Genomic DNA, 57,671 nt, shown 5'->3' on the forward strand with positions numbered 1-57,671 from the left:
TCCAACTATTAAGCCGTATAAAGAAGAGAAATGGGCAGAGTTACCTGATTCAAAATTACCGGTAGATGTTTCACTAGTAATGCTAGATTCATTACATAAAAGATGGGTTAATCTTTTATATTCTCTAGAAATTGAAGATTTAGAAAAGACATTTAACCATCCTGAAACTGGTGAAACAAAACTTGCTGTTGCAATAGGACTATATGCATGGCATGGTCGTCACCATACCGCTCATATTACTTCTTTAAGAAAGCGTCTAAATTGGTAACATGGAGATTATATTAGAAAAGGTGACAGAAACTGATGCAGAAGTTATATTTCAAATGCAAATAGACTCATTTAGCTCTTTATTACATAAATATAAAGACTATGAAACAAATCCAGCAAATGAAACTATTGAAAAAACTATTTTTAGAATAAATAATCCCAGCAGTAATTTTTATAAGGTGATAATAGATTCGAAACTTGTTGGAGCGATATGTATATCCGCAAAAGAACTACCTTATAAATTTTGGATTAGTCCAATGTTTATTCATCCAATCTATCAAGGGAAAGGAATTGCTCAGAAGGTACTTATTTTAATTGAAGAAATGTTTCCAGAAGCACGAAGTTTTGAACTTGCTACGATTTTAGAAGAAGAAAGAAATTGTTTTCTATACGAGAAAATGGGGTATAAAAGAACAGAAGTAATAAAGAAATTAAATGATAAAACTACACTTGTTTATTACAAAAAAGAAAGGTAAAGCATTTAAAATACGCTTTACCTTTTTATGTTATTTTAGATTAAATATACAAAAATAATGTATGTTCTTCCAAAATACTCGGGTTAGTAATTTCGAAAATGAATAAAGATACAAAAACCACTACTTTGTCGTAAAGGTTACTAGCGCTTTTTGAATGCTTAAAATACTATCGTCACCTTTAAATTCTTTCGTAATTGGTTCCTCCATACTAGACACCCAAATTTTAAGTTCTGCATCTAAATCAAAATGCCCAGCCGTTTCGATGCTATATTGTGTAATACTTTTATAAGGAATAGAATGGTATTCTGTTTTTTTGCCAGTTACTCCTTGTTTATCTACTAATATAAGACGACGATTTGTAAATACGATTAGATCACGAATTAATTTATAAGCATGCTCTACTTTTTCATCGTCTAGCATAATCTTCTCTAAATCACGTTCTACACTTTCAGAACTCGTATTTGATGCATTTCCTAAAATACCGCTAAATAAACCCATATTAAATTCCTCCTTTAATATATGTGGAATGAATTACTTATATTGTAACATGTTACTCACAAAGATATTATCACATTACTTTAGTAGTTTCTGGTTATTGTTGTAATTAGTTTATATAACCTCATCTTAAAATCTTATGCTAATATGAAATTAAGAAAAAAGAAGCAGAGGGATATAGAATGAAGAATATCGGTTTAGTATTAGAGGGCGGAGGAATGAAAGGTTTATATACTGCAGGTGTACTCGAATATTTCATGGAAAAGAACTTATTCTTTCCATATGTAGTCGGCGTATCAGCTGGAGCCTGTATGGGAGCAACCTATTTGTCGCGTCAACAAGGGAGAAATAAGAAAGTAAATACAGAGCTAGTATCAGATTACAGGTATATATCTTATCGAAATTTAATTCGAAAACGTGAATTATTTGGAATGGACTTTTTATTTGATGAAGTACCTAATAAAATTGTTCCATTTGATTTTCAAACTTTCTTAAACTGTAATGAACAATTTGTTATAGGGACGACTGATTGCGAATCAGGACAAGCTGTTTATTATAATAAAACAGAACATGGAAATGATATTTTAAAAATCATCCGTGCATCCAGCTCTGTGCCGTTTATAGCACCTGCTGTAGAATATGATAATCGAAAATTACTAGATGGAGGAATTATAGATCCTATACCAGTTTTAAAAGCTCAAACTGATGGTTATGAAAAGAACGTTGTAATTATGACAAAGCCAGAAGGATACGAGAAGCAGCGAAATAAATTTTCAGGCCTAGCTAAAATTTTATATAGAAAATATCCGAAAATCGCAGAGAATTTAGTAGACCATTATCGTTTTTATAACGAGACGATATCTTATATGAATCAAGAAGAACAAAAAGATAATTTTTATGTAATTCAACCAAGTGTACAGCTTCCTATAAGCGGAATAGAAAGAAATAAGGAAAAGCTCGTTAATTTATATAATCTTGGGTATATCGATGCTCAATATCATTATGAAAACTTATTAAATTGGCTAGAGAAATAAAGGGGTGGTAGGTAAAAAGGTTATTTTTAATGAATTGCAGAACATGCCTAGTCCACTGTATAAACCGTTTCCGAATTGTGACATTCGAAAAATAAGAAAAAATTTTAATAATACGTTTACAGAAGATGATTGTATAAGCGCTGATTTAAATTATTATTGGATGCATACAGCAGGTACTTTAAGTTACGTGCTTAATAATAATGAACAGGAGATTGTGTTTAATCAAATTAAGTGGCTAAGAAAATCGTTTTTTGAGTGGTTTCCGCAATATCGTTTTCTAGAAACAGAGATTATAAATTATCCCATTTTATATAGAGATTTCATGAATTATGAAAAGACCCGTAAGCTATTACTTTATTATCTTACTGAACAAAATATACAATATTAACACCTTGTCCATGTAGGTATTTTAACGAGAAAAAAGAAGTACATATAGAATATGTAAGAGGGAGGAGATAGAAGCTTGTTAGCTGTTTTCCTTTCAATTCATGTCCAACTCAAATATTTCAAGTAAAATTTGCTTCTAAATGGTATTATCAAATATCAAGAAAACTAATTTAGAAACGAAGAAGGGACAGGTTTAATATGGAAAACGTATCAAATGTAGATAAAGTAGAATCTATACAGTCTTTACAGTCAACAATCCGTAAACTTGAAAATGCACTATCTCAGATGACTCAAAAAGGTGCAAATACTACATTAGTGAAAAAAAGACTCAAAGCAGCTAGTATCGGCTTAGCTATGTTAGAAAGTATTTGGAATCAAGAAACCCATCATTACACCCAAGAGGATTTAGCAGACGCTCGAAATGTTCTAATTGGTTTGTTGCCATCAATTGAAAAGATTTATGTTAAGTCAAAGCTTGGGAGTCCTCAAAGAACACTGTTAGAAAGAAGAATAAAATCATTGGAACTTTCTATTCAAGCAATTGATCATCTTTCTAATCAATAACTTCTCTAAACACATAACTTACGACTACTTTTATATAGGGATTCTAATGAAAAAATTACATATAGAATACTACAAAGGAGAAAGAGAGGTGATGGAGAAGGTACCAATAAAGCGTCTGTGTTAAAAATAGGGATGGACGTGCAGTATAGCAGTCGTTTTCCTTCAAATGATTATCCATCCGGAAAGATTGAAACATATTCTTTTTATAGTTCGATTTTAAATAACACACGTAAAATTCATATTTATACGCCTCATGATTATTCTCACACTTCACATCTTCAAGAACTTCTCATTGTATTTGATGGGAATTCATTCATTCATAACCTTCCAATCGCAAAAACACTTAATTATTTAATTTACAAAAATGAAATCCCATCTTGTATTGCTGTTGCTATAGATCCTGTCGATCGATTAGAAGAGCTAACTTATAATGATAAAATGAATGCATTTTTCAAGGAGGAATTACTTCCGTGGTGTGCATCAAGAAGCAAAACATACAACAATTGCTGGTTTCAGTCTTGGTGGCTTAGCAGCTTTTTATGCAACACTTCAAAATCCACATGTTTTCGGAAATGTGTTGTCAATGTCTGGATCCGTACATTGGAAAAAAGATGATTATGAAAATGAAATTCCTTGGATTGAAAATCAAATTTAATCAATAGATTCTAATGCGACTCATCTCTATTCTTACATAGCAGTAGGAGAACTTGAAAACAAACCTCTTTTAACGGCTAATAGACGTCTGTATAAAGCTTTAAAAGAAAAGGAATACCAAATTACTTATGAAGAGTTTCAAGGCGGTCATGATAGCGTGTGGTGGCGAGAAAAGCTATTCGAAGGATTAAGGGCATTGAATTTTACAAAAACGACACTAAAAAATAAAAAGGAGAGAGAAGCTATGAATCAAGAAGAACTAGATAAAAAACTAAAAAAGCAAGAGATTTTAGTAAAAGATGAGAAAGTTTGGTCGTATACGTATGAGGATCATATTAGTTCTATCGTTAAACAAGCAGAACAGAAAGGAGCTTTTGATAATTTACCTGGTAAAGGTAAACCTCTTAATCTCGATAAAGATCTTTCTTACAATCCTGAAAAACAACTTTATAGAACTTTAGCAAATAATCATGTTTTACCAAGGTGGATTGAGCTTTCAAAAGAAATTGACGATTTAAAAGAAAGACTAAAAGAAAATACAAATGCGGCAGAAGCAGCGGATTTAATTCGAACTATTAATAAAAAGGTTTTAGAACACAATTTACTTTGTCCACCAAGTGCGCAAAAAACGAGGGTGAAAACGGACTTTTAACAATTTTTCACAAAGCTATTTCTTGCTATATAATTAAGTAAGGCATTTTCAATTCATTACTAAAGGGAGGCAAATGTGATGAAGAATACGTATCAACTTCAAATTCCGACAGAACTAGAGCAGTATCGTAGTATTTTAGAAGAAAGTATAAAACCGTATGTTAAAGTGTCTGGAACATTAGCAGAGACAACACTTTTTGAGAGTAAGTTTGGTGGTTATCCGTATTTACCTATAGATCAAGAGCATCCTAAAGACTCAAATGGACAACCTATGATGCTACTTGCGCAGTTAAACTTTGAAGAAATTCCGCATGTTGAATATATGCCTCAAAAGGGAATGTTACAGTTTTTCGTAAGTGCTGATGATGAGCTTTATGGAGCAGATTTTGATCATCCAACAATCCAAAAAGACTTTCGAATTATTTATCATTCTACAATTATAGAAGATTTAAATAAGGTAATTACTGATTTTAGTTATTTAAACACTTTAGAATTAGAAGACTTTATCATACCTGAAGCAGCAAAACTGAATTTTGAGTTAGCTTATCAACCAGTAACACCAAGAGATTATCGATTTGAAATGATTTTTAGTGATAACATTGATTGGGAAGAAATTGTTGATGAAGAAAATAATACAGAATTAGGCGAACTGTATGATGATTTATGTAAAGATCAAGGACATAAAATTGGTGGATATCCATTTTTCACACAGACAGATCCGAGAGAATGGGAAGAAAAATACCAGCAACATGACATATTATTGCTGCAAATTGATACAGACGATTCATTAAATATTATGTGGGGCGATTCTGGGGTTGCTAATTTCTTTATACGTAAGGAAGAGCTGTTAAATCTAGATTTTTCCAATGTCATTTACAATTGGGATTGTTACTAGAAGATATAAATAAAATAATAGCAAATAAAAAATCTTCCTGAAGGTGAGGAGGATTTTTTTATTTTAAAAATAAGTGTTATGTTAACTAGAATAAAAAAACAATGAGTGTAATGAAAGTCAAGCCTAAATAACAGAAATAACAACAAATAATGTGAAGTTGTAAAACGTGTGCAAATAGCAATCAATTCATTAAGGAAAATACAAAATATAATTATTAATTTATATTTTGTATAGAAATAATTTTTCTGTATAAAAATTTCTTGCCAATCAAAAATGTTTTTAATTCGTTAAATCTTAAGTGATTATTGATTAAGATTTGCTGTGATGAATTTATAACAAATAAAAACGATAAAAACTGAAGAAATTTGTTTATATAAGATTTCATGTGAATCTCACTAAAAATCTCTGATTCGTCTCATTAAGTATAGTTTACTTGGTTTTTGATACCTGATATCGCTTTGTTTCTTTAACTACCTATAATATATATTATGTTAACTTTAAAAAAGTAATAAACTTACTAAGTTTTAGTTGTGTTTATTATGATCCCCTTTTCCACCGAATTAGTAATGTGTGATTGGTTATGTATTTATTCGCTTTATTAGCTATTGATAATAATATTTTCGGATATAAATTAGATTTTAAATAATAAAAATACAATTCGTTTAATCTGTTCATTTTAAACGAATTGTATTATGATGACGAATATTTTTTTATAACTAGTTTGCTACAGCGATTGCTTCGATTTCAATTAATAAGTTATCGTTAATTAACTTTCTAACTTCTACAGCTGAACTTGCTGGTGGATTATTAGTGTCAATGTATTGATCTCGAATATTTCTCACAATGGCCATTTGAGAAATATCTGTTAAGAAAAATGTTAATTTGACTACATCATTAAATTTTAATTCCGAAGTTTCCAATGCACTTTTAATATTTTCGAATACTTGTCGCGTTTGTGTAGCTAAATCGTCAATTCCAACTATTTGACCGTCAGTGTTAATCGCTACTTGTCCAGATATGTAAATTGTTCGTTTAGCGTTTGTAACTTCGACTACATGCGAGTATCCAAAAGTTGGTGGCATCGTTTCTGGATTGATAAATTTCTTTTGCAAGGCTCTTCTCCCCTTTAAACATTTCATTTTCTTAATGTTAGGTTTTGATTTCAGATTATCCTCTATTTACTAATAATTATTTATCGATTTAGCTGCTACATTTGTAAAAGTGTATTAGCACTTTAATTTAAAGTTATTGATGGATTATGTACGTTTGATTTTTTTTGTGCTTGTTATAATTACACCTTGTTTTATTAATTCTTCAGTTACTTTTGTATAGAAAAAGTGATACCACCAGATAAAAAACTCTTCATAAGTAATTTCTTTTGAGTATCTGCTGCTGGCAAAGTATTCTTTTAAAGATTTATCGTTTTCATTAAACAATAAGACTAAATCTTTACTGATCCAAGATGAAGCATTACAAGTAAATATTGAAGTTTCGTTCCTTTTATTTTTATAGATGGCGAATTATCTCCAGAGAAAATCATTTTAGCTTCATAAGCTGTATGTAATATATTCTCCGGAATATTATTAGTAAACACTTCATAACCCCTCCCTTACTAGTAAATTCATTGTAAGATTTATGTATTTACTAACTTCTATAAACGAAAATAAGTATCCTCTAATAATCTCAAATTAAAAACCTTAGCATAGATATACTAAGGTTTTTTGTATTTTTATAATGAATGAATTCTTTCATAGTCTTTTTTAAATTGATTATCATTTTTTAACCAACTTTTAAAAGTTGGTTCCTTTATTTCTAAAATGGAACAAGTTTTAGCGATACATTTATTTTTCATATATTCCTTAAGGAAATTTTGTTTTCTCTGCTTAACAGCAGATTGGGTTCTTTTTAGGTTTCGATCTTTTAATTGATCTAGACTTAGACTTTCTTTCTGAAATTCTTCATATTTTCTATGCAAATAAATATCTTTGTCTTTATAAATCCAATTTGAAAATAGTTGTATTGATTTTCTCCCGGTTAAAATGACGCGATAATGTTTATTTTGATTTAGTAAATCGGCTGGTAAATTGTGATTTTGTAGTACCTGATTTAAAGAATTCATAAAGCTATATGATCCTCCTACAAAGCTTACTGTATACGTTTCATACTTGACGTAACCATCCCCATCAAAATATCCACGAACAAAATGATGTAAATATTCTTCAGGCACGAATGGAAATTTAATATTTAATGATTTACATGGCATGATTCCATGTATGTTCATAAGGTCGTCTTTTATTGTTTTGCTATTAATGTTTAGCATATATACGTCTGTTTTTTTGTTTTGATAAAGTGGCTGGTTGGTGTTTAATTCTTTTTTTATATCTTCTAAAATATAACTTTCTTTTTGTGATATACTGACGCATTGATTTTCTTTTTGTATAACGCCGTCAGCTGCTATAAATCCTAAAATATAAGCCATATTATTTGACCAAGTTTTAAAATAATTTTCTTTTATGTCATACTTTCTCTTCCAACTCCCTATAGCGCGCCTTGGGACGTTGCTGTCTGATAAAACCATACGAATATACCTTGCAGACACATTAGCAAGTGTAGCAATCTCTGAGGTGCTTTTCCCCTCTGCATATAGCTGCGTTACCTCAGATTTTGATAGTTTACATTTTGATTTCTTTTTTCGCTCTATGTGCACTTACATCCTCTCCTTCCTTTCTTTTATTAGAGACATATTTTCTTCTATAACATACAATGAAACATATGTTCTTTGTTGCGTATAAGAAGGAATTTACTAAATAAAAACAATTTACATGTACTTAATATTTGTCTTAGCTGCTGCTATGCGATTTGTACTTTATAGATACAAATAATGAATTTGACGGATTTATGAAATACAAGGCATTTTAGATGAAAGGTAAAATAATATAGTTTAAACTACAAATAGCTACAATAACAACATACGTAAATTGTTAATCGTAAAAAGGAGAACGAATGAATAAGAAATATACAAATCAAATTCATACTGATATGAGTTTTAAACCGAAAGATATTATAAGTTTAATGACGGATTACTTTAAAATAAAATCAAAGCTGCGTCCTAGAAAGGATTTGCCTGTTGTTTTATCAAATAAAGATAATGAAGCGTTAGAGAGTGTTACATGGTTTGGCCATTCTGCTTCTCTTTTGAAAATAGAAGGTAAAAAACTGTTATTAGACCCGATGTTTGGAGATGCCTCTTCCCCATTTCCCTTGTTTAATAGTAAGCGTTATAGTGGTGCTTTTTCTTTAGAACGTGATGACCTTCAAGAAATTGATGCGATTATCATTTCTCATAATCACTATGATCATTTGAATTACAAAAGTATTATGCAGTTAAAAAATCGCGCAAAACACTTTTATGTTCCAACTGGAGTTGCACAATATCTTATTAAATGGGGTGTTTCACCTAGTAAAATTAGTGAGCATAATTGGTGGGACGAAATTACGTTTGATAATATTAAGTTAGTATGTGCGCCTGCAAGGCATTTCTCTGGACGTGGTATGACAGATAGAGATCGTTCATTATGGTGTTCATGGCTTATTCTTGGTCAAGAGACTAAAATTTTCTTTAGTGGTGATAGCGGTTATGCCCCTCACTTTAAGGAAATTGGTGATAAATACGGTCCATTCGATCTTACATTAATGGAATGCGGGCAATATGATCCGAGGTGGTCTGCTATTCATATGTTGCCTGAAGAAACGGTACAAGCTCATATTGATGTTAAAGGAGAATTACTTCTTCCGATTCATTGGGGTGCTTTTACGTTAGCATTACACGAATGGAGTGACCCGATAGAACGTGTTACGAAAGAAGCTAACCGTTTAGGAGTTAAAATTACAACGCCACAAATTGGCGAATCTATTACGTTAAAATCTACAGACTATCCTTTATCCGCTTGGTGGAAGGAAATTTAATTTTAAAATATAAAAAGAGCGAATCCTCTTATAAAGAATTCGCTCTTTTTTCTGTATTTAAACTTATTTCACTATATTGGATCTCCCACTATCTAATACTCTATTTGCTGGTACACTGGACATTTCAACTACTGTATTCATACTCTTATCAGTCAGTTCAATGAGTTCGTTTTCATGTTTTATTTTATTTAAATCCCACACCATCCCATGAAATTCATTATGTTGACCACTTACCTGTATAATGCTTTTTGTTTTATTTGAAAGCTGTATTTGAAGGTTTGTAAATTGATTCCCACTAATTTCATTTGGCGTAGTTACTTGACTATCCATATAAATCATATTTACACAGTCTTCTAAAGAAAAGTTCATAAAACGATTGGCATTTATCCAAGCTTGTCCGGTGCTCGGTTTTTTCGCTACTAATTTCAGTCCAGTTTCCATTCCTACAACTTTAATATTTTCGAAGTTAACAAACGAAATTTCATTTTCTTTTCCAGCAGAGTATAAAGAAATTCCGGTACCTTTATTCGTTTCCGTCCAATTGATAATATTTATATCTTTTATTTGTGTTTTGTTCCAAGTGTTATAATATTTATTTTTACCGTCTAAATAAATAACTTCAGAGTTAAATTTAGGATCGTCAATAGTTATATACGCTCCTTCAATGGATGCGTTTTTCTCTAGTTCTAAAACTCTAAAGTTTCCCTCAACTACAAATTGGGATCCATAACCAAATAATAATTTCACACCTTTTTTAACAATGATTGGTGACGTGATTTTATACTTTTTATCATCAAGCAATACAGTTTTAATTTTACTAGACTCTGCTTTATTAATAGCAGATTGTATTTTTATTGAATCATTTTCCCCTTTAAAGTTTTCTACATACAAGTTAGTACTTTTAGCTGCATAGTCTTTTTTGTTGTATTGATAAAAAGCAAAAATAATTAAAACTATACCAATGAGTAAAACAATTATTTTCTTCATCGTACTCACCCCATATCGATTAATCTATGGCTTTTATATTCAGGTTATTATTATTTTGCTTTGTATTTCAGATTACCATTGCTGCTTTGTCTATTAATCCCTTCCTCTATCCTTAATAAGCTCTTACTGGCGATATAAGATGTACTGCTGCAGATTGCTCTCCTGCTTCAATCAATATCGGTCGCATAGAACCTCCAAAACTTAAAGTAATCGTTTCTTCTTTTATTGCTCTTAAAGCATCAACCATAAAACGCCCATCGAAAGATATATTTAATTGTTTTTCACCTTGAATCGCATCTATTTGTTGCGTTTCAGATATTTTCCCAATTTGAGAAGCGTTTGAAGAAATTTTAATTGTGGATTCGTTTATGATTTCTAAGTTAACATTGTTATTAGCCCATTCACTTGCTAATAAACTTGATCGGTCTACACCTTGTAATATCTTTTTTCTATCTACGTTAATAATCGTTTTAAAATCATTTGGAATAAGGTTAGAAATATTAGGATATTTCCCTTCAATTAGTCTTGAATATAATGTAGTTGTTCCGAGCGTAAATATAATATGACTCTCTGAAAGGTAGATATATACGAATTCCGAATTGCTGTTCATTAATTTTAGAAGTTCACTAATGGTTGCGCTTGGTACAATACAATTTGCTTTTACATCTGAGGAAAGTAATGTTTCGCGTATCGCTAGTCTATGTGAGTCAGTTGCAGCACAAATTAACTTATTATTAGCTAACTCTATATGCACCCCAGTAAGAACAGGTCTAGATTCATTTTTTGCTACCGCAAAGACTGTTTGTTTAAATACTTCAATCAATTGCTCTGTCTCTACCTTGATTTCTGCATGATTGTCTATAAGCGGTACATTCGGAAACTCATCTGCAGGAAATCCATTTAAACTTAATGTGATTTCTTCTGATTGTATCTTAATAGTTTGCTCATTCTTACTTTTTATTGCGATATCACTTGGCATTTTCTTTATTATTTCAATGAAATACTTTGCAGGTACAACAATAGTTCCTACCTTTAAAATAGTTGCAATCTTTTCGTCTTCAATTGAAACAGGAATGAATTTTTCAATAAAAATATTTGAGTTACTTGCAATTAAAGTAATTCCAGATTGATCTGCAGTTATTTTTATACCAGATAATATAGGAATTAAAGATTTTGTTGATATTGCTTTGTTGACTTCTGAAAGTGCTTGAGTGAATTGTTTGTGATTAACGATAAACTCCATGTTTCCCCCGCCTTACATGAGATAATATTTTTATGAAGATTGATGAACGATTGTTCCGTTAAAAAAATAAGGTACTGTTTCTTTCTTTTGTAATAAATATAGTAAATGTTCTGGTATGCGTAAATACGGTGCTGCTATATGTAATTCCATCCAAGTAATCTCTTCGATTTCTTTTGGCCTTGATATATATGTCTCCCCGCCGATTATTTCGCCTAGAAAATTAAAGAAAATTGCATGATGATCTCTTTCCTCGAAAAAGGCTTCACTGATAGAACAAATCCCGTTTACGTTTATATGTAACCCTGTTTCTTCTTTTACTTCTCGAATTACTGCTTCTTCTAATGTTTCTCCTAGTTTAACTGCGCCACCTGGTAATGTATAATAAGAACCATTTTCCCCTTTGTTTTTTACCATTAAGATCTTTTCATTAGTTTTATCGTACAAAATCGCGTATGTAACATTAACTTTTTTCATATGTACCTCCTCTATTTTAAATAAAAGGAATTTTCTGTCTTCTATTCATTCTACCATTAACTCCTTTTAATATATATAAGTTAGTTAGTTAAGTCTTGCCTTTACCGCTATTGTTGGAGTTAATAAGAATAGGCTACTGATATAAAAAAAGAACGTACCTTAGGAAGATTATCCAAAGTACGTTCTTGCAGTTTTAGTATAAAAATTGATTCAATTAATACTGAAATTAATAATAACCTCGCCCTTATTGCATTTGTATTTCAAATACTAACGTTAACAAATTCTATATACTTTTTAACCGTTTTTCTAAATAATAATGATTATGTCCTTTCGGATGATCTTCACTTACTCCAATTACTTTATATCCATGTTTCTTATAAAAATCAGGTGCTTGGAAACTAAAAGAATCTAAATTAATTAACCTACACCCTTTTTCAATTGCAAATTCTTCAATAAGCTTTATTAACTTGCTTCCGTAACCTTCATGCCTATATTCTTCAGAAACCCATAGAAAGTCAACGTGTACATGGTGCCAAAAAGTTATTGCCGTTACCCCACCTACTATTTCTTCTTTTTCAGTTCTTACTATGAAACTAACCTTTTCTGAAGGTGTTTTTTCTTCATCTGCAAGATATTTTTGATTGTATTCAATTACTTTCTCTCTTATGTAATCACTATCTTCTTGTACCCACTGCTGTACTATTTTCATTTTAAGTGTCACGCTCCTTTTTACTTATCTATTCAATTTTATAATGAAATTGTCCTGTCTTTAATAAGTTCGTAAAGAAGCAAAGTTAATGGAATAAAAAAGAGCCCTAACATGAGGACTCTTTTTAAAATTAAGCTAATTTCCGATGTAAATGTTTTAGTTCCTTTTTCTTTTCTACATTTGGTGGGCGGATTAATATTGAAATAATGAAGGAAATAACACTTAAAACACCGATTATAATGAAAGTTGGTTGAAATCCCCCGAGTATCGCTCCAATAAATGATCCTGCAAGCGCACCAAATCCGAAACCTTGGTAGACAATCCCGTAATTTGTACTATGGTTTTTTAATCCAAAGAAATCTCCGACAATAGCTGGGAATATAGTTATATTACCGCCGAAGCAAAAGGCGACACTTGCTACACAAGCAAAATAGATTCCGTAATTTAGCGGAATAAAACTTAAAGTAAAGACTGACAATCCTATAATAATAAACGTTGCAGAGACAATTTTCATTCGGCCGATTTTATCTGATAACGTCCCAAGAATAATTCTACCTACTGTATTAAAAATTGCAATCATAGCAACGGCGTTTGCAGCGGTTGCTGCGCTAAGTCCAACGAGTTGTACACCGATATCTTTTACCATACTGATTAAATACAAACCACCCATACACGAGGTGAATAACATAAAAAATAGCAGATATACTTGTTTCGTTCGCATCATTTCACGCGGAGTATAGTCATTGTGCAATGTTTCAGTTACAGCATTACTTACAATTGCCTCACGTAAGAAGAACGATCCGATTAATACTAAAAGTAACACGATAATGCCCCAATATAAGAATGCTTGTGATACACCAAGATTATCGATAAGATTTCCGTTTATATATCTAAAGATTAAGCTGCCCATTCCATAAGCTGATACAGATATACCTGAAATAAGCCCTTTCCGATTTGGAAACCATTTAATTAAATTAGATAGTGATGTAATATAAGCTGTTCCATCCGCATAACCAACAACGACACCAGCTAATAAATATAAGAGTGGTAAGGAAGAAACTTGTGAACTAAGTATTAAGCCGAGTCCTAAAACAATTCCTGCAGTAGCAATAAGTTTCCGAAGTCCTAATTTTTTCTGCAATTTTGCTGCAAATAAAGTTGAGAATGATAAAGAAAAACTTGTTATAGAGAAAGTTATCGCTACTGAATTAAGATTCCATCCAAACTTACTTACAAGGGGTTGATTAAATAAACTCCATGTATAAATTGTTCCAAGGCCAATTTGAACAATGATTGTACCTAGAACAATTAGTAACGGATTTATAGAAGTTTGTTTCATACTAACTGTCCCCTTCTTTTATCTTGACATAGATTTTCACAGTTAGTATATCCATCGTAAATTGCAAGATACTGTACGGAAAATGGTAATTAAGTTCATATACACAAAAAGACACTTCATAAAGAAGTGTCTTTTGCAGGTTATATCAGATGTTTCTAAAGAAAGCTTTGTTAAGATAAGCCATTTTCGAATGCTTATGTATATATGTTATCAAATAATTTCTTATATGTGATGAGACTTAAGACGTATTTTTCATTCATCATATAGTCGGATGAAAAATTAATATTCAATTTCATCAAAATCCTTCGGCTGCGGTACAGTTTGCATATTAGCTGCATCTTTAGGATCGCTATAAATTGCATTTTGCTCTGTATTTACATCTTTTATATTTTGTTTTTTATTTTTGTTCACTTTATCTTTCACTTACAATCACTCCTTTTTGTTATAGGAGTAATTATGCCCTATTACCGTTACTAAATGTATCAGCGACTAAATTACTAAATTCACGTAAATAATATAAGTAATTATCACCGCCGTAGTTATATCTTTTGTTATACATTTTTGCAACAACTACATTATATTCAGGTATTACTAAAATAGTCGGTCCAGTAATCCCTAATATTTGATATGACCCTTTTGGAACACGTTCACCAAGTTCGCTTAATTGTGCAGGTTCATTTTGAACGAACCAAAACAAGCCATTTTGTGGTAGCTCTTTATTTACATATGTTGGACTCTGCAAACTCGTAGCGATTTTTATAACTTCTTTTGGAACAATTTGCTTACCGTTTATCACACCTTGATTTAAATGAAGATTGCCCCAATAAGCAAATTCTCTAGCTGAGACAAACAGATTTTTTTCAGTACCGTCATCTACCGTACCAATTTCACTAATTGCGTCTTCATTTGGATTATTAACAACGCCAACTAAATTTTCATCTCGCTGAACTCTCCAACCTGTTTCTTGAAAATTAGCAGGCTTAAAAACACGCTCCTTTAACAATTCAGGAAAACTTTTGTTATATAGCTGATAAATAAGACGTGTCATCATTCTTACATTAATATCTCTATATGCCCATGCTTGTCCCGGTTCAAATTCACGAAAAATTGTCCCGTCATTCATTTCTTCTAATCCGTGTGAATGTGTTACTAAATGTCTTATCGTTGTTTTACCAAGCAATGCAGGATCAAAGTCTTTAAAATATTTTATCGCTTCATCATCAATAGAGTTTATTTTCCCCTCGTAAAGCGCATACGCTATCATTAATCCTAAATAACTTTTTCTAGCAGAAGCAACGTTGAATTGCGAAGATGCAGTTACTTTTTTATTAGTCGCTGTATTTGAGTGATAACCGCTATAATGCTCTAATACGACTTTATTATTTTTTATAATACAAAGTGCTGTAGCAGAACTATGATTTTTTTCTTTTATATTCTCTACCCAAGAAATCAACTTATCATATGTATACAAATAAATCCCCCTTAATACACATCAAAATTACAGCATGAAAGAAAAGTATAAACAGTATTTACACCTTTCTTTCATATAAAATATTAATGATGTACTATATTTAAATAATCCACCAGTTCCAGCAATTAAAGCAACCAAAACATCCGGCACAACCTACGCAACCACCACATCTGCCACCGCCGCAACCGCCACAGCGTCCACCACAACCTCCGCATCCGCCACAACGACGTGCATCGCCTTGGATGTAATAATATGGATATTGACTTTGTTGTTGATCCCAATACACAACATTACCAGTTTGATAATCATTAAGGTTTAATGTTTGTAATTCATGTTGAAACTGATTCATTACGAACCCCTCCATTTATAAATATAAATTTCGCCCAAACGTTAAAGTTTATATATTTTTGTAAACAAAATAGAAACAAGACTATAGACTAAATGCGTACATCAACAAAATATGAACTTACACTAGGTGATGTACCTTGTTTTTCAGCCTATTTTCTTTATATTTATTCGATGGACGTATTTACTATAAATAAAGTGATTTAAAAATTACTAATCCAACAATTTAGTAGTTCATCACTTAACTTTCTTTCTAGTAATTCCTTCACTAAAGGCATTGGCATGATTTCATAATGATTTAAGGCTTCTTTATTATAATCTATCCAGTGAAATGCTAAATGAGACTCGCTCGATTTCGGTGTTAAGTCCGTATGTAAATCTTGTGACTCTACTTCAAAAATGTGATTAATTTCATGATGGAGCACTTCTTTATCTTGCCATTGATTTTCTATGACTCCTAAAAATTGTTGTATACTACAGTTTACTCCAAGTTCTTCTCTTAACTCTCTTATTAATGCATTCTCTACTGATTCTCCAATTTCAACATGGCCACCAGGTAAAAAATAATGATGGCCAATATATTCAGCAACTAATAATTTTTCATCTTTTATCATGACTGCTCGTACAATATGATGGAATTTACTTTTCAATTGATATTCCTCCTAGTTATTCAATGTATAGTTGCTCAAAATAGTCATTTAGTATTGGTATAATATAAATCATAGGTGTTTCATACGGATGCATATCATTAATAACTTCAAGAGCATCTTTTACAAGTTCTCGTTTACACTTTATTTCAACTTTACATTCTTGCCCTTCGCATATTCGACCAATTTCTCCATTAAAAGGAGATGCCTCGTCTAAAGGTCTCCAATATCCTTTCACTGAACTATAGGAAAGACAATGGTCATATTCGCCCGTTTTACATGCTCCAATTTTATTTAATTCATCCCTTAATGTTTCAATATATTCTTCAGGAATGAATACTTCAATTTTCAATTCAGTAAATTGCATATTTCATTTCACACCTTTACTTCATAATAGTTAAACAAATAAACGATATACTTGCTCACCATCATACTCCTGTCCTAATGATATGAAACCATATCGTTCATATAGTTTCTTTGCAGAGATATTATCTTTATGTACTGTTAATCTAATTTCTTTACACGATTTAAAAGTATTTTTTATTATATTAATACTTTCTTGTAATGCTGCTTTTCCATAACCATTACCTTGCTGCGATTGATCAATAATAAATCCGTTAATCCAATACATATCTGATGTCTCTCTTACAACAGCATGCATAACAAAACCAACCATAAGGTCACCATCGTATATAGCGAGTGGTATGTACTCTACATTGTCACCATCTGGTTTTATATATACTTTAGCAAGCGAAACTGCTACGGATGGAACAAATTTCAACTGATTTTCTTTAACTTGTAGTTTTAATGCTTCTTCCCAATTTTCTCTCGTAACAACCTTTAACTGGATATTCAATATTGTAAGCTCCCTTATATAGAGGATGTATGTTTATATTCAACGTAGCGAAATAATTCCCTTTTTCGACAACGACTTATAACATAATTTTTATAAAATCTTGAATGAATTTTTCTGCATCTATTTCTAAAGCTATACGGGCTCCTTCAGATTTAGAGTTAGGGCGAAAATCAGCAAATGTTTGTCCTTTCGTATCTCCGTATGTATCTACATTCACTGTACGATGCGCAAATTCAAAAAAACTTTGGTTAACTAATCCACTTATAGCAACCACATCATGAAGCAATGGCCCTTCGATAGATGGATTAAGTTTTTGGTATGCAGAAAAATAGTAATCATACATTGGTTTCATTATCGTATGGAATGGATTCTTTGAATTAGCTTGAATATAGTCAAACACATTTGGTGTTAACACAGCTTTGTTTGTTACATTTAAAGGGAATATTAATAAATTCTTTGCTTGATGGAAAACAATTTTACTTGCTATAGGATCTCCATACACATTTGCCTCTGCTAACGGCGTAACGTTTCCTACTTCTAAAAAAACACCACCCATGAAATAGATTCCTTTTACATTTAGCATTAAATCATTCCATAAATTAAAAGCAATTGCTAACGAGGTAGATCTTCCTACATCAACAATTGTCAAATCTTTTCCGTACTTTATAAGAATCGCAGCAATACTGCCGAAATTATATATTGGAATAGATAATACATTTTCTGGAACATGGATAGGCCCTAATCCTTCTGCTCCGTGAATTTCAGGATAGTACGTAGTAATTTCTTCTGTAAGTGGTTTTGTTGCACCACTAATGACAGGAATGTCTTGTCTATTTGCTAACTGCAAAATATACGCTGCATTATGTGCAGCATGTATATGCTCAACATTTCCGTATCCAGTTACAATACCGACAATTTCAATTTCGGGATGCAGTAAGCCATACATAATGGCAAATGAGTCATCAATACCTGGGTCTCCGAAAAATAATACTTTTTCCAAGAAATACGCTCCTCTCACGAAAAAATTGAGTCATTAGTAACTATGTATATGAAAAAAGCAAGTATATCTATGCAAATTTTAGAATGGATAATGTTTTACAAAATATTAAAAAGGAACTAGCGTATGCTAATTCCTTTCTTGAGTAACCATTCTCAAATTTAATTAATTATCGTATCCTTCATAAATTGCATCATTTATTTGATTTTGTATTTTTGTATCATCAGGTACAGGTTTCCACCAATTTCCTGTAATAAATAACATAGTTAATAAATTATAACTATCACTAAAATAACTTTCTCTCTTATTCTTCATCCAATCCCAACCGCTATTTACCCACTTTTGATTATTGCTACTTGTTATACTTGCAGCAATAAACGGTGAAACAAATACAGCAGTTGAATAACTACCAATATTAGATCCATTTAATTGATAACCATCCACAATTTTAGAAGGATTTCCATTCGTTTTATTTTGAATCCACGAAGAAACTTTATCAGAAATGACTTTACTTCTTTTCTCGCCGTACATCGCATAGTCCATTACAATTCTCAATGGTACCCGACTAGCATTGTAATAATATGCATTTGTATATTCTGACTCATCTAAGAAGTCTTTAGGTGCGGGTTGAGGTGGGTTTTTTACAACGAAATCTGAAATAAGTCCTGTATTTGGAGAGTATTTATTACTAAATTGCGTATAAACACCGTACAAATTATTAATAACAGTAAGCCAAGTTTTATCACCTGTAAATTCATAAAATGCTCTAAGGTGTGACATCATCCAATCAGATGGTCTCGTATCAAGTGAACTTTTAGAATCCCAATCTCCTAAATTTAGTCGGTTATTATTTGTAACATTACTAGCTTTAATACCTTTTGTAATCATGTTTTGTGCTTCTTTCAAATAATTAACTGTTCCATTAGATCCCCACTGCTTATGAGCAAGAAGAAGAGAATACGCAATATCTAAATCTCCATCAGTAGCAGAATCAAAATGACCTTGTGCTTTTTTACTATCTGCGACAACCCATCCCATTAAATTAGGATTTTGAGAACTTTTAAAAGTTCTTGCTGTTTTAAATAAACCGTCATAGATTTTTTGAGCATTCGAATCATAACCAGCCATTAATACTGTAATTATCATCCCATACCCTTGACCTTCTGAAGTTCCAAGTGGCTTAAACCCATCTGCATCACCTGTAATCTCTCCTTTTACGTAATAACCACCAGGTAAAGAAGATAAATCATTTTTCAAATATTTCTTTTTCCAATTATCGTAGTAACTTCTTACAGAAGCATTTAAACTTTCCTGTGTAACATGATTCGGTTTTATAACACCTGCATAATTAACTTGCTGGGGAAATGGTTTCATTTCCTTTGCAGCAGCTACTTGTTGATTAACTACGGGAATAGAATTTTGTACTGAATTGTCCGTTACACTTGCTGCGAAACTAGAATTAGAAAAACTAGCTAGTCCGATTCCTACAATAGAAATACATGTGAAAATTTTTCTTTTTCCATTCATTATGTTGTCAGCTCCTTTTAAAATGCTTACTACATAAAATGTAACATACAATATTTAACTGAAATACAAAATATTATATTTATCAACATAAGAAAGAAACTATATAAAAAAGTATCTTAAAGTCATTATTGAATTACATTATACGGATTGATTATTTGCTAAATTCCCATGTTTTTCTTTTCTTAATACTGGTATATGAGCAATCACAATTCCAAGTATAGTAATCACGCCGCCAATTATCGAAACTAAAGTTGGCACTTCTCCTAACCATATCCAAGCAATGAAACACGCAGTTATTGGCGTTAAATATAGAGAACTTGTTGCTTCAGAAGCACCAGCACGAGATATAATATAGGCCAATGCAATATACGGGAGTACTGTTGGAAAGACACCTAAATATATAACGCTCAAGTTAACTTCAAGAGGAGCTGCTAGTATTTCTTGATAAACTCCAGGTAAGAAAATAAGCATACATATAGTACTAGACAAAATTGTATATATGGTAAATGGTAAGAAGCCGTATTTTTTTAAGTAAGATGTTTGGAAAACGAAAAATAGACTTTCTGAAATTGCCGCTAATAATATAAATAATCCCCCGCTATTTAATTGAATAGCGTCGCCTTGGCTAAATGAAATTAAGGCAATTCCTGCAAAACTCATTACACCACCGATCCAGCCATTTAATTTCATTTTTTCATTCAAAAAAACAAAAGCAAGAATTGCCGTCACTATTGGAGTGACTGAAATTATTAAACTTGCAGATCCAGCATTTACTGTTTTTTCGCCGTAGTTTAATGCGATGTGATAAATAGTAAACCCTAAAGCACCAAATATAAAAAATGCTGGGATATCCTTTAAATCCGGTAGTCGTAGTTTGTATATAAATGAAAATAACAAAAGTATAAATGAAGCGATTAATAAGCGTAGTAAAGTAAGGTGTTCAGGCGTATAAGATTCAAGCCCCATACGAATTGCTGGAAAAGCAGTTCCCCATATAAGAATTGTAAAAGCGTGAGCACATATAATGCGTAAATCCCATTTTTTATTATGCATGTTTTCTCTCCCTCCCTAATAAACCAACCATTTTTAAATTACCAATTATTTCTTTTCATCATATTTAATAGTTGATACAATGTCTTCAACCAGTTATTTATCGGAAAAACCAACCACTTTGAATCTTTTAAATAAACGAGGGAGTTTTTTTATATGACAAACGATAAAAAAGTGCCCAAATATCGGCAGATAATAGACTATATGAAAGAAAAAATTGAAAACGGAGAATGGCCAATTGGAAGTAAAATCCCTAGTCAGCGGCAGTTAGCAAAATTATTTCATGTAAATCGAAGTACTGTAATAACTGCGCTAGATGAACTTATGGCAGATGGTTTAATTCAAGGACAAATCGGAGCAGGAACAATTGTAACAAATAATACATGGTCATTATTAGCAACTAATCCCCCGCCCGATTGGAGTGAATATGTAAAGGCCGGTATTCATAAACCAAGTAAGTTAATGGTGCGAGAAATAAATGAAGCAGAAGCAAATAAAACGCTTATCCATCTTAGTAAAGGTGAACTTGCACCTCATCTTTTTCCGCTCGAAACTATGCAATCTATAATAAAAAACGTCAGTGAGGAATTAGATTATTTCGGATACGAAGAACAAAAAGGTTTTTATCCGTTACGTGAAGCAATAAGCAAATACGTAAAATCATTTGGAATACATGCATCACCGGGTTCTATATTAATAGTCTCGGGTGCACTCCAAGCATTACAATTAATATCAATTGGTCTTTTACATAGAAAATCAACTGTTTTACTTGAACAACCTTCTTACTTATATTCACTTCATGTTTTTCAATCAGCAAATATAAACTTATCCGGTATATCAATGGATCATCACGGTATTTTACCTAACGACTTGTTAAAACAAATTAAATATAGTCAAAAGAATAATATTTTATACTCAATCCCTTGTTTTCAAAATCCAACGGGGATATTGATGTCCAAAGAGCGAAGAAAAGAAATATTAAAAATATGTAAAAAAGAGCAGTTGCCTATCATCGAGGATGATATTTACCGAGAGTTATGGATTGATGAATCACCTCCAGCTCCTTTAAAGTCAATAGATAAACATGGACATGTATTATATATTGGTAGTCTCTCTAAAACACTTAGCCCTGGACTTAGAATTGGATGGATAATTGGACCAGAACCTGTTATTGATAGATTGTCAGATATAAAAATGCAAACAGACTATGGATCAAGCTCTTTATCTCAAAGAGTAGCTGCTGAATGGATAAATGAAGGTTTTTATGAAGAACATGTAGCAAACGTAAGAATGCACCTGAAAAAACGAAGACAAATAATGATACGAGCTTTAAATAAATATTGTGCAGATATTGCATCGTGGGATATTCCTAGTGGTGGAGTTTTTATATGGCTAAAGGTTGTACATAACATTCCGATGAAAAAACTATTTTCAGAGGCACTATCAAAAGGAATTCTTTTAAACCCGGGACGTATTTATGAAGAAGAATCAGATCAGTACATTCGTTTATCATATGGATATGCTTCTCCAGAACAAATGACTAACGGAATTAAATTGCTCAGTGAATTAATTCGGAAGTTAACGGCATAAAAAAATCCTCTTTTGTTTTTGGAGGATTTTTTTACGTATTTTATTTACCACAATTTCATTTCCTGCCCTAATAAAATAAGTTCTTCATAAGGATCTCCGTCAATATTTAATACTTGAGCAAAAGCAGGTTCTGTTTTTAAACCTTGTTCCTTTAAGTGAATAACTTCTTCCCTTATATGAGGATGCTGCATTAATAACATGTGCTCCACTATCATATGTCTATATGCATTTTGATTACGCACTGGCTTAGATTGAGCAAATAATTCAAATTCAAAACCTTCGAATTCAAAATTCACCTTTATCGATTCAGTACCTTTCATTTTTTTCTTTTTTATGTTGAACCCTCTATAAGAACCATATAAAGATCTCATTTCTTGCTCACAAACATCAAAGTTATATACTTCCATTACAATATCTAAGTCAGATTGAGGAGTATCAATTCTTATCGGGATTGTCCCGCAAAGAACGGGATTATATAAAGCTAAATCCTCCATTATGTTTAGGCTATTCAAAACATCATATATTTTTTGTTGCTTGTCATTGCCCGATTGTAAATATGTAATAGATGTAAACATGGAAGTCTCTCCTTCATTTCACGTAATACGTGTCTCACTAAACTCAAGAAAAATTTGTCCGTTTAAACTTGTTCTTGAAGTACCTTTACTTCAATATATTAAAGTGAATAAACAATATGTTTCAACTTTTCTCCTATGCTGCAATACTATAAAAATAAAAAGGGAGGAATTATGATGAGCATTTTCAACATTCTTTTAACCATCCACATATTATTTGGAACGATATGTTTAATAACTGGGATAATAGCGATGGTTGCTCAAAAGAAGAAAGGTAAACATACGGAATGGGGTGAAATATATCACGCATCCTATGTCGTTATCACCGTTACTGCCATTATATTATCCATTATAAACTGGGATAAAATCGCATATTTATTTTATGTAGCAATCTTCTCTTATTCATTTGCGATTTATGGATACCTTGCACGAAAAAAACGTTGGAAAAATTGGCTCCATCACCATATTAGAGGTATGTTAGGCTCTTATATCGGTGCTGTTACTGCACTTTTAGTAAATGTCGGTATTCATATTCCCTTAATTAATTTATTGCCGCCTATATGGTTTTGGTTTTTACCTACATTAATCGGTATTCCTCTCGTAGCCAGTGTATCAAAAAAATATAAAAAGCGTAGTTAAACTTCATTACATTTTCGTTACTTTCTGATGATTATTATGAAAAATCATACTCAATGTAATATTTTATTTATAAATTCAAGATCGTATTGCTTTAAGTTAGTCACTTAGCGCTAAATAAGAAGAATCCAATAACAGTATTGGATTCTTTTTCAAATTTCATTTCAATATCGGCTTTATGCATTCAATGATCTTACCATTTGGACCAAAAACCATCTTTGTATACTTGTGGGTACTTGTTTTATTGGTTCAGTGATAATTACACCATTATAGTTTAAGATTGTAATAACGAATGTAAACGATCCGGGTAATTCGTAAACATCCCATCAACGCCCCATAAAAGTAACTTTTTCATATCTTTTTCATTATCTACAGTAAATGGATGAACTTCTAATCCGTGTTTCTTTATTCTCTTTACATAAGCGGAATCAATATATTTATAGTTCATCCCAAGACCGATGCAGTATGTTTTATACTTTTTTATCTCTAATTCAGTTAATTGAACTGCCTTTTTGTAAGGTAGTAATTGTACTAGCGGTAAAGTAACATCTAAACTATGAATTTTTTGCAGACTTTCTTCACTAAATGATTGAATAATAACGTTATCACTTATTTCGTAGTGCTTTATAATTTCTAATAGCTTCTCTTCCATACCAGCGTATTCATCTGGTGATTTTGTTTCAATATAATAGTTTGCACCATTCCCGAACGTTTCAATAATTTCTTCTAGTGTTGGGACTTTAGCATCTTCAAAGTCTTTCTTTGCTAAACTTGGATGCTTTTCATTGAAAAAAGAACCTGCATTAAGTTTCTTTATTTCTTCTAATGTATGTTCCTTAACTAGACCCGTACCATTTGTAGTGCGGTTTACTGTTTCATCATGCATAGCTACTAAATGTCCGTCTTTTGTCATTTGAAGATCAATTTCTATATAATCTCCTTTTAATTGTTGTCCTAATTTATACGCTGCTATTGTATGTTCCGGCGCATACGCAGAAGCGCCTCTATGTGCAATGTTTTTTATATGATTTGCTTGATTAATAGCTTTCGTGTACTTACGTTCATCTACTTTATGTAAAACGAAAGTACCTAGTAATATAATGGTGCAAATGATTGTAATGATATATATCTTTTTCATAATGATGTATTAACTCCTACATGAAAGCAATTTGGATCGAATAATTTATTCAATTAAATGTCGATTTTCAAATACAGTCATTTGTCCAACAGATTGAAAACCAGCCTTTTTATAAATATTAATCCCATCAGGTGAAGCTTGTAATACGCATTGAGCAACTTTCAATTGTTTTGCTTCTTGCAGCAAGTAATTAAACATAGTGGAGCCAAATCCTTGCCCTCGCATTTTTTCTTTAGTTGCTATATCATAAATACCAATACTATCTTTTGTACATACTAATGAACCAACAGATACGACTTCATCTTTAAAAATCCCTAAATATAGTTTCATATTTTCACTATTCCATAAATCGAAAGAAGCAGTTTCATTATAAAATGTTTGCACATGTATACCTTCCTCTGATGTACCAAATAGATTAGCTAACGTTTCCCCAAACTTTTTAATTTGTCCTAACGAAGATGCTCTTTGTATCGTAAAACCTTCTGGCATTTTTATTGTTGGTTGAATTGTCTTTAAGTCTGCTACCATCGCAATATTTTGTTCTGCTTCTTTTAAGCCAAGTTTTATTAATTCGTTTTTTATAGCCTGTTCATAGCTATTATCCCAAAACCAAACACACATTGGAAACTTCTTTTTATTATAGTTGTTTATCACTTTATATAATTTCTCAATGTCTTCCGTTACATCATTGTTTAGTAAAGTAATGATATTAAATGTATCTGCAGGTAAACCACAATCTACAGCAATGTAGTCCTTCGTTTCTTTTACATTCATTCCATGTACATGACGCGCAATATATGACGTTTTATATGTGAAGTTATCTATTAATAACTGTTTATAATTCATTCTTTTTTCTCCTTTCATAAAAATTCGTATTCAAATCGTTCAGTATTAAATATAACATATACGAAATGTAACTATTTCTATAAAAATATCTCTATAAATCACTCTATACGCTCTGAAAGAATTAAAAATGATATAACGTTGTCGGAATGAAAAAAGTGGTATATAATAAATATTAACATTACTAGTAATTATTTTAGGTATTCCTAGAATAAAGGAGCGATACATATGAAAATTACTATTTATTTCGGAAGTCATGAAGATCAAGATGTTCGTACTATGGACTGTCATTTAGATGTAGAAGATACAGAAGAGATTGTTTCTGTATCATAATATAAATTGTAGGGATGAACCCTCTTCCCTACAGCGTTTAAGGCACCCTTTACAGGTGTCTTTTTTGTTGTTTTTTTCGTCAAAAACCCTTTACTTTATAGCGTTTTAATAGTAAAATATAAATATACGAACAAACGTTCTTTTTATTTTAATTGTACATGAAGGGATGATTTTTACAATGGCTCAAGCAAAGCGCAGAGGAAGAAAAAAGCAAACACCTATCATTTCAAATACAGGCTTTATCGGCTCTGTCTTTATTGATACATTGGAGTTACAAAAGAAATCCTATTATTTCGCTCGTAAAAAACTTCAAATTGTTCATCACGTACTTGATGGCCTCTCTGGGGCAACAAGTTCTCTATTTAAAGAACATAACATTTCAGCATACATGTCATGTGTGTATTTACATAAACAAAAGAAAATCGGCTTTGTTCTTTCAACGAAACCATTTGAACAAAGTGATGGTATTGCTTATTTTGTAAATTATTTAATCGAAAAGAATTTTTACGGTAATGATGAAGAAGTAGAATATCAAGAAGTATTTAATACAGGTTTTATTGGTGTAGTATTCGCTGATTTATGTAGTATAGATCGCTTTAATTTCGAGTTTGAAATGGGTATGTTAACGAAATTAATGAAAGATATGATTATTCCGGTTAAAGAACTCTTTTTACGCCACAATGTACCGGCTTACATCTCCACTTCTCATTTAGAAGAACAAAACAAATTAGGTTTCGTTTTATCTGTAAAACCGTATGATGAACGTGCAGAAGCAGATTTATATTTTGAAGCGTATTTAAAAGAGCGCGGGTTATTTATTGGTGATGAAGAAGATGATATTGATAAGATTGTTATTAGAAAAACAGCTGAATTACGATAGAAAAGCGCAGGATGCTGATCCTGCGCTTTTTAAGTTACGTTAAACACTATAATCTTTTGAATGAATTTCTAAATTTAACTTATTTGCTAAAATTTTATTCAAAGTAAAAAATACAATCCCTCCTGCAATGGGAAGCGTGTAGGCTGGAATGAAATTTAATAACAGTCCTGATATTGCAAGTGCTATTGGCTGCATTATTTTACCTAAGCTTAATCCAATACTAAGAACTCTTCCTCTATATTCTTCAGGAATCTCATTTTGCATGAAATACATTAAAGGAATATCAATTTGTGCTATCATAAATCCTAAAAAGAACATAATCATGCAATACGTAGTAACATATACCAAATTATTTACTACAATAGGTTTAAATAAAACAGGTATTCCTGAAACTATCATAAAAATTGCCAACATAAAACTTATTTTTTTCAATAGATAAGAATAAGAAAAACAATCAGTTATCTTTTTTACTAATATTGCACCAACTATCATACCTATCGGAAAAGTCCCTTGAATCATACCAAATTGCTTAGAATTAAGATTGAGAACTGTGTTAATAATGTATGGCAACGGAACGGTTACAGCAAAGCCTAAAAAGAAATTAAGTGAAATTAAAATACTAAAAGTATTTTTTAAGCTTTTCCGCTCCAATAAGTAAGAGTATCCCTCCTTTATATCTTCAATAAAATTAATTTCTCTAATTGAACATTCCTCATTTATGTTTTGCTCGCACAATTTAAAGTTTATAAACAATATGGATATAGCCGAAAGGATAAATGAAATACCGTTAATAATGATAAAAGTTTTTATATCCAAGATTGCAAAAACAATGCCCCCTAACATAGGCCCTAAAATTAAAGATATAGAATCGATAATTTTACTTATAGAATTAATACTCATTAACCGTTCTTTAGTAACCATATTCGGTTTTACGGCCTCTAATCCTATTCCAAAAAACGTTGTAAATACTGTCATAAGAAGGGTAGTAGTATAAATAATGAATAAGTTTAATCCATAATAGTTGCTTAATATATAAACAGTTATTAATAAGCACCCGCTTAATACATCCATGCAAACGACGAGTTTCTTTTTATCAACCTTATCAGCAATGACACCGGCAAATGGATTCATAACAATCATTGGAATCGTTCCTAATATGAGCGTAATCGCAAAATTTAACGCAGATCCGGTTATTTGTAAAACATACAATCCTAATGCAAAACTATAAATAGAGCTACCGAATAGTGATACTGTTTTTGCAATTGAATATAAACAAATATTTCTTAGTTCTTGGTTTCTTTTTTTATTTTCTATATGTAATCGTAAACTTCCCATCACTTTCCCCTCACTTTTCTTTGTATTACATAAAGTGTAAATTCTCGGGTTAACCCAATATCAATACACTATGTTTAAAAATTACTACAAAGAAATGAAAAAAGATGGGGTTAACCCCGTGCACATCAACTGAAGATATTAGTGCATCCTACAACGATAAAAAATAAAATAATTAATAAGATCACATGTACAAATGCTAATTTTTTATTGAAATCTAAAAAGTAATATGGTATCTTCTATTACATTGATTAATTACATATGAGAATCATGTATAACTCCAAGAATATGGCTTGGGGGTCTCTACCAGGAACCCAAAACTCCTGACTACAAAATGCGTATTATAGCGTTTGTAGTCAGGAGTTTTTTTGTTCTAAGGTAAATAATGACGAGAAGGGATTACAAAAAATGAATTTCAAAGTATTTATATTAGCTTTAGCAACGATAGCGGTAGGTCTTGTAGAGCTTATCGTTGGAGGAATATTGCCAGACATCGCTAAAGATTTTAATGTTTCATTAAGTTCCGCTGGTCAATTAATTACAATTTTCGCCTTTACTTATGCAATAGCAGGTCCTGTATTATTGATTTTCACAAGTAAAGTGGAAAGAAAAAAATTATATATTATTTCACTTTACATTTTTCTAATTGGTAATCTACTTACTTATTTTAGTCCGAGCTTTACTTTTATGATGATAGCAAGAATTTTAACTGCTATGAGTACTGCTTTAGTTGTAGTACTTTCCCTAACAATTGCAGCTAAAATTGTTAATCCCGCTTATCGAGCAAAAGCATTAGGATTAATTTATATGGGTATTAGCTCTTCACTTGTACTAGGAGTACCACTAGGCATATTAATTTCAAACACATTTGGCTGGAGAATTATTTTTTTATGTATAGCTATTTTATCATTGGGGTCTATTATCTTAATTTCAGTATTTTTAGATAAAATACCTGGAGAGGAAAACCGAACTCCTTTATCTATCCAATTAAAGGCCGTTTGTAGTCTTAAACTAGGATCTGCCCATCTAGCTACCATGTTTATGTTAGCAGGACACTATACTCTATATGCTTATTTTACTCCTTTTTTAGAAAATAAGTTTCACCTAAGCCCTTATTGGATTAGCATATTTTATTTAGTGTTTGGTATAGCTGCAGTAAGTGGAGGAGCGTTTGGCGGTGTATTATCAGATAAAATAGGCGCTCAAAAAAGTATTGTGATAGTTATTACTCTATTTGCTCTAATCTTATTTATATTACCGTTTACGGCAGTTTCTATTATCCTATTTATTCCTGTTATGATAGTTTGGGCTGCATTGAGTTGGGGGCTTGCACCACCTCAACAAAGTTATTTAATCCAAACTGCCCCGGATACGTCAGATATACAGCAAAGTTTTAATAATTCAGCCCTACAAATAGGAATTTCACTCGGCTCTGCAGTTGGAGGTATAGCTTTAAAACAAGTACATAATGTCGCCAATATGGCCTGGGTTGGTGGATCTTTAGTTTTATTATCTTTAGGTTTGGCTATCTTTTCTCTTACTAGACATACACCGACAAGAGACTGTCCAGTGAGTGCTAAATATGTAGATTAACATTCTCCTTTTCTTTAAATCACAAAAAGTATAAATCAACATAAAAAGTCCAGTTTTATAACCGGACTTTTTATGTTGAGGTTAACCCCATCTTTTTCCTAAAAATGAATATGTATAAATTTCTTCACCTTGAACAAAGAAATCCTCGTACTTTCCGCCTTGTTTCAAATAATTTGAAGTACTTTCATCAATCGATTGAAACTGTAGATTTTGGATTTCTTTCGTTACTTTTACAGATGTAAAATTCTCTCTGAGTCTAGGTGCAATTTGGCTATTTATACTAAATTTATTAAATAAAATAAACGAACTTAATAAATAACTATTGTGTTTAAAAAGAGAATTTAATTCGCACAATAAGAACTCCTCATGTTCAAAACTATAATTACTTGTACCTGATTGATCAATTACAATATCAATAGAATAATTCTGAATAGGTATGTTTAGAAAATCGGCACAGATAAATACAATATTTCTTTTCACATTTCTTCTCTCAATTACATCTTTTAAAAGTAAAAGTTTATTCAAATCTCGATCAACAGCAATATATAAACACTCTTCCGGTAGTTCTTCATAAATATTTCGTAAAAAGAATCCAATACCAGATCCTAAATCAAGTAGTATTTTTTCATTTTATATATTTGTTTATACATACTTCTTTATTATTTTAAAAAATCCTTTCATCGCCCTATACAAAATTATTTATACTATGAAAAAGATGTAATTAATTTTAGGGTTCCGCCACATACCCATTAAGCTAAGCTTATATAAGTTTAGCTACTCCTTTTTTAATCTTGAATTTAAAAAAGAGTAGCAGGTAGTACGTTTATGTCTATATATCTAAAAACTGTGAATTCATGTATGAATTAAAAACTGCGGCGTAAGTACTACAGTTTCTTCCTTTTTCATTGAGTTTAAAATATTTAAGGTTCCGCACTTTTATTGTAGAGGACTTGTACTACGCGTTCATAACAATTTTATAGACATTTAGGATTTTGTTTTATGGGAAGCATTCTTGCTGTGGAATCGGGATTATAAATATAGATGAACGTGATTCAAATCAAAAAAAGGTACTCCTAGAAGTACCTTTTTTACTATTCTATATGTGCGAACGCTTTCAAAATTATTGGATATAAATTGATGTACGCATTGTATTAAATGGTGCATTTATAGATGTCTTTTGGTACTCAAAGGTTCCTTGTTGGTGTCCAGAAGCATCCCATTTATAATACCAGCCAACGATTGGTCTTCCCCCAATTATAGTGGAATCAATACTTTTTACATTAGAACCATTCATTTTAGCAAATGGGTTTTGGCCATAGCCCATTTCTTTCGTTGTAATATATAAATATTTTCCCCCGTGGTTACGCGATGTGCTGAAGCTGTTCTGATTAATTGTTTCTACCCCGCCTAGCTCAGACTCTACTTGTACGACGTTTAGTGAAGTAAGTGGTGCTGCTGGTCCAGCTGAAGCTTCTGTTGCCATTCCTAATCCGACGAACGCTGTAATTGCTAACGATGAAATCCCTAGTGCTGCTTTTTTAAACATAAAAAACATCCCCTTCCATCTATTGTTTTTTCTTTCATTGTCAATATAATCCTAATAATTTTATATGTAAATAGATTGTAGCTGTATAAATATTAGTGTGAATATTCTATTATATATTCCTGCAATTCTATTACTCAATATGAATGATTTACAGTGTAAAACGAAATACACATTACAAATTGATTCTATTATTTTCATTATTAGCTAGCGTATAGCGAATTTAAACCCTATGAACCATTGTTGCTATTTTTTTAGTTCATAAACAGATGCCTATATTTCTTGTTACTATATAATAATGTTACACCAAACTGATATCAGTACACATAGAAACAATAAAAGAGAGCATATTTTAAAAGATTTATTAAAACATGCTCTCTTTTATTAATTTGAATGAATCTTTCAGTAAAAAAGTACATTGATTTGTATCCTTTATGTAACAAAAATAATCGTTTTAAAAATCTTGTTTTTATGCTTTTTTCTATTATTCTTAAAGATAATTTATTGAATATTCTTATTGTACTCTAATTGATTTTGAATTCCTGATCTATCAATTTGAATCCAATACTCTGAAATTTTCCCGGTTTCTATTCTATACACTGCACTTGCTATTTGAATTATAGGGAGGCCTGTAGGTTCATACCCATCTATTTCTCCTATGTGTGTACCTACTTGCTTCCAGCGTACATATACTTTACTATCTTGTACTAATAATTCTTGAATTTCTAATGAAAAGTTTCCATATATTCCTATCATCTCTCTTACATGCTCAGCATAATCTTTTGGCGATCTGTATACTGTTTGTTCCTCTTCAGATATAACTTGATGTGCCAATACTTTATCTGCCATATATCGATTTGAAAAATCCGGATTACTCCCTGAACGCACTTCTTTAAAGAAATTTCTAATAATTATTTCCGGTTTCATTAAACATCCCCCCTTAAAAATAAATCCAATTCTAATATCACCTGAATATATCGGATAAGTGTTATAATTCTCATCCTCACTCTTTCTTAATAAACATGTCAAGTTTGTAGTGTTGACATTAAAAATTGTAAATTTGCTTAGGATTTGCTGAGCATTGATTTAAACATGCAATATTTAATGTTTAAATCAATATATAATGATGTATAATAAATAAGAACTAATCAACATTTTTCGTTTAAGATAGTCTATCCATCTCTTACTACCTAATGACCTCAAATAAACGCTATTCAAGTCATGTTAAGAGGTACCAAAGACGCCCATATGGGCATCTTTGGTGTAAAAACACCTTATAGTATGTAAGGTGTTTTCTTATTTACTATATCTGGAATACCTCTATTTGAATAGTAAAATGTGGCTTAAATTTTACCTCGATTGTTTTGTTTTCTACACCGCCTTGAACATATAAGGAGTTACTACGAGTATAGATTCGTTTTGCCGATTTCATCTCGGCTTCAAAGATACATTTATTTTCATAAGACATGTACAATGAAACAGTTTCCACGTAATTCTTGTTATGAACGAATATCGGAATTTTTGAAGGTTTCAATGAGGCTGGTGAAGCTATCACTGGCATGACCAGTCTTCATGCCGCGCCTGAAGACTTCCAAAACAGTTGCTGGCAAAGCGATGTCGATGCCGGCTTCTTGGGTAGTATGAACAACGTGCTCAACGCTCGCCAAGCCCATTGCGAGTCTGTCCACGTCACCAGGGTGCTCCCCCTCGTCGAGACGCGGGGTATAGAACTCTACGAATTTCGGGAGTGACGACATCATCGCCGAAGCGTATGGTAGGAATTGCTCCGCCGTAATGTCGTTTGCGTTAGCGATTGCAAGAGCATGTAGGTAACTTAGCATTGCTGTCCAGAATATATCCATCTGTATCTGATAGTATAGCATGGCTAATCCGGGGTCCTCGCCCCGGTAATCGGTACTTGTTAACACTTTCAAGGTCTCCCTGTGAGCCTCGAAGGCCACTCGATCACCACTATAGTATGTGTAAGATTCCGACTTACCTATGCCTGACGGTGGAACTTGCACCCCTCCAGTAATATGCCAGGCTCCACGGTCTTCCAACCATTTAGCCGCCTTACGAGCTTTCTCCGGAGTATCCGAACTCAAGTTAACGAGCACCTTACCGAATAAGTTCTCAGAGACGGGTTCAAGAATAGAGTACATCACATTGTAATCTGTAAGGCTAAGGATTACCAACTCGTTAGCAGCTAACGCTTCGTTGACCGTGGACACCCTGATGGCTCCTTTTGCTACAAGCTGGTCTGCTTTACTTGAAGTCCGGTTCCACACGGTCAACGAGTACCCGTATTCCAGAAAAACGTCTGCCATCGCCTGACCCATCGGCCCTAACCCTATGACTGTTACTGATTTTCGGTTCCCAACCGCGTTTGTAGTTTCAGAACCATTTTTCTCATTTTGGCTATTACTTTTCAATGAAAAAACCCCTTTCAGGTGAAATTAAGTAAATCATAAAGGATTACACTAGTGTCAATGTCAACACAAACAAAAATGGCCCCGGAGCAATTTATCATGCTCGGGACCATTTCTACATTAAACAGTTCTCTTTTTCCTAATCGTTAAAGCGATTTGCCTCTCCAGTAATCTCTTTAATCCATGAAGTGCTTCGATTTGATAATTCACATTACTTAGCTTTTTTTCATACGTTTCCAGCATCTCTTCGCAATATTGATATTCGTCAGGATTTGCCGCTTCGCTCTTGAACAATACTTTAATCTCATCTGCTGTTAATCCAAGCTTCAAGTATAACTGAATCGCTTTGACTCGTTCTATGGCCGATTCGTCGAAATCCCGGTAATCGTTCTCCAACCTATCGGCGTTTAGAAGTCCTTTATTGTCATAATGCCGGATGGATCGTATGCTGACATTGGTCAATCGTGCTAGTTCGCTTATTTTCACTCCTAACAAGCCTCCTTGCATGCTCATAATAAATTGATTATACAACGGCGATTTTCCATTATTATTTGCCCTAAATGAACTTGTAGTATTTGTAAAATACAGTTTTTCATAAAAGGAACTTAAAGAAACTCTAACATAACAAACAGTTCACAATGGAGTTTGTGAATTTTTCCCGAAAATATCCTTTATTTGTGATACAAATCCTGGTTCTAGATTTTGAACTACCCTCCATGATTTATATACACAGTTTATGGACATATTTCTAGCTAAAACGGACGAAAAACTCACCCATATGAGAATATTTTAGGTGTTGTTTACGAGTATACTGTATTAAGAGGGCAAAAAACTGTATAATTTTTAGAACTAGCCAGGGCTTATTTATCATGCACATTTATAAGAAAATACTCCTTTTTTAAATGCTTTTATTTTGGTAAACGAAAGCCTTTTTTAATTCTGTTCTTAAGTTAATGGCTATGTAAGGTGACCCCTATTATAAAAGTACGACATTAATACTTCTTTTGATTGATATAATGTATAATAGCGTCATATAAAAATTCAGCTAAGTCTTCATTACTAAATTGATTTATATAATTTTTAAATCGATTATCAAATTTATACGTATTTGCAATACATGTCAACATTTCAGAATCACATACAATAGATTGTTCGAGATAACTTTTCCACTCTACAATTAATTGCTGTACTTCATCGGAAGTAGGTGATTGATTAATATAGGAAGCAATTTTTCTAAACACCCTTTCCATTTTTTGTTCGAATTCGTGAAATAAGTCCGCTTTTTCACTAGGAGAGAGTTCTTTCAGTTTCTCCTCAAATTCTTTGTATTTTTCTGTTTCTCCATAGATGAATTTCGCTTCATGAGCATATTGTTCTTGTAATGGCAAAATAGATGAATTATTAAAAATATTTAAATTGTAGATATCCTTTCCTGATACATACTCATCCACCGCAGTAATAACTGTTTCTAAATGTTGTTTTTTTAACAATAAAGTTTGGTTATGCTTTTTTAATAATTGTAGCTGTTCTTCTCTTGTAAGTTTCAAAACTTCCGCAATTTCCTTTAGAGAAAAGTCCATTTCTTTAAAAAATAGTATCATTTGAAGTCTTGCTAAACTGTTCTTATCATAGAGTCGATAACCATTTTCCGTTAAGTAAATTGGCTTTAATAAATTTATTTTATCATAGTATTGTAAGGTTCTTTTTGTTATGCCTGTAATTTGCACAATATCTTTAACCGTTAAAAATTGTTTCTTCATCCCAAAATTCCTTTATTTCATCTAGTATTTGATTGGCAGGAGTTATTGTGGCTTCAAAGATATTTTTACCTGTTTTTTCTAAATAGTATTTAATTAAATAGTATCCACAGGCATAACCAGCAGCATAAGGCATATCGACTGGTATATAGTTTTGAAGTTTTGCTAATTCATCACCATAAAGATACGGTGCAATTTTATCAAATCCTGTTAATTGTAATTGATCCTTGAGCACGGGTTTGATACGTCTATTAAGCATTTCCATAGTTGTTTTCGATACCCAAGGTCCGAGTAGATCTTCCCCAAAAATAGAAGTAGCAAAATTTTCTGCTAAACCTTCACTAACAATTAATTCACCTAAAGTAACAGTATGGTCCCACTGAATAAATTGATATCGAACATTATGATTACATTCATGTGCTAAAGCAGCTTTCATTCGAGGGATTGTGTATTCATTTGGCAAAAATGTACACAAAATATAACCAGGAATACCTCCATCACCACTATACCCTTCATTTAACATTAATGAAGGACTATTGGGATTCCCTAATAGAATCGTGAATACGTAATCAGATACACGAAGGTTCACATCATACTCTCTAAATAAATGAAGGCTTTTCCTAACAGCTTCTTTACACTCAGACCAAAAAGAATCTGACGAAATCAATTCTAGTTCTGGTGTAATCTCATTTGTAATCTGATTAGGAGAAATGCTCATTATATTATTCAATGTAATAACATCAAAACCATTTGGCTCCTCAGCTTTAAAAGGAACATATTGAATTTCCCATTTCCCCATAAACGGAGCCAACATTTCTTTCCTGTATAACTCAACCTTTTCCTCTTTTGGAGCTTGTAAAATTTTTCGGTATATTCTATCTGACCGTAATGATTTTATATTCATTTCTTTCACTCCTTATTTAATATAGTTAAAATTATGCACTATGACGTTGCGTTATAGTCAAGTGCGTTAACTAAAAATATAGCAAGAGAATGGGATTAGGTGTTTTTTTAATATTAATAGGACACTTTCATTTTTAATTACCTTGGCTTAGTTTGGATGTTAAACATATTTAAAAATATCTCCAAGCCGACTTTTAAACAACCTTATTGGGGTCCCATCACATGCCTATCAAGAATTGATTTTATGAAGATAAAAGAAAAGATTTTAGGTTCTGGTGCAAACCTTCAAAATATCTGCAGTACCTCCCCATACTTGGACATACTGATACTAGTACTCTAAAAAAAGACATGTTAAGTGTGGAAAAGCAAAATCTATTCAAGTGGAAACATTATCAACCTGATATTATTTTATTAACCATAAAATGGTGCCTAAGTACAGCCTCAGTTTTCGGGATTTAATCGAATGGTAGAAATTCATTTTGTTCATAAGCCTTATTTCATTAAATGGGTCCTTTAGTGGAGAAACTTTATTGCTACCCAGCAGTTCCTTAATTCGCCTTACAGTGCAGATCTTCTTTTCACTATAAAAACATCCTTTTAGATAAACTGATTCAAAGGGGCAAAACGTCGCGACTTTATTTCAAATTTAGATAAAACCTAATAATAAACCCTCCCTTGTACTAATGCTCATGGATAGATAAGCCGATACGACCGAAGTAATAATAAATAGCATCCAAAGGGGATTGTCTTGTATATGTTCAAAGCTTTCATGGATCAGATCTTATCCGAGAATGCAAAGTATACCTATAGTTTGTACAAAGAAAAGAATACGGATATTTTGTAGATTCCATAGTACAAGTCTTTCAATTACTGCTAGGTTAAGGGGAACCATCGATTTCTAAGCTCGCTGGAGATATGCCGGGATCCAATTTAATTTTAATTAAAGAAAAACCCGTGAATTATTCACGGGTTTTTCTTTAATAACTAATTGCTATTGTTCCTTCACCTGCATGAACTGCAAATGAAATTGGTAATGGATATAATTTGAAATCCATTTCAGGGAATGCTTGTCTAATATCTGCAATCCATTCTTCAGCTCCAGCTTTATCGTTAGCATGGAACATGTGAAGTACTTTTGGTAATTCTTTTTCAAGTTCATTTTTAATATATTCTCGACATTTTTGGATTTTACGAACTTTCTTTTCAAGTAAAAGCTCTCCACCTTTTACTTCTAATATTAAGTTAACACTTAATAAACTTCCAAGTAAAAATTGCATGCCCTTTACACGGCCACTTGCATATAGACCTTTTAAACTCTTTGGGAATACATGAAAAGGTCTTCTTTTTTCATCTACTAATGTTTTGTGTATATCTTGTAAAGTCATACCATCATTGTATAACGATTTCGCTTTTCTAATTAGTTCATCCATTGGATAACTTGTTGTTTCACTGTCTAATACCGTTAATGGAAAACCTGCCATTTCTGCAGCTAACTTCATATTTTGATAGGTTCCACTTACTTTTCCGCTAATAGCAACTGCAAATCCTTCTTCATATTCTTCTTTGCATTTCGTAAATAACTCTACCATTTCCCCAATATTAGGTTGTGAAGTAGTGACTGTTTTACCTTCGTTTAACGCATTATAAACCCTTTCACGTACACCTTCTTCACAATCTTTGTACGAAATTCCATCAATAATAACTTCGATTGGGATAACAAAGTTATCTCCTTCTGTTTTAAAATTCGCAGTTGTACTATCAGTAATCCAAGCAACACGCTTCATGTTGTTCCTCCCTTAATTCAATTCCTCTTTTCTAATTTTTCTATATATTTATGTTATGAAAAGAGAATATCCCTGTAATAGTAACAGGACTTTATTGTTTTGGCTATAGTAGATGTATATTAAATGTGACTATTTCTTGTCTATTTCACAAATAAAAAAGAAAATCAAGGAATTTGCTCGATTTTCTTGTTATCATATACTATTTAAAAGTTTCATTATCTAAAATTACAACATAATCATTCGTTAATCGGCCAGCTTCTTTTGTATAACTAACAAGCCTTTGTATATTATCACAGCAAATTTTTGCTCCCCATACGAGTAACGGTACGCCAATAAAATCGATATGGAACCTTCTAGAAAACAGACCACCAAAAGTCATTGGTAAAGGTACGGTTGGTGATGTATTAGAAAAAATAATTTTTTCATGACTTTGATAATGTTTTTGCAAGATTTCTCCTAAATGCTTCATCGCAGGTACAACAACTTTTGATGCGCCACATCCAATCGTATATACAGGATGACCATGTTCATCTATGCCATGAAAAATAATTTTCCCCATATCTTCTGTTTTCAATTTATTAAAGTAATCTACATTCAAAATTTCTTCTTTCGTTAACTTGCGATCCGTTGGTAATTTATTTAAATGATACGCTGCAGCTAGTGAGGTAGTATGTGTTCCACCAAAATCTGTGTAAATGTATATCATATTATCATCCCTTGTTGTAAAAGTTCAATGTTAATTAGTATTACCGTTCTTAGCAATGTTAAACAAGGGATGAATGTATTTACGCTTTTTGTGTTAATTCATTATATTTTTTCCAAATATAATAACGTCTACTAATCACAGTGCCTAATGTAATACATAAAAAGGCATTTGTTACAACCATTAATGTCTGGTGCGTACTACCCGAAAACATACTTTGTTTAATCATAATTTTTGCTCCTAAAATAACAAGAAGGATTATTGTACTTATCCAATTTCCTTTTCGTAGTACATGACCTGTTTCACTATCTAATCGAAATGTTAAAGCTCTTCCCCGTATAATCCCAAGACATAAGCCAATTCCAAGCATTACAACAAACAGTAGTCCTTGCAGCAAAGTTATTTGTCCCATATGAATAATGGATTGAACTGTTACAAAACACAACAAAGCCGGAATGAGCCAAATACGGTTTATTTTCACTTTTCGTTCTTTACTTTGCATCAAAACAATAATAAGAATAACAAGTAAAATATCCATTTAGAATCCTCCTATAAACTTGTTTATCTTTAAAGATTATATTCTCCTCTTTTCATTCCATACTTGAAATACCATAGCTACTTTCAAGTGTAAGATGGAAAATGTGATTTCTCATCAGCCTTAAGCATTATTTATAAAAATAAAAAGACGTACTTTTTACTCGTACGCCTTTAATAACTCTTTTAAACTCCTATTTATCAACTAATTCCACACCTTTAGAATTAGCTTTACCCAACACTCGAATGTTAAATTTATTAATAGCTTTTAAAAAGATAATATAAATACAATATCCAACAATAGAACCTATAACATTACAGATCACATCATCAATATCAGTAATACGTCCCACTCCACTAAATAAAGACTCAATTAATTGTAGCAATTCAATACTAGCTGATATAGAAAATCCTAATAAAATTGTATTTTTGAATTTCTTATATTTATCCCATAGGATTGGTGCTAAAAATCCTAAAGGCATTAATAATAAAATATTCCCGCCTACATTTCTTACAATTAGACCAATCATAAATAGGGTATCTCCATCATAAGCACTACCAATTTGATTGATGTCTTTAATAATTGATGCAAATGGTATTATATTGACCGAGCGATTCAGATTTCCAATATTAAAAGGAAAACCGATTGGTAAAGGGAATAAAGTTACTGCAACAACCATACAAATGTAGATCACAAATAAAAAACTTATTATTTCTTTCCACCAAATTACATGTTTTGTATTTTTGGTACCAATTAATATTCCACGTACAATTAAATAACAAATAACTCCTAAAATAATAAACACACTACCGTTAATCATATACAAATTGTTAACACATCCTTTCATATGAATTAATAATAAAAATTTACAACTATATAGTAATGTTTTCTAATTTAAAAATCCATATAATTATATATAATTGTACAGAATTACAAAAACCCCTTATTTAATAAATAAAGGGTTCCTCGTTAACTAAAATATTTTTCAAAACAGAAACAATCATGAACCCGTTTAAATTATTTTCGTATCTCTTCTTTTAAATCCATATAATTAAAAAGCTCTTTCTATTTCTGTCATTAATTTTTCAGGTCCTGCCCCTTTATTCGACGTAATAACTAAAGTTATTCCTAATTCTGGATATATAGCCGAGCGAAAACTGACGCCTGGATCATATCCCATTACATGATATTTGAATACCTTGTTTTCTCGTGTTTCAATCCATATTCCATAGCCGTAGGACTGTTTATCATTTACTTGAATGTGAGGAGTTAAAAGTAATTTTGTATATTCCTTTCCTAAAATTTCATTATTAAATAGGGCCGCCCAAAATTTCAGCATGTCTGGTGCAGTAACATATGCACCTCCATCAGCTCCTCCTTTTATCGGTATAGAGTAGGCGTTTGTTCTCCAATTTTGGTTGGTTTCGTCCTTTATATATCCTAGAGCTGTATGTCTTGGTAATCTATCTAACGAAAAATAGCCAGAATCATTCATGCCAATCGGATTAAAAATGTTCTTTTCTATATACTCCGTAAATTTAAGTCCCGTCTGTTCTTCTATTATTAATCCAAGTATGATAAAACCTGCATTGTTGTAGTGAAACTTAGTTCCAGGTGCAAACATCATATTACTTTTTTGGAATAATGGTAAAAAGTCTTTTAAACTCTTTAATAGATACATAGGTGTTTGTTTCCAAAGATCTTCGAAGTTATCCATAATACTTTCATCAAAATAATCTGGTATACCAGCGCTATGCGTTAGTAGTTGATGTATTGTAATATCTTCATCGAAGTTTGAAAATTTTATCTCTAGACAATCTTTTAATTTTGTATGAAAAGAAATAAAACCTTTTTCAACAAGTTGACAGATGCCAATTGCAGTGAAAATTTTACATCCTGAGGCAATGCCAAATCTTGTTTGTATCGTATTGTTTATACATTCACTTTGGTTTGCGTAACCCAAAGCTTTTTCATAGACTAAGTCTTTTTCTTTTTTTACTAAAACTACTCCAGAGAAATCTATTTTCTTTTTTATTTCTTTTACAATTTTATCAATTTCATCTTTTGTTTTTATCACGACAACCACCCTTATCTTTCGGTATTGTTCTTTCCCCTTATTGATTTTTCCATATAAAGGGGAAAGAACCCTTTTATTAAATACGATAAATTGTTAATGAGAACACAAAGTTCATTTCGAATTTATCCCGCTATTTGTGGACAGTAAGACCCCCATCTCAAAATTCAGCGAAAGCAAAGAAGTTAAGTGGGGACCCTGCTGCCCGTAAAAGCTCGATTGGTGAGGGCTGATAATCAGTGGGGGGATGCTCCCTGATTAAAGTTTCACTTTATTGATTCAGTAGAATACAACTTAGATTGTGATGGGAATAAAGTAAACACACACAAGACGATAGTAATAAATAACATGATCAATGAACCTACAATAACTACAAGTTGTATAGAAATGAACTGAGTCGCAACACCAGATAATATTGTAACAAAGATTGTTACTATCGCAATAACAAGTCCATATATACTCCCGATCCGTCCCATCATATGAACAGGGATATTATTTTGGTAAAATGTATAAAATCCTGTATTTGCATATGCCATTGAAAAAGATAAAATAAAGAATCCAATAGCAGCTATTAAAAATACATTTGAAAAAGCATAAATTAAATAACCAATTGCAATAAATAATGATCCTATTCCAATTAGAAGTGAAGGTGCTAATTTCTTTGACAAAATTGTATTTGTTATGGCACCTAAAATAAATCCTGCACCAGCTATACTAACTAGAAAACCATATTCACTATCTGTTAGTAGTAATACCTCTTTCGCAAACGATAGTTCAAGTGAATCAGTAGCGGTTGCTAATACGAACATACTTTGAAATAAGAAGTACACGCATACGACATACACATGTTTTCTACTAAAATTTATAACAGTGTTCCAATCTTTTTTTAATACTGTAAGAGATAATGTATTACTTGTTGTATCCGAAGCTTCTTTCTTATCAAGATTAGGTAAAAGTAATGTAATGAATCCTGATAAGAGAAATGCTATAGCATTTATATATATAGCAATCTCTGGTGTACTCGCAATTAATAAAACCCCTGCTATCGCTGGACCAATTAAAAATGCACCAGATCCTATTAAACTACGTAATGAGTTGAAACGTTGTCTTTGTTCTACTGGAATTAATTTCGTCATATACGTCATAGCAGTTGGCTCATAAATTGCACTGGCCATACTTATAAAGAATACAAATACATAAACAATCCAAAGTGACGGAAGTAAAGGTAAAATAGCGATAAATAACGCACGATATATATCGAGGTGAATCATTAACTTCCGTTTATTTAAACGATCAATCATACTCCCAGACCAAGCGTTTGTAAATAAAGTGGCTAATGGTTTTATTACATATAAAGCAGCAACAGCTAAGGCTGAGCCACCCATATTATAGACAAGTACATTCAGTGCTATTAAGTAAATCCATGCCCCTAAATTCGCAATACCAACACCGGACAGTAGTAATAAAGGATATTTCCAATCTTTAAGAAAGTTTTTCATTTTTGGCCCCCGCTTTCAAAATTGTTTTAAAACAATAAAAAAATCCCACCCCCAAGACTTTTAATCTTAGGGACGAGATTTATCATCGCGGTGCCACCCTAGTTTGTTAATATGTCACCATATTAACCTTATCAGGTACTGCATTCTAACTCATGCTTATACCATAGCTCTATAACGGGAGCTCCCGTCACACCATCCCCTAATAATAGGTTCCGATGCGCTGCTCAGAGGCTTGGTTCAATAAAGAATTTTTACTCCTTTTCAGCTAAATGGAGCTCTCTGTAAAAAATTCATTTTATTTACTCTTCTCTTCACTGCATTTGATTTTTTCCATATTATCACAATTATTTTTAACTGTAAATAAAAAATAATCAGATATTTAATAACGTGTCTCTATTAATTCATTTATTTATTGTTTTTTCTGAAAATTACGGTGCGTGAAATTACTTACAGCTCTAAAGAAAGAGCCATTTGCATCTAGCTCCTTCCAAATACCTGAATTAATTCGTATTCGCCTCTGTTAACGGTTGTAACGGCGGTTCTAATTCTAGTTCTAGTGTATCTCCTTCATGTAAATCTTGTCCTTTTTCAATACTTTGGCTCGTTACATAACCTGTACCAGAAGTTTTCAAATCTAATTTCAAAAGCTTAGAGAAATACATAACATCACGCATGGACCAACCTTTTACATTTAGCATTTGTGCGTTATTCCCTAATAAAAATATACGATCACCTTCACTCATGACCTCGCCAGACTGTGGATATTGTTTTATTATTTTTCCTTCTCCTAAAATTATTGGCTGTAGCTTCTCTTTTTCTACACTTTTCTCTGCTGTACCCATCGATTGATTTACATAATTTTGTACTTTTAATTGAGATTGTTTCGCTGCATCAGCTATTTGTTTTTCGGTATACGGTTTCACCTTTAAATATTCAAGGCTGTTTTTTATAACAGGTTTAAATATTTCAGCAAGAGGCTGAGCTCCATACTCATCTCCTTTTAACTTTGGCTGCTTAATAGCTAAGTATACGATTAACTCCGGATCATCAATTGGAGCCATTCCTAAAAAGGAGAAAATGTAATTCTCTTTCCCTTCCATATATCGGCCGTTTTCAGGATTCGGGATTTGTGCTGTTCCTGTCTTACCTCCAATTGAATAACCATCCACTTTATACATTGTACCAGTTCCTTTTGAAGATGTTATAACACGCTCCATTAAGCTTCTAACCTTGTCCGCTGTTTCTTTTTTTATCGGATTCCCAATTTCTTTCGGTTGATTTTCCATAATAACTTCTTTATTTGTTGGATTTACAACTTTATCAACGATATATGGTTGCATCATTTTCCCGTCATTTGCTATAGCAGTAGCCGCTTGGATTAATTGAATCGGAGTTACTGTAGAACCTTGACCGAAAGAAGTTGTAACCTGTTGAATTTGCGTATTTAATAATAAAGTATTTTTACTTTCTCCAGGTAAATCTATTCCTGTTTTTTGATTGAATCCAAATTTATTCATATATTGCTTAAATTTATTTGGTTTCAGTAACTGATCTTCTAAAATAGAAAAAGCTACGTTTGATGATCTTTCAAAACCTTCATCAAATGTAATTGATCCCCATCCAAATCCACCATTATGATCTTTTATATCAGAGGAACCAACGGAATATTTTCCAGATTGAAAATATTCTTTTCCGTTATATACACCTTCATTAATGGCAGCTGCTAACGTAAAAACTTTCATAGTTGAACCTGGTTCATATGCATTTGCAATCGGATCATTTAAAAAGTATTCGATATCACCTACATTAGGATTGTAACTAGGTTTACTAGCCATCGCTAAAACCTTTCCTGTTTTTGGATCAGCAATAATGCCAATTAACATAGAAGGATCATAATGCTCTTGTGCTTTGTTCATCGCTTCTTCTAAAAAGCTATTAATTTGTTTATCAAGCGTTAAATACACATTATTCCCATTTTTAGCAGGTTCTACTTTACCTATATCATTTGTAAGCGGAATCCCCCTTCGTGTACCCACATATTCTATATTCCCGTTTGTCGAGCGCAAATATTTATCCAAACTCTTTTCAAGCCCAAACTTCCCTTCCGTATTCCCTTTATCATCTGGTCTAGCAAAACCCAGTATATAGGATGCAAAGTCTTCATTCGGATACACTCTTGCTTTTTCCGACATAAAAGATACACCTGGTATTTTTAAATCATTAATTTTTTCCTTCTTTTCCCTAGATAAGTTCCGACCAATTTTCCCAATTTCAACTTGCGTACGCCCTTCATGAAAGTTTTTTAATACTTCTTCTTTATCAATTTCAAGCGCATCGGCTAATTGTTGTGCGGTTTCATCTTTATTTTTCACTTTATCTTTTCCTTTTAAATTAACAACAACTCGATATGTTGTAGAATCTTGTACTAACACCTTTCCGGTTTGGTCATAGATAGTACCACGATTCGCTTCTAAAATACCTTTTTTATTATGTTGTTCATCCGCTAGATCCTTTACATTTACATTATGCACGACTCCTACTGCCTGAATATAGACTATACGCAAAATCATAATAAGAAACAAAACAATAAAAGCAATCATCATATATCGAGCGCCTTTATTCGTTTGAAGTTTTTGCATACTTATCTCCTCTCTTTTGGAATGGATTCGTACGAAGATGCGTTTTATAATTTGTAGTTTTTGTTTACGATACTATATGTTTCGAAGTTTTCTTTTTAATTCCTTTAAAACAATACGAAACTAACTATTGTTATTTTTTGTTTTTGTTTTATTTCATTAAAATACGGTGCGTGAAATTTCTGAATATTAACTTCACCAAAACTTGATTGCATAGCACTCTAAACTCTTTTCTTATTTACTATAAAAAGTTCCCCTCTGGATTTCCAAAGGGGAACTTTTTATAAGAAAATTATGCGATATGGTTATATTTTGCTAAGAAAGGAATTCGTCTCGCTACTAATGCATACATTTTGAATACGAATTTCGCTATTGGTTCAAACATACGTGTACTTTGCATTACTAAACCGCTCGTAACAAGTGTTATGAAAGCTGCACCAAGTATATCTAAAGGATAATGAACACCTACATACATACGTGATATACCGACTAACACTGCCCATAATAGCGCGATATATTTCAGTTTTTCTCCTCTAAGAATAAATACGAAGGCGATTGAAAATACAAGTACAGAATGATCACTAACAAATGATGAATCTGCTGCATGTGGTACTAATTGATGTACATCATGTGATACGAACGGACGCGGATGGTAATATACCGCATGTATAAGAACATTTACTACTAATGCAATAATAACCGAAAGCGTCGTATATAAAACTGTATATTGTTTTCTAATTGCATTCTCTTTCTTTCCATTATTAAACCATAAGATAAGCATAAATAAAATGGCTACGTATGCAGCGCTATTTGTAATTGCAACCATTATCGTATCTAATAGTTTGGATGAATCAGCAAAATTATTAAACCACTGAAATACTGTGTAATTCATAATACTCTCTCCCTACTTACAAGTGTTCTTGATTTACACAGTATACAATACCATTATGAAAATGGGCTTAAACTTTTCTCATCTAATTCTCATTTTACTATTACTCATGTGACAATTATAAAACAAATTTTATACGCTATTTATGTATAAAGTTCGTAAACCTTTATAATAAGGCGATTCGTATTTTTTTCATGTTTGGAATACATAACATGTTCATTTAAATATACTAATTGCAAAATCATATTTTTTAATTCATTTGAAGTACAATATTTCCAAATTGTTCTCCATGTTCCATACGGCTTAGTGCTCGAATTGCTTCTTCTAACGAGTAAACTTTATCAATAATTGGTTTAATTTGATGTTTTTCTATAAACTTTATCATCTCATTAAATTCCTCACGGCTACCCATGGATGTTCCCATAATATCAATTTGATTGTAAAATAGCGCGCGTAATGGTAATTCAATTTTATCTCCTGAGCTTGCACCAAAATTCACGATTCTTCCGTTTGGTTTTAATACATCAAAATATTTCAAAAAAGTTGCTGGACCTATACTATCTATTATTAAATCTACTTTTTCACCTTGTAAGCTCTCTTCCCAATTTCCGGCACTATGAAAAGAAATATCTGCACCATATTTTGCAGCAAGTTCCATTTTATTCTCTACCCTTGAAGTAACACTCACTTTTGCGCCAATTGCTTTCGCGAATAACATGGCAAATGTAGCAACACCACCGCCTATTCCCGGAATTAAAACGTGTTCGCCGCGCTTCAATCTACCTTTAGTAAAAAGCGCTCTATATGCAGTTAATGCGGATAAAGATAAAACACCTGATTCTTCCCAAGTAAGATATGACGGCTTTTCTACAACATTTTCAACTGGTACAATTACATATTCAGCAAACGTTCCATCTTTCGGCCCACCTAGCACTTCCGGTAACTCCGGTACTTCAGTAGCATGTTCCCATCCAATACTAGGATTAATAATAACTTCTGTATGTAATATGTTATCAGAAACACCGTTTCCAATTTCCGTAACAATACCTGCACCATCTGATCCTAAGATTAAAGGTAATTGCATTTCTTTTCTATTATTCATAATAAATAAATCCCGATGATTTAAGCCTGCTGATTTTAATTTCACTTTAACTTCCCCATCATTAAGTGCTCTCTCAGGTGATATTTTATATTCTACACCGTCAAACCCAGTTTTATATTGATGTACGATAGCTTTCATTATTATTCCCCCTTAATAATTTTAATGTACTAGAAATTTCGAAATAAACAAAATGATTTGATCGTAAAAAAAGAAGGAATGCAAGAAGCACCCCTTCTTTGAAGGCTTATTTTATTATACATGGTAATGTAATCGTAACGATTGTTCCTTCATTTTCTTTACTCTCTATTTTAATAGCTCCGTTATATTTTTCTACAAGTCGTTTTGCAATAGACAAACCTAGTCCGTTTCCACCTTGTTTTCGACTTCTCGCTTTGTCAACTCGGTAAAACCGATTAAGAACAAATGGTAAATCGGATTCAGGTATTCCCGCTCCATGATCTATTACACGAATTGTAACTTTCCCTGATTGTAAACTGGATTCTATGCAAATATATTTATTAACCTCTTTTGTATGCTTAACTGCATTATCCATTATGATAATAATAATTTGTTCTAAGTAAGATGATGGCATTGACACATAAGCCTCGTCATCCCCGAATTTCATATCAAATTGAAAATCACTTTGGAGTACTACAAAGTTTTGTGTAACATGTTTTAATACGCTATTTACATGAACTGGCTCAGCTGCTATTGGATGCAATTGTTCAGATTCAGCTCTTGATAGTTCTAGCAATTCTGAAACTAATTTATTTAAACGATCTACTTCCTTTAAACTAGATTGAAGAGATTTATCTAATACTGCTGGATCATTTTTCCCCCATCGGTTTAACATCGCTAAGTGACCATGAATAATTGTTAACGGTGTTCTTAGTTCATGAGATGCGTCTTCGACAAACTGTTTCTGTTGTGTAAAAGAAGTTTCTACTTCATCCATCATCTCGTTAAAGAGAAATGATAATTTTGCAAGCTCATCATTATTTTCTCGTACTGGAACCCTTTCATTTAGTCCATTCTTTTTAATACGTTTCATCGTATCTGTTATATTTTGAACACTTGATAATAGTTTCTTCGTTATAAGAATCCCACCTAAAAAACTAAATATCAATCCAAATATTCCAGCAATAAGCATTACCACTAAAATAACTTTTAATAAATAATCAAATGTCTCTAGGTTTTTCGCAAGTTCAATAGTGCCAGTAAACTCTTTCGTTTTAATTGGTATGCGCTTAACTAATATTCGATCTTCTAAATGCCTTTTTATAAATGACTCATCTTTTATAACCTGTTTCGGCTTTATCCACGTTTCATTAAAATCTCGTGAAACAGTAATAATCGGCCCCCCATCCATGTCAATAATACGAATCATTTGATGCTTATCAATCATATTGTTTAGAAAATCTTTACTGTTTTCAAATGTTTTACTCGAAAGGGTATCATTTTTATCTTGGAAATATGCCGCTATTTCCGTCACTTGCCTATTTATTTGTTTCTGTTCATAATCTATAGTCCACTTATTGATTACAATAAACTGCAAAGCACTATATAAGATGAACAAAATAAATACTAGTGTAGTGGACCAAAGTGTTAGTTTCCACTTTATAGGTAGATTTCGAATTCGAAACATAATATTTTTTATCATTTCATTATATATCCCGCACCACGGACTGTTTGGATATACTCCTCCTTATCTACACTATGTAACTTGTTTCGCAAATAACGAACATATACATCAACGATATTTGTCTCAACAATTGCATCATATCCCCATACTTGGTCCAGTAAAACATCACGAGTAAGTACGCGATTAATATTTTTCATAAACATAAGCAATAACTCGAATTCTTTATTTGTAAGTTCAATTTCTTCATTTCCTTTAGTTATAGTTCGAGATTCAATCTGAAGCTGCAAATCTTTGAATGTAAGAAATGAAACCTGCTTGTTTTCAATATGTTCTTCTCTTCTAAATATCACTCTCATACGTGCTAACAGTTCTTCAATTGCAAATGGTTTCGGAAGATAATCATCCGCTCCACTATCTAAACCTGTCACACGGTCCATAATACTATCACGAGCAGTCAGCATAATAATAGGTGTATTTTTAGTCGCTCTTAGTCGACGACATACCTCTAGTCCATTTAATCCAGGCAGCATTAAATCAAGCAAAATGAGATCGTAATTCTTTTCAAGTGCTGCGCTTAACCCTTTTCTTCCATCTAGTTGTATATCTACTTTATACCCTTCATATTTTAGTTCTAATTCTAGAAAATCTGCTAAACTTTCCTCATCCTCAATAATTAAAATGTGTTGCAACGGTAGTTCCTCCTAGACAATTAAATGAATAAATAATCCTATTCCAAATATAATTACAATGATTTGATGCACTTTTCTATACATCATAAATTTTTCTTTCTTATTTATTTTCTGTAAATAAAACCCAACAACCCCTAGTGCGATTAAGGCTAATAGAGAAAATATGCCACTGTATATGAGTAAAATATGAGGACTCCCTTTTATAAAAAAGTAAACACCATGAGTAATTGCAACAGCTATTATAGCGTATCCAATTAATACATGAAACTTTTTTGCAAATAGATACACTTCTTTAACTTTTTTAAATCCTTGTATATTTTTCTTCTTTAAAAACACCCATATATGGCGTAAAAACCATAATGAAGCAGCGATAATAGCCCCATATTCACCAAAAGAGCCTAATTTTTTATTTAACCATTTTACATTCAAAACATTGCCGTATATAACATTAATAAATAGCATCAATACACTACAAACAATAATAGTAATGCCCATAATTTTAACACACACACGAAAATATTTATTTCTTAATATCTTCTCCATTTTATTTAATCTCCTTACTCACAAAAGCTTTGTAACAAGCAGTCTATCAAATAAAAAAGAAAAGAACATGAGAGAAAGATTAAAATAAAATGAGAATTTCAATATCACTGACAATTATTATTGATTTTTTTCAGCTAACTTTATTATGTTTTGAATAAACGGTGCTTTTGCCTTTGTATATGAAACACGATCAAAAGCATATGTAATAGCAAGCATCTCTTTTAATTCTCTATATTCTTTACGTGCCCATTCATGGCTTATTAGAAAGTCACGAAATAAAATATTGTTCCTCCATTCGTCACTATTATAAATATAAACATGCAAATGATGAGTACCTGCTCTCCATTTTCCCTTTCTAAAAAAACGCCAATTGGTTGCATCTTTTGGAACATACTCATATCCAATTTCCGATAGAACTTCAATCCACTTTTCAGTTATTTGCAATTCTGTTACGCCAATCATCATATCAATAAGAGGTTTAGCTCCTAATCCTTCTACTGCTGTGCTCCCTATATGTTCAACAGCGATTATTTCTTGTCCTAACAAGGAACAGAATTTCTCTTTTTCTTTTATATACTCTTCAACCCAGTCTTTTTGATACGGTTTAATAACAATTTGTTGATCCATTGTATCCACCTCTTTATAAGTATTTATCATTATATTTATAAAATTTCATATTATTAGCATAGGATTTCCATAAAATATGTCGAATAGTGGAATGTACAACTTAATTATATTAAATGTGAGGTAAGCTATGAAAGATAATTCCGTCGAAATTCAGTTAAATAGTGTAACATTCCAATTAAAAGAATATCATAATTTTGATTGGCTTATTAAATTAGGTACCGTATTTGCAGTTTTTGACCAGCAAGACTCAGGTAATATAAGTTTTGGTGTAGAAAAAGATGGTCACAAGAAATTTATCAAATACGCAGGAGCACAAACAATTGCATATGAAGGAACAACGGGTGATGCTATTAAAAGGCTAAAAAATTCAGTTACTATTTATGAAGATTTAAAGCATGAATCGCTCATAAAATTAATTGATCATTTTCCAGTTCAATCTGGATATGTATTAATTTTCGATTGGTTTGATGGTGAATGTCTTCATTCGCATTGGCGCTTCCCACCTCCTGAGAAATATGAAAATCCAAACTCTCCATTTTATAAATTTAGACATTTATCTACTATAGAACGAGTTCATTCCTTACATTCCATTTTTTCTTTCCATACTTATGTAGAAAAGAAAAATTATGTAGCGATAGATTTTTATGACGGTAGTATTTTATATAATTTTAATACAAACGAAACAAAAATTTGTGATATAGATTTATACAGTAAGAAACCTTACATAAATAAAATGGGCCGGCTATGGGGTTCCTCCCGTTTTATGTCACCAGAGGAATTTGAACTAAACGCAATAATTGATGAAAGAACAAATGTATTTAATATGGGAGCAATGGCTTTCTCACTTTTAGGCGATGAAAAAGATCGTTCTTTTATAAAATGGGAAGCAAGTAAGGAATTATATGCGGTAGCGTATCGTGCTGTAAATGACAATCGAGCAGAACGGTATGCATCAGTTACAGAATTCTACGAAGCGTGGTTAAAAGCGTCTAATGCAGAAAAGATATAACCCTAAATTATTAAAAGAAATATAGAGTTTATACTATTATCATGTATATCAAGAATGATTTTATGAGCATTTCATATTAGTGTGTTCTAATTGATTATGGCTATTATTAAGGAAGACATATCAGCGATAATTTATGTCTATTTTGTATGAGTGTTAGCAAGTTCGTTTGCAAACTTGCTAACACTTTTTTGTTTAAATATTTCACAACCAAAAGGTGCATACATATGATGATCAACATATAAACCGACTTTCTTAGCACCTAATTTACATAATTCATCGATAAAAGCCTGTGTACCTGCTCGCATATCATCCATTGTTTTCACTTCTACATCAGCCACCCAAACTGTTGCACTCTTGTCACCACAGTTCCAGAAATCACGGGCTTCTACGCGTGCATCATTTTCAGAAACGACAGAATGCATAGTTACCAAAAGAAATCACATGCTGCTTCATAGCTTGTACATAATCTTTATACGATACCTCTGCACCACTTGTATGTAAAACTGATATATCATTAATTAATAGATGATAATGCATTACACCTTTTATTTCTACATCTTTTTCAAGCTCTTTTATGCTACCCGTAACACGTATAACGTGTTTTGTAGTTTCCATACTTCCATCACTTTTCTAATTAACGACCTGTCCACATATCTTGCACAATTCCATTTTTAAATAATTCATATGGGAAATAACAATATCCTTTATCTCCCCAGTCTTCTCCCCAACTGTTGCGAATAATAACCGTTTGCTTATCATCGTCATATCCAACAGCACAAACAGCATGTCCCGCTGGTTGACCATCTTCAACAATTACATCATCTGTTCCTGATACTGGAACTATACCAGTCTTTTTCACTTCTTCTGACATAAAAGATTTTGGTACAGCAAATCCAAGTACAGCAACTAATCCATGAGCAAGTGCAGCCTTTAATCCCGATAAATCTTGAATACGATGGTAGGTTCCAATTTTATAAAGTGCAGCATCTGATTCAGCCTTTGGTGATGGCTTATCTCTAAAATTCTCGGTATAAGGAAAATCCTCTTCAGGGCATACCCCAATATTTTTAAGAACCCCCATACCATCACGAACATTCGCTCCACTATCTTCCTGAATATGTCCTTCTATTTCTCGTTCATGATAATATAAAAACAAACGAGATAAGCAAGTAAATGGACGACCTGATTGTAATAATAGATATTCTCGTAACCCTGAAACAATTGCATTTGCCGTACAAGAACCTATATTCCATTGATTTACTATACCTGACATTTTAGGACGAAGATCGACTTGCGTTGGCAAATCCGCCTCATTACTAAACAAGTAACTCCGAAACATTTTGTCTCTTAAATCAACAGGGTCTTTTCTTACATTAAGGTACTTTACAATATCTTTGTTACTGGTAAAACTGAAATTTGATTCATTTGAACTCATTGTAAAAATCCATCCTTTCTTAATATCTAGATAATTCATTTCTTCTCTATACTTAACTTAAAAATTAAAAATATACCTATTTAATTTTTATTTCATTTGCATTCAATACATCCGCATGTTTAATTATTTATCTTTTTACTTATCAATTTCTATTTTCAATTTATCTCACAACTACTTGAACTCTATATCTTTTTTTCTTTCTTGTTTGATTCAATTGCTTTTTCCACTCACGTAATTAGTCTTGTAGTGCCCTCATATTTTCCTATCTCCCCCTTCCAAAATAAAAAGGACACCAATTCATTAAAACAACTTGAATTGCTGCTTTAATGAATTGGTGTCCTCTAGTTTTCTAGCCGGACTATATTTATTTCATTATACTTGTCTGTATAAAAAGATTCCTCCAAGCTTTATCTATTCTGTCTTTCTCATATTTTTGTATAACCTTTGTCCGACGAGCAATTGCTTTTTTTAGTTTCTTTTTCTTTAAATTATCCAATCCTCTCACTCCTTCTTATAAAACAGTTTTTTCCATTTTAGGCGTTTTTATTAATTTAATACCTTCTTACATTCAAAAAGCGGCTCAAATGTGAATTGTACCTATATAATTTCAAAAGGATTATTTTATTAGATTTTCAATCAAACTTCATTTCAAAATTCTCAGTTTCAGATGAACCACTAGACGCATACACCATATACTAATTTAAATGCTTCCTAGGAAAGAAGGTGAAAGCTATGCCATCTATTGTCGGAAATATGGTTGTGCAAAATAGTAACGGTTCTTTCAACTTAGGTGATTTTTATAACGTTTCTCCAAAAGAAAATACAAAAGCTTATAATGGTTCAGGTTCATCTAACGTTGCTTTTGTTCTCAATACATTTAACGGTGTTAGTGCAACAAACACATTTGATTCTGATGTTGCAGACCAAAACCAAGTTGGAACAGTCTAAATTTATTCATTTCCCTCTAACTCCTGAATAAAACCCAATATTCCGTTAATAATGTATATACAGTTTCTGATTTCCCTTCATACCCGAAGGCTGAGTAGCTAGTTTTTACTAGCTGCTCTTTTTATGTTTCACACGAATAAAATTCTATATTTCACCGATACTATATAGGACTGTAAAAAGTCAGCTTTAAATTCTTCCCACTCTAGCTCTCTTGGTCGAGGGTTGAGCAGTTAGCTCTTGCTAGCTGCTCTTTTATTTGGTTACTGCTTCTGTTTCTTAAAGAGATTCTTTAACTATATTTCACTAATAAGGACAAATTCTTTAATCCGTCTCGAATAAAATAAATAATTTGGCATATAATATCTATGCATCTAGATTATTACCTCTGTATGGAGCAGTTAGGCTGGGCTAACCGCTCTTTTATTGAATAAATTTCCAAAAAGTGTTAACAATATAAGTACACCAAGGTTGAATACGAATGACCATTTCGTTCTTCTTATTCACCAGGATAGTTAGCTTTTGCTAGCTGTCTTTTTTTAGTTTATCCGAATAAAATTTTTAATTATGTCCGATACTATAAATGGGCTGATACAGCTTGAATTCACATTGACATCTGTAATGTTCTTTTTCCTTTCTCTGAGGACTGAGCGGTTAACCTTCGTTAACTGCTCTTTTGTATTGAGTTGATAATAAATTTTAGGTCGTATTTCTCTTCTATACCATATACTTTTTAAGTATCCAACTCAAAGTGTTACCTCCTATCTGAAAGGGCACTGATGCATGGTGCTCTTTTTTTAGTTTCTTTATTTCTACAAAATGAAATTTTTATAACATTTTTCAGTTCAAATATCCTTTCCATCAATGTACGAACAATATTACTTCTTCTTTAAGCATCTTTATGAACAAAATTTATAACCTTTACTCCACTTGGATTTATATTAAAAGTAATAGTTTCTATGCCATTCGGAGGGTTATGAGCTCCTATATAAGTTTTATATTGAACTGTAACAATAAAATTAAAGTTTTCTTCTGGGAAACGTTCAATTTTTATAATTTTTGTGTCCGTCAAACTATACTGATGATCTGGTCCAAGCTTCCTTCTGATAACTTGACTTGCATATGGTGCTAATAAAGTATTATAAGAATCATAAAACTCTTGATTATCAATATTAAACGCTTTGGTATCTAACGGATTTAAAAATAAAACTACCATAGTAATTCCCAAAAACAAACTAACCACTTTTCTTTTCAACATATACTCATCCTTAATTCATTTAGATATCCGTTAAGCTCCCCAGCATAAGAGATGACTATTCTTCATCCTTATCTAACTTCTTTTTATTCAAATAACGTTTTTGTTAAAATTTTACTTAAACCTTATTCATTCATGGTATAATCTGGATTATTTATTTTTCCAAGAAAGGCTAAAGTAATGAGAAAATAATTCGGTTTCATTTCAAATTTGTTAACTATTATCGTATTTTTTACCTTTTATAGTGATAGTAATTTAATTTATTTAATATTTGTATCACTGGTTTTAATTATTTTCGCTCCAAAAGGTACATCAAAAAAAGTCGTTATAACTAGTATAATAATTTCGTGTATTTTTTACCCTCTCATATTCGGCCTGCTTTTTATAATTGGTTGAGGATTAGCAGAATCAAAACTAAACTAATCCCTTTTTCTCAAATAACGATTTTGTTAAGTTATACCCCATCCATTTTTCACACGTCTTTCCGCTAAACACATTTGTCTAGAAAACCCTATATTATTAAAAATGGTTATCGACTCTCAACTTGAAATTTTTCACTTTTGATAATGCAACCACCTACAACGGAAATATACCTTTTTCAAAGGAGGCATCTAATGTATATATCAAATAGGATTGGCTTATTTAGTTGGATTGCAACTTGCCTATACTTTTTAATTGAACCTTTCTTTATTTTCACTTCTACAGCATCTTATAACTATTTGCATCATGCAATGAGTGATCTAGGTGTAACAACCTGTGGAGAATTCACCTACGAAATAGCTCCTTATGAAATATGCTCCCCTAATCACTTTTGGATGAATTTACTCTTTATTCTTAATGGAATAACATTTTGTATTGGAGTACTATATATTTCACAACATCTAGAAAAAACAAAAATTAATAAAATAGCAACATTTTTTATAATTATAATAGGAGTTTCCACTATAGTCTCAGGATTAATTCCTGCAGATGTAAACCTAATTGGACATTCTATTCTAGTTTGGATAGGTATGCTTACTGTATTTCCAGGACTATTTATTTTTGCAAAGAATCTTAAAAAAACTAGAAAATGGACATATTTCTGCTTACTAAACTTAATAGTAATAACAATCATTATCTCACTTGTTTTTCTTTTCCCCTTACCTGCAGGTCTACTACAAAGACTTTTTTACTTGGTTCTTTTCGTTTGGGGAACTGTATCAACCTACAAATTAATAAAATAAAGATTTCATTAAAACTTTTCACCTTTTAACTGGACAAGCATATAGTATTGTATGGAGATATCCACTCATAGAAATCTACCTTTCTTGTCCAAGAGCATGCTTATATGCGAGCTCTTTTTGATTGCATTTAAAGATTTCACATTCATTAGAAATGTACATACAATAATCATGATCATCTCATTATTAATCTTTTAGTATCCTTCTCGATACACATCTTGGTCATGGAGCATCTTAAAAAGCGCTCTTTATATTTGTTAATAAATAACCATTTTGTTCAAACATACACACGGTATATATTAGTTAAGCATATATTTACATAGACAAGACATAACTTTTTTAAACATGCACAATTTTTGTGCATGTTTTTTTATTTAACAAAATAACTATTTTATTATGTTTCCTAACTTACAGTAATGTCCTTAAAAAACATTCATATATATTTATCAGATGCACTTTTAAATTCCAGAGTATCAAATACTTTTAAAAGTTAACTGACCA

58 protein-coding genes, 7 pseudogenes, 1 riboswitch and 1 other annotated feature (1 of these 67 running past the window's edge) are annotated in these 57,671 nt (G+C 31.9%); of the genes and pseudogenes, 16 read left to right on the forward strand and 49 right to left on the reverse strand.

Going from position 1 to position 57,671, the window contains the following annotated elements; translation table 11 throughout:
• Together HFD78_RS12140 and HFD78_RS12145 are read left to right on the forward strand one after the other, a co-directional pair.
• Positions 1 to 268: the 3' portion of a YfiT family bacillithiol transferase gene (locus HFD78_RS12140; protein WP_000999082.1), read on the forward strand. The gene continues 254 nt to the left of window position 1, outside the view; 268 of the gene's 522 nt are visible here — the last part of the coding sequence; the start codon falls outside the window, past its left edge; it ends in the stop codon at positions 266 to 268.
• Position 269: 1 nt separating this feature from the next.
• The gene (locus tag HFD78_RS12145) at positions 270 to 743 is read left to right on the forward strand and encodes a GNAT family N-acetyltransferase (protein ID WP_002005126.1); all 474 of its coding nucleotides are present in this window, start codon (positions 270 to 272) and stop codon (positions 741 to 743) included.
• 120 nt (positions 744 to 863) lie between these two features.
• Here HFD78_RS12145 and HFD78_RS12150 read toward each other — a convergent pair whose 3' ends face one another.
• The gene (locus HFD78_RS12150; protein ID WP_000522476.1) at positions 864 to 1,241 is read right to left on the reverse strand and encodes a PH domain-containing protein; all 378 of its coding nucleotides are present in this window, start codon (positions 1,239 to 1,241) and stop codon (positions 864 to 866) included.
• A 179-nt stretch (positions 1,242 to 1,420) separates the two neighbouring features.
• On the opposite strand from HFD78_RS12150, the gene HFD78_RS12155 reads away from it, so the two are divergent.
• From HFD78_RS12155 to HFD78_RS12180, 5 genes and pseudogenes are all read left to right on the forward strand, one after another.
• On the forward strand, positions 1,421 to 2,272 hold the full coding sequence (locus HFD78_RS12155; RefSeq protein WP_000789291.1) for a patatin-like phospholipase family protein: 852 nt from the start codon (positions 1,421 to 1,423) through the stop codon (positions 2,270 to 2,272).
• A gap of 4 nt (positions 2,273 to 2,276) precedes the next feature.
• Positions 2,277 to 2,660, forward strand: coding sequence for a YxiJ-like family protein (locus HFD78_RS12160; protein WP_000232879.1), 384 nt, complete (start codon positions 2,277 to 2,279; stop codon positions 2,658 to 2,660).
• Between the two features lie 197 nt (positions 2,661 to 2,857).
• On the forward strand, positions 2,858 to 3,223 hold the full coding sequence (locus HFD78_RS12165) for a hypothetical protein (protein WP_000432685.1): 366 nt from the start codon (positions 2,858 to 2,860) through the stop codon (positions 3,221 to 3,223).
• 90 nt (positions 3,224 to 3,313) lie between these two features.
• Positions 3,314 to 4,529, forward strand: a pseudogene (locus HFD78_RS12175) (DnaJ family domain-containing protein); the annotation flags it as partial.
• A gap of 78 nt (positions 4,530 to 4,607) precedes the next feature.
• Positions 4,608 to 5,423, forward strand: a complete 816-nt coding sequence (locus tag HFD78_RS12180) for a YwqG family protein (RefSeq protein ID WP_000799821.1) — start codon at positions 4,608 to 4,610, stop codon at positions 5,421 to 5,423.
• Positions 5,424 to 6,139: 716 nt separating this feature from the next.
• On the opposite strand, the gene HFD78_RS12185 is transcribed toward HFD78_RS12180, so the two are convergent.
• The 4 genes and pseudogenes from HFD78_RS12185 to HFD78_RS12200 form a co-directional block, all read right to left on the reverse strand.
• On the reverse strand, positions 6,140 to 6,535 hold the full coding sequence (locus HFD78_RS12185) for a RidA family protein (RefSeq protein WP_001169714.1): 396 nt from the start codon (positions 6,533 to 6,535) through the stop codon (positions 6,140 to 6,142).
• A 133-nt stretch (positions 6,536 to 6,668) separates the two neighbouring features.
• A pseudogene (locus HFD78_RS12190) lies at positions 6,669 to 6,880 on the reverse strand (hypothetical protein); the annotation flags it as partial.
• Complete coding sequence (locus tag HFD78_RS12195) at positions 6,865 to 7,017, reverse strand: hypothetical protein (RefSeq protein WP_002005131.1); 153 nt, start codon at positions 7,015 to 7,017, stop codon at positions 6,865 to 6,867. The gene HFD78_RS12195 and the pseudogene HFD78_RS12190, both read right to left, overlap by 16 nt.
• A gap of 135 nt (positions 7,018 to 7,152) precedes the next feature.
• On the reverse strand, positions 7,153 to 8,130 hold the full coding sequence (locus tag HFD78_RS12200; protein ID WP_000546840.1) for an LAGLIDADG family homing endonuclease: 978 nt from the start codon (positions 8,128 to 8,130) through the stop codon (positions 7,153 to 7,155).
• A gap of 296 nt (positions 8,131 to 8,426) precedes the next feature.
• On the opposite strand from HFD78_RS12200, the gene HFD78_RS12205 reads away from it, so the two are divergent.
• Positions 8,427 to 9,389: an MBL fold metallo-hydrolase gene (locus tag HFD78_RS12205; RefSeq protein ID WP_001037076.1), complete on the forward strand. Its 963-nt coding sequence runs from the start codon at positions 8,427 to 8,429 to the stop codon at positions 9,387 to 9,389.
• A gap of 63 nt (positions 9,390 to 9,452) precedes the next feature.
• Here HFD78_RS12205 and HFD78_RS12210 read toward each other — a convergent pair whose 3' ends face one another.
• The 14 genes from HFD78_RS12210 to HFD78_RS12275 form a co-directional block, all read right to left on the reverse strand.
• Complete coding sequence (locus HFD78_RS12210) at positions 9,453 to 10,376, reverse strand: hypothetical protein (protein ID WP_000721075.1); 924 nt, start codon at positions 10,374 to 10,376, stop codon at positions 9,453 to 9,455.
• A 112-nt stretch (positions 10,377 to 10,488) separates the two neighbouring features.
• Positions 10,489 to 11,619, reverse strand: coding sequence for a DNA polymerase III subunit beta (dnaN, locus tag HFD78_RS12215; protein ID WP_000394481.1), 1,131 nt, complete (start codon positions 11,617 to 11,619; stop codon positions 10,489 to 10,491).
• Between the two features lie 30 nt (positions 11,620 to 11,649).
• The gene (locus HFD78_RS12220) at positions 11,650 to 12,093 is read right to left on the reverse strand and encodes an NUDIX hydrolase (protein ID WP_000757608.1); all 444 of its coding nucleotides are present in this window, start codon (positions 12,091 to 12,093) and stop codon (positions 11,650 to 11,652) included.
• Positions 12,094 to 12,376: 283 nt separating this feature from the next.
• On the reverse strand, positions 12,377 to 12,802 hold the full coding sequence (locus HFD78_RS12225) for a GNAT family N-acetyltransferase (RefSeq protein ID WP_191968078.1): 426 nt from the start codon (positions 12,800 to 12,802) through the stop codon (positions 12,377 to 12,379).
• A gap of 130 nt (positions 12,803 to 12,932) precedes the next feature.
• Positions 12,933 to 14,141 (reverse strand): L-lactate MFS transporter, encoded by a 1,209-nt coding sequence (locus tag HFD78_RS12230; RefSeq protein ID WP_000815135.1) that lies wholly within the window; start codon positions 14,139 to 14,141, stop codon positions 12,933 to 12,935.
• Between the two features lie 279 nt (positions 14,142 to 14,420).
• Positions 14,421 to 14,564 (reverse strand): hypothetical protein, encoded by a 144-nt coding sequence (locus tag HFD78_RS12235; RefSeq protein ID WP_000653680.1) that lies wholly within the window; start codon positions 14,562 to 14,564, stop codon positions 14,421 to 14,423.
• Between the two features lie 31 nt (positions 14,565 to 14,595).
• Positions 14,596 to 15,612 carry a serine hydrolase domain-containing protein gene (locus HFD78_RS12240; RefSeq protein WP_000288906.1) on the reverse strand — a complete coding sequence of 339 codons (1,017 nt, stop codon included), beginning with the start codon at positions 15,610 to 15,612 and terminating at the stop codon, positions 14,596 to 14,598.
• A gap of 100 nt (positions 15,613 to 15,712) precedes the next feature.
• The gene (locus tag HFD78_RS12245; RefSeq protein WP_001071345.1) at positions 15,713 to 15,961 is read right to left on the reverse strand and encodes a heterocycloanthracin/sonorensin family bacteriocin; all 249 of its coding nucleotides are present in this window, start codon (positions 15,959 to 15,961) and stop codon (positions 15,713 to 15,715) included.
• 199 nt (positions 15,962 to 16,160) lie between these two features.
• Positions 16,161 to 16,607 (reverse strand): NUDIX domain-containing protein, encoded by a 447-nt coding sequence (locus HFD78_RS12250; RefSeq protein WP_000836836.1) that lies wholly within the window; start codon positions 16,605 to 16,607, stop codon positions 16,161 to 16,163.
• 16 nt (positions 16,608 to 16,623) lie between these two features.
• Positions 16,624 to 16,971, reverse strand: a complete 348-nt coding sequence (gene cutA, locus HFD78_RS12255; protein WP_001160775.1) for a divalent cation tolerance protein CutA — start codon at positions 16,969 to 16,971, stop codon at positions 16,624 to 16,626.
• Between the two features lie 30 nt (positions 16,972 to 17,001).
• The gene (locus HFD78_RS12260) at positions 17,002 to 17,460 is read right to left on the reverse strand and encodes a GNAT family N-acetyltransferase (protein WP_001025615.1); all 459 of its coding nucleotides are present in this window, start codon (positions 17,458 to 17,460) and stop codon (positions 17,002 to 17,004) included.
• Positions 17,461 to 17,536: 76 nt separating this feature from the next.
• Positions 17,537 to 18,460, reverse strand: a complete 924-nt coding sequence (locus tag HFD78_RS12265; protein WP_000416779.1) for a nucleoside hydrolase — start codon at positions 18,458 to 18,460, stop codon at positions 17,537 to 17,539.
• A 162-nt stretch (positions 18,461 to 18,622) separates the two neighbouring features.
• Complete coding sequence (locus tag HFD78_RS12270) at positions 18,623 to 19,984, reverse strand: family 8 glycosyl hydrolase (RefSeq protein ID WP_001013601.1); 1,362 nt, start codon at positions 19,982 to 19,984, stop codon at positions 18,623 to 18,625.
• Between the two features lie 138 nt (positions 19,985 to 20,122).
• Positions 20,123 to 21,037 carry a DMT family transporter gene (locus HFD78_RS12275; protein ID WP_000551611.1) on the reverse strand — a complete coding sequence of 305 codons (915 nt, stop codon included), beginning with the start codon at positions 21,035 to 21,037 and terminating at the stop codon, positions 20,123 to 20,125.
• A gap of 153 nt (positions 21,038 to 21,190) precedes the next feature.
• Here HFD78_RS12275 and norG point away from each other — a divergent pair, with 153 nt between their 5' ends.
• Entirely contained in the window at positions 21,191 to 22,624 is a 1,434-nt protein-coding gene (gene norG / locus HFD78_RS12280; protein WP_000180304.1) for an efflux pump transcription regulator NorG, read from the forward strand.
• 44 nt (positions 22,625 to 22,668) lie between these two features.
• Here norG and HFD78_RS12285 read toward each other — a convergent pair whose 3' ends face one another.
• Positions 22,669 to 23,199 carry a DUF4269 domain-containing protein gene (locus HFD78_RS12285; RefSeq protein WP_098204898.1) on the reverse strand — a complete coding sequence of 177 codons (531 nt, stop codon included), beginning with the start codon at positions 23,197 to 23,199 and terminating at the stop codon, positions 22,669 to 22,671.
• 174 nt (positions 23,200 to 23,373) lie between these two features.
• Between HFD78_RS12285 and HFD78_RS12290 the strand changes: the two genes are divergently transcribed.
• The gene (locus HFD78_RS12290; protein WP_000021728.1) at positions 23,374 to 23,835 is read left to right on the forward strand and encodes a DUF2306 domain-containing protein; all 462 of its coding nucleotides are present in this window, start codon (positions 23,374 to 23,376) and stop codon (positions 23,833 to 23,835) included.
• Positions 23,836 to 24,106: 271 nt separating this feature from the next.
• Here HFD78_RS12290 and HFD78_RS12295 read toward each other — a convergent pair whose 3' ends face one another.
• Together HFD78_RS12295 and HFD78_RS12300 are read right to left on the reverse strand one after the other, a co-directional pair.
• Entirely contained in the window at positions 24,107 to 24,970 is an 864-nt protein-coding gene (locus tag HFD78_RS12295) for a glycerophosphodiester phosphodiesterase (RefSeq protein ID WP_000725521.1), read from the reverse strand.
• Between the two features lie 45 nt (positions 24,971 to 25,015).
• Positions 25,016 to 25,816, reverse strand: a complete 801-nt coding sequence (locus tag HFD78_RS12300; protein ID WP_001107075.1) for a GNAT family N-acetyltransferase — start codon at positions 25,814 to 25,816, stop codon at positions 25,016 to 25,018.
• Positions 25,817 to 26,312: 496 nt separating this feature from the next.
• Between HFD78_RS12300 and HFD78_RS12305 the strand changes: the two genes are divergently transcribed.
• Entirely contained in the window at positions 26,313 to 27,026 is a 714-nt protein-coding gene (locus HFD78_RS12305) for a hypothetical protein (protein WP_002196556.1), read from the forward strand.
• Positions 27,027 to 27,065: 39 nt separating this feature from the next.
• Here HFD78_RS12305 and HFD78_RS12310 read toward each other — a convergent pair whose 3' ends face one another.
• Positions 27,066 to 28,361 carry an MFS transporter gene (locus HFD78_RS12310; RefSeq protein WP_000535170.1) on the reverse strand — a complete coding sequence of 432 codons (1,296 nt, stop codon included), beginning with the start codon at positions 28,359 to 28,361 and terminating at the stop codon, positions 27,066 to 27,068.
• 247 nt (positions 28,362 to 28,608) lie between these two features.
• Positions 28,609 to 28,708: riboswitch (purine riboswitch) on the forward strand.
• Positions 28,709 to 28,766: 58 nt separating this feature from the next.
• On the opposite strand from HFD78_RS12310, the gene HFD78_RS12315 reads away from it, so the two are divergent.
• Positions 28,767 to 29,951 carry an MFS transporter gene (locus HFD78_RS12315; RefSeq protein ID WP_001009826.1) on the forward strand — a complete coding sequence of 395 codons (1,185 nt, stop codon included), beginning with the start codon at positions 28,767 to 28,769 and terminating at the stop codon, positions 29,949 to 29,951.
• An 81-nt stretch (positions 29,952 to 30,032) separates the two neighbouring features.
• On the opposite strand, the pseudogene HFD78_RS12320 reads toward HFD78_RS12315, so the two are convergent.
• The 8 genes and pseudogenes from HFD78_RS12320 to HFD78_RS12350 form a co-directional block, all read right to left on the reverse strand.
• Positions 30,033 to 30,581 (reverse strand): annotated as a pseudogene (locus tag HFD78_RS12320) (class I SAM-dependent methyltransferase); the annotation flags it as partial.
• 490 nt (positions 30,582 to 31,071) lie between these two features.
• Positions 31,072 to 31,497 (reverse strand): DUF4879 domain-containing protein, encoded by a 426-nt coding sequence (locus HFD78_RS12325; protein WP_000472916.1) that lies wholly within the window; start codon positions 31,495 to 31,497, stop codon positions 31,072 to 31,074.
• A 498-nt stretch (positions 31,498 to 31,995) separates the two neighbouring features.
• Complete coding sequence (locus HFD78_RS12330; RefSeq protein ID WP_098204900.1) at positions 31,996 to 32,421, reverse strand: ester cyclase; 426 nt, start codon at positions 32,419 to 32,421, stop codon at positions 31,996 to 31,998.
• Between the two features lie 376 nt (positions 32,422 to 32,797).
• Positions 32,798 to 32,986: pseudogene (locus tag HFD78_RS29920) on the reverse strand (hypothetical protein); the annotation flags it as partial.
• A 7-nt stretch (positions 32,987 to 32,993) separates the two neighbouring features.
• Positions 32,994 to 33,926, reverse strand: coding sequence for an NAD(P)-dependent oxidoreductase (locus tag HFD78_RS12335; RefSeq protein ID WP_098204901.1), 933 nt, complete (start codon positions 33,924 to 33,926; stop codon positions 32,994 to 32,996).
• Between the two features lie 117 nt (positions 33,927 to 34,043).
• Positions 34,044 to 34,409 (reverse strand): MerR family transcriptional regulator, encoded by a 366-nt coding sequence (locus HFD78_RS12340; RefSeq protein WP_000703056.1) that lies wholly within the window; start codon positions 34,407 to 34,409, stop codon positions 34,044 to 34,046.
• Positions 34,410 to 34,915: 506 nt separating this feature from the next.
• Positions 34,916 to 35,683: a MerR family transcriptional regulator gene (locus HFD78_RS12345; protein ID WP_000743883.1), complete on the reverse strand. Its 768-nt coding sequence runs from the start codon at positions 35,681 to 35,683 to the stop codon at positions 34,916 to 34,918.
• Positions 35,658 to 36,584, reverse strand: coding sequence for a DUF2268 domain-containing putative Zn-dependent protease (locus HFD78_RS12350; protein ID WP_001022649.1), 927 nt, complete (start codon positions 36,582 to 36,584; stop codon positions 35,658 to 35,660). Before HFD78_RS12350 ends, HFD78_RS12345 begins: the two co-directional genes overlap by 26 nt.
• A gap of 356 nt (positions 36,585 to 36,940) precedes the next feature.
• On the opposite strand from HFD78_RS12350, the pseudogene HFD78_RS12355 reads away from it, so the two are divergent.
• Positions 36,941 to 37,047 (forward strand): annotated as a pseudogene (locus HFD78_RS12355) (IS6 family transposase); the annotation flags it as partial.
• A 513-nt stretch (positions 37,048 to 37,560) separates the two neighbouring features.
• Here the strand turns inward: HFD78_RS12355 and HFD78_RS12360 are convergent.
• The 14 genes and pseudogenes from HFD78_RS12360 to HFD78_RS12420 form a co-directional block, all read right to left on the reverse strand.
• Positions 37,561 to 38,367, reverse strand: a complete 807-nt coding sequence (locus HFD78_RS12360; protein WP_000831921.1) for a DegV family protein — start codon at positions 38,365 to 38,367, stop codon at positions 37,561 to 37,563.
• A gap of 199 nt (positions 38,368 to 38,566) precedes the next feature.
• Positions 38,567 to 39,073, reverse strand: a complete 507-nt coding sequence (locus tag HFD78_RS12365; RefSeq protein ID WP_000639421.1) for a DUF3189 family protein — start codon at positions 39,071 to 39,073, stop codon at positions 38,567 to 38,569.
• Between the two features lie 79 nt (positions 39,074 to 39,152).
• Positions 39,153 to 39,608: a CcdC protein domain-containing protein gene (locus HFD78_RS12370; RefSeq protein ID WP_000353705.1), complete on the reverse strand. Its 456-nt coding sequence runs from the start codon at positions 39,606 to 39,608 to the stop codon at positions 39,153 to 39,155.
• 190 nt (positions 39,609 to 39,798) lie between these two features.
• Positions 39,799 to 40,431, reverse strand: a complete 633-nt coding sequence (locus HFD78_RS12375) for a VanZ family protein (RefSeq protein ID WP_000281850.1) — start codon at positions 40,429 to 40,431, stop codon at positions 39,799 to 39,801.
• Between the two features lie 143 nt (positions 40,432 to 40,574).
• Positions 40,575 to 40,643, reverse strand: a pseudogene (locus HFD78_RS29925) (GNAT family N-acetyltransferase); the annotation flags it as partial.
• A gap of 13 nt (positions 40,644 to 40,656) precedes the next feature.
• A complete protein-coding gene (locus HFD78_RS12380) occupies positions 40,657 to 41,682 on the reverse strand; it encodes a serine hydrolase domain-containing protein (protein ID WP_000598044.1) in 1,026 nt (341 codons plus the stop codon).
• Between the two features lie 263 nt (positions 41,683 to 41,945).
• Entirely contained in the window at positions 41,946 to 43,178 is a 1,233-nt protein-coding gene (locus tag HFD78_RS12385; protein ID WP_000787867.1) for an MFS transporter, read from the reverse strand.
• Positions 43,179 to 43,243: 65 nt separating this feature from the next.
• Positions 43,244 to 43,502, reverse strand: a binding site (T-box leader).
• A gap of 176 nt (positions 43,503 to 43,678) precedes the next feature.
• Complete coding sequence (locus HFD78_RS12390; protein WP_001170957.1) at positions 43,679 to 45,817, reverse strand: penicillin-binding protein; 2,139 nt, start codon at positions 45,815 to 45,817, stop codon at positions 43,679 to 43,681.
• 289 nt (positions 45,818 to 46,106) lie between these two features.
• Positions 46,107 to 46,706, reverse strand: a complete 600-nt coding sequence (locus HFD78_RS12395) for an undecaprenyl-diphosphatase (RefSeq protein WP_001110118.1) — start codon at positions 46,704 to 46,706, stop codon at positions 46,107 to 46,109.
• Positions 46,707 to 46,953: 247 nt separating this feature from the next.
• Complete coding sequence (locus HFD78_RS12400; RefSeq protein WP_000644550.1) at positions 46,954 to 47,943, reverse strand: zinc-binding dehydrogenase; 990 nt, start codon at positions 47,941 to 47,943, stop codon at positions 46,954 to 46,956.
• A gap of 106 nt (positions 47,944 to 48,049) precedes the next feature.
• Complete coding sequence (locus tag HFD78_RS12405; protein ID WP_000594472.1) at positions 48,050 to 49,465, reverse strand: HAMP domain-containing sensor histidine kinase; 1,416 nt, start codon at positions 49,463 to 49,465, stop codon at positions 48,050 to 48,052.
• Entirely contained in the window at positions 49,462 to 50,136 is a 675-nt protein-coding gene (locus tag HFD78_RS12410; protein WP_001163828.1) for a response regulator transcription factor, read from the reverse strand. Before HFD78_RS12410 ends, HFD78_RS12405 begins: the two co-directional genes overlap by 4 nt.
• A 12-nt stretch (positions 50,137 to 50,148) precedes the next feature.
• Entirely contained in the window at positions 50,149 to 50,679 is a 531-nt protein-coding gene (locus HFD78_RS12415; protein WP_000411455.1) for a hypothetical protein, read from the reverse strand.
• Positions 50,680 to 50,796: 117 nt separating this feature from the next.
• Entirely contained in the window at positions 50,797 to 51,306 is a 510-nt protein-coding gene (locus tag HFD78_RS12420; protein WP_000372690.1) for a GrpB family protein, read from the reverse strand.
• 127 nt (positions 51,307 to 51,433) lie between these two features.
• Here HFD78_RS12420 and HFD78_RS12425 point away from each other — a divergent pair, with 127 nt between their 5' ends.
• Positions 51,434 to 52,315, forward strand: a complete 882-nt coding sequence (locus HFD78_RS12425) for a protein kinase family protein (protein ID WP_000654548.1) — start codon at positions 51,434 to 51,436, stop codon at positions 52,313 to 52,315.
• 206 nt (positions 52,316 to 52,521) lie between these two features.
• On the opposite strand, the pseudogene HFD78_RS29440 reads toward HFD78_RS12425, so the two are convergent.
• From HFD78_RS29440 to HFD78_RS12445, 3 genes and pseudogenes are all read right to left on the reverse strand, one after another.
• Positions 52,522 to 52,789 (reverse strand): annotated as a pseudogene (locus HFD78_RS29440) (glycoside hydrolase family 25 domain-containing protein); the annotation flags it as partial.
• Between the two features lie 160 nt (positions 52,790 to 52,949).
• On the reverse strand, positions 52,950 to 53,750 hold the full coding sequence (locus HFD78_RS12440) for a C1 family peptidase (protein WP_000097509.1): 801 nt from the start codon (positions 53,748 to 53,750) through the stop codon (positions 52,950 to 52,952).
• A gap of 364 nt (positions 53,751 to 54,114) precedes the next feature.
• Positions 54,115 to 54,246 (reverse strand): DUF3983 domain-containing protein, encoded by a 132-nt coding sequence (locus tag HFD78_RS12445; RefSeq protein WP_000369348.1) that lies wholly within the window; start codon positions 54,244 to 54,246, stop codon positions 54,115 to 54,117.
• A 236-nt stretch (positions 54,247 to 54,482) separates the two neighbouring features.
• Here HFD78_RS12445 and HFD78_RS12450 point away from each other — a divergent pair, with 236 nt between their 5' ends.
• The gene (locus HFD78_RS12450) at positions 54,483 to 54,698 is read left to right on the forward strand and encodes a spore germination protein (RefSeq protein WP_001139345.1); all 216 of its coding nucleotides are present in this window, start codon (positions 54,483 to 54,485) and stop codon (positions 54,696 to 54,698) included.
• 886 nt (positions 54,699 to 55,584) lie between these two features.
• On the opposite strand, the gene HFD78_RS12455 is transcribed toward HFD78_RS12450, so the two are convergent.
• The gene (locus HFD78_RS12455; protein ID WP_000919725.1) at positions 55,585 to 55,953 is read right to left on the reverse strand and encodes a DUF3888 domain-containing protein; all 369 of its coding nucleotides are present in this window, start codon (positions 55,951 to 55,953) and stop codon (positions 55,585 to 55,587) included.
• 611 nt (positions 55,954 to 56,564) lie between these two features.
• On the opposite strand from HFD78_RS12455, the gene HFD78_RS12460 reads away from it, so the two are divergent.
• Entirely contained in the window at positions 56,565 to 57,173 is a 609-nt protein-coding gene (locus HFD78_RS12460) for a DUF998 domain-containing protein (RefSeq protein ID WP_000275962.1), read from the forward strand.
• The last annotated feature ends 498 nt before the right edge of the window (positions 57,174 to 57,671 follow it).

The sequence above is a fragment of the Bacillus sp. EKM501B genome (genome assembly GCF_011800505.1).
GTDB lineage: Bacteria > Bacillota > Bacilli > Bacillales > Bacillaceae_G > Bacillus_A > Bacillus_A cereus.

Bases quoted from the DNA above. Each gene is read 5' to 3' on its own strand.
- HFD78_RS12145 (WP_002005126.1), top strand. From the start codon at position 270: ATGGAGATTATATTAGAAAAGGTGACAGAAACTGATGCAGAAGTTATA.
- HFD78_RS12150 (WP_000522476.1), bottom strand. From the start codon at position 1,241: ATGGGTTTATTTAGCGGTATTTTAGGAAATGCATCAAATACGAGTTCT.
- HFD78_RS12155 (WP_000789291.1), top strand. From the start codon at position 1,421: ATGAAGAATATCGGTTTAGTATTAGAGGGCGGAGGAATGAAAGGTTTA.
- HFD78_RS12165 (WP_000432685.1), top strand. From the start codon at position 2,858: ATGGAAAACGTATCAAATGTAGATAAAGTAGAATCTATACAGTCTTTA.
- HFD78_RS12180 (WP_000799821.1), top strand. From the start codon at position 4,608: ATGAAGAATACGTATCAACTTCAAATTCCGACAGAACTAGAGCAGTAT.
- HFD78_RS12205 (WP_001037076.1), top strand. From the start codon at position 8,427: ATGAATAAGAAATATACAAATCAAATTCATACTGATATGAGTTTTAAA.
- HFD78_RS12210 (WP_000721075.1), bottom strand. From the start codon at position 10,376: ATGAAGAAAATAATTGTTTTACTCATTGGTATAGTTTTAATTATTTTT.
- dnaN (WP_000394481.1), bottom strand. From the start codon at position 11,619: ATGGAGTTTATCGTTAATCACAAACAATTCACTCAAGCACTTTCAGAA.
- HFD78_RS12220 (WP_000757608.1), bottom strand. From the start codon at position 12,093: ATGAAAAAAGTTAATGTTACATACGCGATTTTGTACGATAAAACTAAT.
- HFD78_RS12225 (WP_191968078.1), bottom strand. From the start codon at position 12,802: ATGAAAATAGTACAGCAGTGGGTACAAGAAGATAGTGATTACATAAGA.
- HFD78_RS12230 (WP_000815135.1), bottom strand. From the start codon at position 14,141: ATGAAACAAACTTCTATAAATCCGTTACTAATTGTTCTAGGTACAATC.
- HFD78_RS12245 (WP_001071345.1), bottom strand. From the start codon at position 15,961: ATGAATCAGTTTCAACATGAATTACAAACATTAAACCTTAATGATTAT.
- cutA (WP_001160775.1), bottom strand. From the start codon at position 16,971: ATGCAATTTACTGAATTGAAAATTGAAGTATTCATTCCTGAAGAATAT.
- HFD78_RS12270 (WP_001013601.1), bottom strand. From the start codon at position 19,984: ATGAATGGAAAAAGAAAAATTTTCACATGTATTTCTATTGTAGGAATC.
- HFD78_RS12275 (WP_000551611.1), bottom strand. From the start codon at position 21,037: ATGCATAATAAAAAATGGGATTTACGCATTATATGTGCTCACGCTTTT.
- norG (WP_000180304.1), top strand. From the start codon at position 21,191: ATGACAAACGATAAAAAAGTGCCCAAATATCGGCAGATAATAGACTAT.
- HFD78_RS12285 (WP_098204898.1), bottom strand. From the start codon at position 23,199: ATGTTTACATCTATTACATATTTACAATCGGGCAATGACAAGCAACAA.
- HFD78_RS12290 (WP_000021728.1), top strand. From the start codon at position 23,374: ATGAGCATTTTCAACATTCTTTTAACCATCCACATATTATTTGGAACG.
- HFD78_RS12295 (WP_000725521.1), bottom strand. From the start codon at position 24,970: ATGAAAAAGATATATATCATTACAATCATTTGCACCATTATATTACTA.
- HFD78_RS12300 (WP_001107075.1), bottom strand. From the start codon at position 25,816: ATGAATTATAAACAGTTATTAATAGATAACTTCACATATAAAACGTCA.
- HFD78_RS12305 (WP_002196556.1), top strand. From the start codon at position 26,313: ATGATTTTTACAATGGCTCAAGCAAAGCGCAGAGGAAGAAAAAAGCAA.
- HFD78_RS12310 (WP_000535170.1), bottom strand. From the start codon at position 28,361: ATGGGAAGTTTACGATTACATATAGAAAATAAAAAAAGAAACCAAGAA.
- HFD78_RS12315 (WP_001009826.1), top strand. From the start codon at position 28,767: ATGAATTTCAAAGTATTTATATTAGCTTTAGCAACGATAGCGGTAGGT.
- HFD78_RS12325 (WP_000472916.1), bottom strand. From the start codon at position 31,497: ATGTTTAAAAAAGCAGCACTAGGGATTTCATCGTTAGCAATTACAGCG.
- HFD78_RS12330 (WP_098204900.1), bottom strand. From the start codon at position 32,421: ATGAAACCGGAAATAATTATTAGAAATTTCTTTAAAGAAGTGCGTTCA.
- HFD78_RS12345 (WP_000743883.1), bottom strand. From the start codon at position 35,683: ATGAAGAAACAATTTTTAACGGTTAAAGATATTGTGCAAATTACAGGC.
- HFD78_RS12350 (WP_001022649.1), bottom strand. From the start codon at position 36,584: ATGAATATAAAATCATTACGGTCAGATAGAATATACCGAAAAATTTTA.
- HFD78_RS12360 (WP_000831921.1), bottom strand. From the start codon at position 38,367: ATGAAGCGTGTTGCTTGGATTACTGATAGTACAACTGCGAATTTTAAA.
- HFD78_RS12365 (WP_000639421.1), bottom strand. From the start codon at position 39,073: ATGATATACATTTACACAGATTTTGGTGGAACACATACTACCTCACTA.
- HFD78_RS12370 (WP_000353705.1), bottom strand. From the start codon at position 39,608: ATGGATATTTTACTTGTTATTCTTATTATTGTTTTGATGCAAAGTAAA.
- HFD78_RS12385 (WP_000787867.1), bottom strand. From the start codon at position 43,178: ATGAAAAACTTTCTTAAAGATTGGAAATATCCTTTATTACTACTGTCC.
- HFD78_RS12390 (WP_001170957.1), bottom strand. From the start codon at position 45,817: ATGCAAAAACTTCAAACGAATAAAGGCGCTCGATATATGATGATTGCT.
- HFD78_RS12395 (WP_001110118.1), bottom strand. From the start codon at position 46,706: ATGAATTACACAGTATTTCAGTGGTTTAATAATTTTGCTGATTCATCC.
- HFD78_RS12400 (WP_000644550.1), bottom strand. From the start codon at position 47,943: ATGAAAGCTATCGTACATCAATATAAAACTGGGTTTGACGGTGTAGAA.
- HFD78_RS12405 (WP_000594472.1), bottom strand. From the start codon at position 49,465: ATGATAAAAAATATTATGTTTCGAATTCGAAATCTACCTATAAAGTGG.
- HFD78_RS12415 (WP_000411455.1), bottom strand. From the start codon at position 50,679: ATGGAGAAGATATTAAGAAATAAATATTTTCGTGTGTGTGTTAAAATT.
- HFD78_RS12420 (WP_000372690.1), bottom strand. From the start codon at position 51,306: ATGGATCAACAAATTGTTATTAAACCGTATCAAAAAGACTGGGTTGAA.
- HFD78_RS12425 (WP_000654548.1), top strand. From the start codon at position 51,434: ATGAAAGATAATTCCGTCGAAATTCAGTTAAATAGTGTAACATTCCAA.
- HFD78_RS12440 (WP_000097509.1), bottom strand. From the start codon at position 53,750: ATGAGTTCAAATGAATCAAATTTCAGTTTTACCAGTAACAAAGATATT.
- HFD78_RS12450 (WP_001139345.1), top strand. From the start codon at position 54,483: ATGCCATCTATTGTCGGAAATATGGTTGTGCAAAATAGTAACGGTTCT.
- HFD78_RS12455 (WP_000919725.1), bottom strand. From the start codon at position 55,953: ATGTTGAAAAGAAAAGTGGTTAGTTTGTTTTTGGGAATTACTATGGTA.
- HFD78_RS12460 (WP_000275962.1), top strand. From the start codon at position 56,565: ATGTATATATCAAATAGGATTGGCTTATTTAGTTGGATTGCAACTTGC.